Source organism: Sphingomonas zeicaulis (assembly GCF_050433225.1).
In the GTDB taxonomy this organism is placed as follows: Bacteria; Pseudomonadota; Alphaproteobacteria; order Sphingomonadales; family Sphingomonadaceae; genus Sphingomonas_D; species Sphingomonas_D zeicaulis.
Window position 1 is genome coordinate 1 of sequence record NZ_JBNPXQ010000008.1, and the last position, 55,338, is coordinate 55,338.

The 55,338-nt window shown below is 66.1% G+C and carries 56 protein-coding genes and 1 tRNA gene (1 of these 57 only partly in view); 32 read left to right on the top strand and 25 right to left on the bottom strand.

What is annotated here, in order from left to right; all coding sequences use genetic code 11:
- The first annotated feature begins 129 nt into the window (after window positions 1-129).
- The 3 genes from FHS96_RS21980 (at window position 130) to FHS96_RS21990 (ending at window position 1,090) form a co-directional block, all read left to right on the top strand.
- Window positions 130-206 (top strand) — tRNA-Met (locus FHS96_RS21980).
- Window positions 207-311: 105 nt separating this feature from the next.
- Complete coding sequence (locus FHS96_RS21985) at window positions 312-770, top strand: hypothetical protein (protein ID WP_429596917.1); 459 nt, start codon at window positions 312-314, stop codon at window positions 768-770.
- 41 nt (window positions 771-811) lie between these two features.
- On the top strand, window positions 812-1,090 hold the full coding sequence (locus FHS96_RS21990; protein ID WP_429596920.1) for a hypothetical protein: 279 nt from the start codon (window positions 812-814) through the stop codon (window positions 1,088-1,090).
- A 9-nt stretch (window positions 1,091-1,099) separates the two neighbouring features.
- Here FHS96_RS21990 and FHS96_RS21995 read toward each other — a convergent pair whose 3' ends face one another.
- Both FHS96_RS21995 and FHS96_RS22000 read right to left on the bottom strand, forming a co-directional pair.
- Complete coding sequence (locus tag FHS96_RS21995; protein ID WP_429596923.1) at window positions 1,100-2,317, bottom strand: sulfotransferase family protein; 1,218 nt, start codon at window positions 2,315-2,317, stop codon at window positions 1,100-1,102.
- Window positions 2,318-2,416: 99 nt separating this feature from the next.
- Window positions 2,417-2,638: a hypothetical protein gene (locus FHS96_RS22000; protein ID WP_429596926.1), complete on the bottom strand. Its 222-nt coding sequence runs from the start codon at window positions 2,636-2,638 to the stop codon at window positions 2,417-2,419.
- 239 nt (window positions 2,639-2,877) lie between these two features.
- On the opposite strand from FHS96_RS22000, the gene FHS96_RS22005 reads away from it, so the two are divergent.
- The 3 genes from FHS96_RS22005 to epsC all read left to right on the top strand — a co-directional run bounded on the left by FHS96_RS22005 (window position 2,878) and on the right by epsC (window position 6,751).
- On the top strand, window positions 2,878-4,275 hold the full coding sequence (locus FHS96_RS22005) for a patatin-like phospholipase family protein (protein ID WP_429596929.1): 1,398 nt from the start codon (window positions 2,878-2,880) through the stop codon (window positions 4,273-4,275).
- A gap of 165 nt (window positions 4,276-4,440) precedes the next feature.
- The gene (locus FHS96_RS22010; RefSeq protein ID WP_429596932.1) at window positions 4,441-5,748 is read left to right on the top strand and encodes a dicarboxylate/amino acid:cation symporter; all 1,308 of its coding nucleotides are present in this window, start codon (window positions 4,441-4,443) and stop codon (window positions 5,746-5,748) included.
- Between the two features lie 76 nt (window positions 5,749-5,824).
- Window positions 5,825-6,751 carry a serine O-acetyltransferase EpsC gene (epsC, locus tag FHS96_RS22015; RefSeq protein ID WP_429596935.1) on the top strand — a complete coding sequence of 309 codons (927 nt, stop codon included), beginning with the start codon at window positions 5,825-5,827 and terminating at the stop codon, window positions 6,749-6,751.
- 13 nt (window positions 6,752-6,764) lie between these two features.
- Here epsC and FHS96_RS22020 read toward each other — a convergent pair whose 3' ends face one another.
- The 3 genes from FHS96_RS22020 to FHS96_RS22030 form a co-directional block, all read right to left on the bottom strand.
- Window positions 6,765-7,826, bottom strand: coding sequence for a class I SAM-dependent methyltransferase (locus FHS96_RS22020; RefSeq protein ID WP_429596938.1), 1,062 nt, complete (start codon window positions 7,824-7,826; stop codon window positions 6,765-6,767).
- A gap of 142 nt (window positions 7,827-7,968) precedes the next feature.
- Window positions 7,969-8,874, bottom strand: coding sequence for an alpha/beta fold hydrolase (locus FHS96_RS22025; RefSeq protein WP_429596941.1), 906 nt, complete (start codon window positions 8,872-8,874; stop codon window positions 7,969-7,971).
- Between the two features lie 334 nt (window positions 8,875-9,208).
- Complete coding sequence (locus FHS96_RS22030; RefSeq protein WP_429596944.1) at window positions 9,209-9,835, bottom strand: TetR/AcrR family transcriptional regulator; 627 nt, start codon at window positions 9,833-9,835, stop codon at window positions 9,209-9,211.
- 197 nt (window positions 9,836-10,032) lie between these two features.
- Between FHS96_RS22030 and FHS96_RS22035 the strand changes: the two genes are divergently transcribed.
- Window positions 10,033-11,526 carry an MFS transporter gene (locus tag FHS96_RS22035; protein ID WP_429596947.1) on the top strand — a complete coding sequence of 498 codons (1,494 nt, stop codon included), beginning with the start codon at window positions 10,033-10,035 and terminating at the stop codon, window positions 11,524-11,526.
- Between the two features lie 762 nt (window positions 11,527-12,288).
- Here FHS96_RS22035 and FHS96_RS22040 read toward each other — a convergent pair.
- On the bottom strand, window positions 12,289-14,115 hold the full coding sequence (locus FHS96_RS22040; protein ID WP_429596950.1) for a DUF8034 domain-containing protein: 1,827 nt from the start codon (window positions 14,113-14,115) through the stop codon (window positions 12,289-12,291).
- Entirely contained in the window at window positions 14,115-15,449 is a 1,335-nt protein-coding gene (locus FHS96_RS22045; RefSeq protein WP_429596953.1) for an MFS transporter, read from the bottom strand. Before FHS96_RS22045 ends, FHS96_RS22040 begins: the two co-directional genes overlap by 1 nt.
- A 299-nt stretch (window positions 15,450-15,748) precedes the next feature.
- Here FHS96_RS22045 and FHS96_RS22050 point away from each other — a divergent pair, with 299 nt between their 5' ends.
- Window positions 15,749-18,559, top strand: coding sequence for a TonB-dependent receptor (locus tag FHS96_RS22050; RefSeq protein WP_429596956.1), 2,811 nt, complete (start codon window positions 15,749-15,751; stop codon window positions 18,557-18,559).
- Window positions 18,560-18,646: 87 nt separating this feature from the next.
- On the opposite strand, the gene FHS96_RS22055 is transcribed toward FHS96_RS22050, so the two are convergent.
- Entirely contained in the window at window positions 18,647-19,561 is a 915-nt protein-coding gene (locus FHS96_RS22055) for an alpha/beta hydrolase family protein (RefSeq protein WP_429596960.1), read from the bottom strand.
- Between the two features lie 63 nt (window positions 19,562-19,624).
- Here FHS96_RS22055 and FHS96_RS22060 point away from each other — a divergent pair, with 63 nt between their 5' ends.
- Window positions 19,625-20,560: a glutaminase gene (locus tag FHS96_RS22060; RefSeq protein ID WP_429596963.1), complete on the top strand. Its 936-nt coding sequence runs from the start codon at window positions 19,625-19,627 to the stop codon at window positions 20,558-20,560.
- A gap of 6 nt (window positions 20,561-20,566) precedes the next feature.
- Here the strand turns inward: FHS96_RS22060 and FHS96_RS22065 are convergent, their stop codons facing one another.
- Window positions 20,567-20,749: a hypothetical protein gene (locus FHS96_RS22065; protein WP_429596966.1), complete on the bottom strand. Its 183-nt coding sequence runs from the start codon at window positions 20,747-20,749 to the stop codon at window positions 20,567-20,569.
- Window positions 20,750-20,873: 124 nt separating this feature from the next.
- Here FHS96_RS22065 and FHS96_RS22070 point away from each other — a divergent pair, with 124 nt between their 5' ends.
- The 8 genes from FHS96_RS22070 (at window position 20,874) to FHS96_RS22105 (ending at window position 30,149) form a co-directional block, all read left to right on the top strand.
- Entirely contained in the window at window positions 20,874-21,800 is a 927-nt protein-coding gene (locus FHS96_RS22070; RefSeq protein WP_429596969.1) for a LysR substrate-binding domain-containing protein, read from the top strand.
- 74 nt (window positions 21,801-21,874) lie between these two features.
- Complete coding sequence (locus tag FHS96_RS22075; protein ID WP_429596972.1) at window positions 21,875-22,510, top strand: hypothetical protein; 636 nt, start codon at window positions 21,875-21,877, stop codon at window positions 22,508-22,510.
- 46 nt (window positions 22,511-22,556) lie between these two features.
- On the top strand, window positions 22,557-24,806 hold the full coding sequence (gene parC / locus FHS96_RS22080; RefSeq protein ID WP_429597840.1) for a DNA topoisomerase IV subunit A: 2,250 nt from the start codon (window positions 22,557-22,559) through the stop codon (window positions 24,804-24,806).
- Between the two features lie 104 nt (window positions 24,807-24,910).
- Window positions 24,911-26,590, top strand: a complete 1,680-nt coding sequence (locus FHS96_RS22085; protein ID WP_429596975.1) for a putative bifunctional diguanylate cyclase/phosphodiesterase — start codon at window positions 24,911-24,913, stop codon at window positions 26,588-26,590.
- Window positions 26,591-26,703: 113 nt separating this feature from the next.
- Window positions 26,704-27,483, top strand: a complete 780-nt coding sequence (lptB, locus tag FHS96_RS22090; protein ID WP_429596978.1) for an LPS export ABC transporter ATP-binding protein — start codon at window positions 26,704-26,706, stop codon at window positions 27,481-27,483.
- Between the two features lie 11 nt (window positions 27,484-27,494).
- Window positions 27,495-29,069: an RNA polymerase factor sigma-54 gene (rpoN, locus tag FHS96_RS22095; protein ID WP_429596981.1), complete on the top strand. Its 1,575-nt coding sequence runs from the start codon at window positions 27,495-27,497 to the stop codon at window positions 29,067-29,069.
- Between the two features lie 176 nt (window positions 29,070-29,245).
- Window positions 29,246-29,452 (top strand): 30S ribosomal protein S21, encoded by a 207-nt coding sequence (gene rpsU, locus FHS96_RS22100; protein ID WP_025295445.1) that lies wholly within the window; start codon window positions 29,246-29,248, stop codon window positions 29,450-29,452.
- A gap of 88 nt (window positions 29,453-29,540) precedes the next feature.
- The gene (locus tag FHS96_RS22105; RefSeq protein ID WP_429596985.1) at window positions 29,541-30,149 is read left to right on the top strand and encodes an FKBP-type peptidyl-prolyl cis-trans isomerase; all 609 of its coding nucleotides are present in this window, start codon (window positions 29,541-29,543) and stop codon (window positions 30,147-30,149) included.
- A 110-nt stretch (window positions 30,150-30,259) separates the two neighbouring features.
- On the opposite strand, the gene FHS96_RS22110 is transcribed toward FHS96_RS22105, so the two are convergent.
- Window positions 30,260-31,027: a TIGR02186 family protein gene (locus FHS96_RS22110; protein ID WP_429596988.1), complete on the bottom strand. Its 768-nt coding sequence runs from the start codon at window positions 31,025-31,027 to the stop codon at window positions 30,260-30,262.
- Complete coding sequence (locus FHS96_RS22115) at window positions 31,021-31,935, bottom strand: sulfite exporter TauE/SafE family protein (RefSeq protein WP_429596991.1); 915 nt, start codon at window positions 31,933-31,935, stop codon at window positions 31,021-31,023. Before FHS96_RS22115 ends, FHS96_RS22110 begins: the two co-directional genes overlap by 7 nt.
- A gap of 137 nt (window positions 31,936-32,072) precedes the next feature.
- On the opposite strand from FHS96_RS22115, the gene FHS96_RS22120 reads away from it, so the two are divergent.
- From FHS96_RS22120 to FHS96_RS22130, 3 genes are read left to right on the top strand one after another with little or no spacing between them, the layout of a single operon-like run.
- Window positions 32,073-32,975 carry an SPFH domain-containing protein gene (locus tag FHS96_RS22120; RefSeq protein WP_429596994.1) on the top strand — a complete coding sequence of 301 codons (903 nt, stop codon included), beginning with the start codon at window positions 32,073-32,075 and terminating at the stop codon, window positions 32,973-32,975.
- A 9-nt stretch (window positions 32,976-32,984) separates the two neighbouring features.
- A complete protein-coding gene (locus FHS96_RS22125; protein ID WP_429596997.1) occupies window positions 32,985-33,191 on the top strand; it encodes a type II toxin-antitoxin system antitoxin in 207 nt (68 codons plus the stop codon).
- Between the two features lie 13 nt (window positions 33,192-33,204).
- A complete protein-coding gene (locus FHS96_RS22130; RefSeq protein WP_429597000.1) occupies window positions 33,205-33,453 on the top strand; it encodes a hypothetical protein in 249 nt (82 codons plus the stop codon).
- A 51-nt stretch (window positions 33,454-33,504) separates the two neighbouring features.
- Here the strand turns inward: FHS96_RS22130 and FHS96_RS22135 are convergent, their stop codons facing one another.
- The gene (locus FHS96_RS22135; protein WP_429597003.1) at window positions 33,505-34,362 is read right to left on the bottom strand and encodes a S1/P1 nuclease; all 858 of its coding nucleotides are present in this window, start codon (window positions 34,360-34,362) and stop codon (window positions 33,505-33,507) included.
- A 114-nt stretch (window positions 34,363-34,476) separates the two neighbouring features.
- Here FHS96_RS22135 and ispG point away from each other — a divergent pair, with 114 nt between their 5' ends.
- From ispG to ruvB, 4 genes are all read left to right on the top strand, one after another.
- The gene (gene ispG, locus FHS96_RS22140; protein ID WP_429597006.1) at window positions 34,477-35,604 is read left to right on the top strand and encodes a flavodoxin-dependent (E)-4-hydroxy-3-methylbut-2-enyl-diphosphate synthase; all 1,128 of its coding nucleotides are present in this window, start codon (window positions 34,477-34,479) and stop codon (window positions 35,602-35,604) included.
- A complete protein-coding gene (locus FHS96_RS22145) occupies window positions 35,605-36,498 on the top strand; it encodes a DMT family transporter (protein WP_429597009.1) in 894 nt (297 codons plus the stop codon). It begins immediately after the preceding gene.
- Window positions 36,495-36,965 carry a GNAT family N-acetyltransferase gene (locus tag FHS96_RS22150; protein ID WP_429597012.1) on the top strand — a complete coding sequence of 157 codons (471 nt, stop codon included), beginning with the start codon at window positions 36,495-36,497 and terminating at the stop codon, window positions 36,963-36,965. The genes FHS96_RS22145 and FHS96_RS22150 overlap by 4 nt, the downstream gene beginning before the upstream one ends.
- A 64-nt stretch (window positions 36,966-37,029) precedes the next feature.
- Window positions 37,030-38,055 (top strand): Holliday junction branch migration DNA helicase RuvB, encoded by a 1,026-nt coding sequence (gene ruvB / locus FHS96_RS22155; protein ID WP_429597015.1) that lies wholly within the window; start codon window positions 37,030-37,032, stop codon window positions 38,053-38,055.
- A 152-nt stretch (window positions 38,056-38,207) separates the two neighbouring features.
- On the opposite strand, the gene FHS96_RS22160 is transcribed toward ruvB, so the two are convergent.
- From FHS96_RS22160 to hflK, 3 genes are all read right to left on the bottom strand, one after another.
- A complete protein-coding gene (locus FHS96_RS22160; RefSeq protein ID WP_429597018.1) occupies window positions 38,208-39,734 on the bottom strand; it encodes a Do family serine endopeptidase in 1,527 nt (508 codons plus the stop codon).
- Between the two features lie 112 nt (window positions 39,735-39,846).
- Window positions 39,847-40,704: a protease modulator HflC gene (hflC, locus tag FHS96_RS22165; RefSeq protein ID WP_429597021.1), complete on the bottom strand. Its 858-nt coding sequence runs from the start codon at window positions 40,702-40,704 to the stop codon at window positions 39,847-39,849.
- On the bottom strand, window positions 40,701-41,828 hold the full coding sequence (gene hflK, locus FHS96_RS22170; protein ID WP_429597024.1) for an FtsH protease activity modulator HflK: 1,128 nt from the start codon (window positions 41,826-41,828) through the stop codon (window positions 40,701-40,703). Before hflK ends, hflC begins: the two co-directional genes overlap by 4 nt.
- Window positions 41,829-41,965: 137 nt before the next feature.
- On the opposite strand from hflK, the gene FHS96_RS22175 reads away from it, so the two are divergent.
- Window positions 41,966-42,934 carry an Mrp/NBP35 family ATP-binding protein gene (locus FHS96_RS22175; protein ID WP_429597027.1) on the top strand — a complete coding sequence of 323 codons (969 nt, stop codon included), beginning with the start codon at window positions 41,966-41,968 and terminating at the stop codon, window positions 42,932-42,934.
- A 33-nt stretch (window positions 42,935-42,967) separates the two neighbouring features.
- On the top strand, window positions 42,968-43,384 hold the full coding sequence (locus tag FHS96_RS22180) for a CoA-binding protein (protein ID WP_429597029.1): 417 nt from the start codon (window positions 42,968-42,970) through the stop codon (window positions 43,382-43,384).
- 33 nt (window positions 43,385-43,417) lie between these two features.
- Here FHS96_RS22180 and FHS96_RS22185 read toward each other — a convergent pair whose 3' ends face one another.
- Complete coding sequence (locus tag FHS96_RS22185) at window positions 43,418-44,434, bottom strand: cation diffusion facilitator family transporter (protein WP_429597032.1); 1,017 nt, start codon at window positions 44,432-44,434, stop codon at window positions 43,418-43,420.
- An 87-nt stretch (window positions 44,435-44,521) separates the two neighbouring features.
- Between FHS96_RS22185 and FHS96_RS22190 the strand changes: the two genes are divergently transcribed.
- The gene (locus FHS96_RS22190; protein WP_429597034.1) at window positions 44,522-44,758 is read left to right on the top strand and encodes a hypothetical protein; all 237 of its coding nucleotides are present in this window, start codon (window positions 44,522-44,524) and stop codon (window positions 44,756-44,758) included.
- Between the two features lie 100 nt (window positions 44,759-44,858).
- Window positions 44,859-46,454, top strand: a complete 1,596-nt coding sequence (locus FHS96_RS22195) for an amino acid permease (RefSeq protein WP_429597037.1) — start codon at window positions 44,859-44,861, stop codon at window positions 46,452-46,454.
- Between the two features lie 79 nt (window positions 46,455-46,533).
- On the opposite strand, the gene FHS96_RS22200 is transcribed toward FHS96_RS22195, so the two are convergent.
- Complete coding sequence (locus FHS96_RS22200) at window positions 46,534-47,532, bottom strand: adenosine kinase (protein ID WP_429597040.1); 999 nt, start codon at window positions 47,530-47,532, stop codon at window positions 46,534-46,536.
- A gap of 134 nt (window positions 47,533-47,666) precedes the next feature.
- Between FHS96_RS22200 and FHS96_RS22205 the strand changes: the two genes are divergently transcribed.
- Together FHS96_RS22205 and ppa are read left to right on the top strand one after the other, a co-directional pair.
- Window positions 47,667-49,574 (top strand): M61 family metallopeptidase, encoded by a 1,908-nt coding sequence (locus tag FHS96_RS22205; RefSeq protein WP_429597043.1) that lies wholly within the window; start codon window positions 47,667-47,669, stop codon window positions 49,572-49,574.
- Between the two features lie 141 nt (window positions 49,575-49,715).
- Window positions 49,716-50,264: an inorganic diphosphatase gene (gene ppa, locus FHS96_RS22210; RefSeq protein WP_429597046.1), complete on the top strand. Its 549-nt coding sequence runs from the start codon at window positions 49,716-49,718 to the stop codon at window positions 50,262-50,264.
- A 10-nt stretch (window positions 50,265-50,274) separates the two neighbouring features.
- Here ppa and FHS96_RS22215 read toward each other — a convergent pair whose 3' ends face one another.
- Both FHS96_RS22215 and FHS96_RS22220 read right to left on the bottom strand, forming a co-directional pair.
- Complete coding sequence (locus FHS96_RS22215; RefSeq protein ID WP_429597051.1) at window positions 50,275-50,640, bottom strand: TfoX/Sxy family protein; 366 nt, start codon at window positions 50,638-50,640, stop codon at window positions 50,275-50,277.
- Window positions 50,640-50,954, bottom strand: coding sequence for a DMT family transporter (locus FHS96_RS22220; RefSeq protein ID WP_429597054.1), 315 nt, complete (start codon window positions 50,952-50,954; stop codon window positions 50,640-50,642). The genes FHS96_RS22215 and FHS96_RS22220 overlap by 1 nt, the downstream gene beginning before the upstream one ends.
- A gap of 65 nt (window positions 50,955-51,019) precedes the next feature.
- On the opposite strand from FHS96_RS22220, the gene FHS96_RS22225 reads away from it, so the two are divergent.
- Complete coding sequence (locus FHS96_RS22225; protein ID WP_429597057.1) at window positions 51,020-51,664, top strand: DUF1345 domain-containing protein; 645 nt, start codon at window positions 51,020-51,022, stop codon at window positions 51,662-51,664.
- Here the strand turns inward: FHS96_RS22225 and ruvA are convergent.
- The 6 genes from ruvA to FHS96_RS22255 are packed head-to-tail and all read right to left on the bottom strand — an operon-like array spanning window position 51,661 to window position 54,477.
- Window positions 51,661-52,266: a Holliday junction branch migration protein RuvA gene (gene ruvA, locus FHS96_RS22230; RefSeq protein WP_429597060.1), complete on the bottom strand. Its 606-nt coding sequence runs from the start codon at window positions 52,264-52,266 to the stop codon at window positions 51,661-51,663. The two genes, FHS96_RS22225 and ruvA, sit on opposite strands and share 4 nt — an antisense overlap.
- Window positions 52,266-52,754, bottom strand: a complete 489-nt coding sequence (ruvC, locus tag FHS96_RS22235; protein WP_429597842.1) for a crossover junction endodeoxyribonuclease RuvC — start codon at window positions 52,752-52,754, stop codon at window positions 52,266-52,268. Before ruvC ends, ruvA begins: the two co-directional genes overlap by 1 nt.
- Entirely contained in the window at window positions 52,751-53,494 is a 744-nt protein-coding gene (locus FHS96_RS22240; RefSeq protein WP_429597063.1) for a YebC/PmpR family DNA-binding transcriptional regulator, read from the bottom strand. Before FHS96_RS22240 ends, ruvC begins: the two co-directional genes overlap by 4 nt.
- 33 nt (window positions 53,495-53,527) lie before the next feature.
- Window positions 53,528-53,848 carry a heavy metal-binding domain-containing protein gene (locus tag FHS96_RS22245; RefSeq protein ID WP_039998172.1) on the bottom strand — a complete coding sequence of 107 codons (321 nt, stop codon included), beginning with the start codon at window positions 53,846-53,848 and terminating at the stop codon, window positions 53,528-53,530.
- A gap of 31 nt (window positions 53,849-53,879) precedes the next feature.
- A complete protein-coding gene (locus tag FHS96_RS22250) occupies window positions 53,880-54,119 on the bottom strand; it encodes a DUF2312 domain-containing protein (RefSeq protein ID WP_429597066.1) in 240 nt (79 codons plus the stop codon).
- Window positions 54,120-54,174: 55 nt separating this feature from the next.
- Window positions 54,175-54,477: a DUF1244 domain-containing protein gene (locus tag FHS96_RS22255; protein WP_429597069.1), complete on the bottom strand. Its 303-nt coding sequence runs from the start codon at window positions 54,475-54,477 to the stop codon at window positions 54,175-54,177.
- A gap of 93 nt (window positions 54,478-54,570) precedes the next feature.
- On the opposite strand from FHS96_RS22255, the gene pyk reads away from it, so the two are divergent.
- Window positions 54,571-55,338: the 5' portion of a pyruvate kinase gene (gene pyk / locus FHS96_RS22260; RefSeq protein ID WP_429597072.1), read on the top strand. The gene runs 690 nt beyond the window's last position; 768 of the gene's 1,458 nt are visible here — the first part of the coding sequence; it begins with the start codon at window positions 54,571-54,573; the stop codon falls past the right edge of the window.

Here is a 55,338-nt window from a genome sequence, read left to right on the forward strand (position 1 = left end):
GCGCCGATGGTACTATCGCTTAAGCGATGGAAGAGTAGGTCGTCGCCAGGCTTTGAAGCCAGCGCAATCACAACGGTGCACCAGAACCCATTCACTTCCTTATCCTCCTTTCAGGAGGTTCGACATTGGCGCGGGATGGAGCAGCCCGGTAGCTCGTCAGGCTCATAACCTGAAGGTCGTAGGTTCAAATCCTACTCCCGCAACCAATGTCTCGAAGCAATTAGCCGCCGGCCTCTCGCCGGCGGCTTTTTTGTGTCTGCTGCCGGGACTATCGTCGCATCGCTGCGATTCTCCGCGAAAGGCATGCGCCGATGAGCGACTTTCCCTCGACAGATCCCTGGGCCAACATGATGCGGCCGTGGGCCGAACTGGCGCTCGCGCCGCAGAAGCTCTGGCAGTCGATCAACCAGGGCTGGAGCTTCGGCAACATCATCGTCAACGAACAGAATTCGAGCGCGCCGCAGACCGAACAGGCAATCCTCGCCCGCGAAAGCTATGGGCGCCAGATCGGCAAGCTGCTCGACGCGGTGGATGCGCTGGTGGCGCTGCAGCCTGACTGCGGTGCCGGCACGAAGGCATTCACCGAGGTCAAGGATCTCAAGCAACGGATCGATCGCGTAAAGGCGGACCTCGCCGTCCAGCGCATTTCCCAATTACGCAGCGATCTCGATCGTCTGCGCCGTTCGGAAGACCCGGAGGATCAGGAAGCCTATGCGGCGGCCTTGAACGCGCTGCGCGCGATGCTCGCCGACCCGCACGCGGGCCGCTGATTGCATGACAGCCGGCCGCCAAGCCGCTAGGAGGCTGGCGCATGGATTTCGATCAGCTCCTCATCCGCTTCTTCGGAACCGCGGACATCACCGACCTCGAAGAGCCGGCGCTGCTCGCCGGCGTCGATCGTCTGAGGCTCCAGTTCGGGCTGGAGCGTGACCGCGGTCGACGCTTCGCGCTCTGGTCGCTGATGTACCTGCTGGGCGTCGCCCCCGATCTCGACGTTGCATTCGAAGAAGAGGAAGATCGCGAGGCCGCACGCGACTTCATGGACCAGGCCGAACGCGAGATGCGCGAGGAAGAAGGCGACGAGGACTGAACCCCGGCGTCATCCCGCGGTCGCCGCGGCCAGCGCCGCATTGCGCTGCCTCTCCAGCCGCCGGTGCGGCACGCTGCGAACGTAGCGCTTCATGCGCCCCCGCACCTCCGCGTCGAAGCCGAGGCCGAGCAGCGGATAGATCCGCGCCATCTGCGTTTCCCAGTCCGCCTCCATTGCCGTGAAGTCGACCATCACCTGCGGCAGCCTGCATGCGACGGTATCGGCTGCCATCCGCTCTTCGCGCAGCCGCACCTTGCGAGTCCATTCGGCGGTGATCCAGCCGCGATCGACGACCGACGACTGCAGCGCCACCTGGTTACCCACCAGCGACACCGCCGACGCGATCGTCGCCGACTCGTCACGCCGGAGCAGGATCAGCCGGGCATCGGGAAAGGCGGCGGCGACCGCGGCGAGATCCTGGCTGAACTGCGGCGTCTTGAGGATCCACGGGCGATCGTCGCGCCGCACCCCGCGGCGCAGCCAGCGGATCGTCTGCACCATCCGGCGGAAGCTGGCGTAGACCGGCTGGCGATCCGTCGTTTCGCAATGCCGTGCGAAGAAGGGCACGCGCCACTGCGCCTCGAACGCGGAGCCGAAGATCGAAGGACTGTAGAAGCCGATTTCCTCATCCGGCTGCGCAATCCCGGTCGGATGGATCGCCGCGAACCCCGGGTTGAGCAGCCGCGCGCAGCTCAGCCCCGCAAAGGTGCGCAGCCGGCGGTCGTCCGGGCGCCCGCCCGGCCGGCGCGGTACCGGGTTCCAGCTTTCATAGAAGCGGGTGAAGTCGAGCCGCGGATCGCAGGCGAGCAGCCGCTGCATCCGCGTGCTGCCCGATCGCATCTGGCCGACGATGATGATCGGTGCCGGCAAGGGTGCTTCCAAGATCTCAGGATGCCGCCGCCACAGCGCCTCGGCGCGCAGCCGCGTGGCGAGCGCGGCGACGATCTGGCCATGCGCGATCGTGCGGCCAAGCGCGGTCAGCCGTGCGGTGCCCACCAACTCTTCACTCAGCAGCGTCAGCCGCCGCCGCCAGCCATCATCGAACCGCGCTTCCCAGGGCTGATGGGCAAAGGCCGGCCCAGCCGCCTTGCGCGCGGCAGCCTCAAGCGCATCTGGATCGAGCGGCGGATCGGTTGCCAGCCCCTGTGCCCACAAGGTTTCGAGCAGCCGGTTGACCGCAGCGATGCGGCGTGAGGCGCGAACTGGTCCCGGTTGCGCTTCGGTCATTCAGCGGTGCCCCCTCGCTCGATCGTGGCCGCAGCGAATCCCGCGCGCCTGTATTTGTCAACTGCAGCCGGCCTGTGGGGTTGCGCCGCCTATCCTATGTTATTCTCGACGCCGGCGGCTTTCGCGCACCGCGGTCCCCACCAGCACGCTGGTCGACAGCAGGATGCAGGAGACCATCACGCCGATTGCGAGGATGCCGCCGCTCGTCACCCGCACGCTCGCCGCCATCCGCACATGATCGGTCGCGCGAGCCGCGAAGCGAGCATGCTGCCTTTCCTCAAGCAGCGCGCTGGTGGTGGCGGGCAGGGGCGTGGTCGGCATCGCAAAAGTCTAGGTGATGTCGGTACATGACACAATCCAGCCGAAGGCCGTGCGCAGATTCCCCCGAAGCAGATGCGACGACAAACATGGCGGACGCTGTCGCGCATCTCGCCTGTTCTTGACACTCATCCGCGTCAGGATCATCCTCACACACGAAAATCTACCGGCAACGGGCGGCCGGATTCGAACAGGATTGCGTAAGACAGAACCGTGAGGGTCGCTCCACCGGGGGATGGCTTATGCGCATTTGCTCGATCCTGCTGCTACTCGCCGTCACGCTTGGCGCGTGCGCGCATCCGCGGCCCAGATTGCAAAGCTCGGTCGCGGTGCCCGCCACCCAGATCCAGGCGAGCAGCTTCGGCCATATGCCGGGGGAGAGCAGCCCGCCGCCCTCCGCCTTCGTCAACCGCATGGCCGAATCCGCGACGGACATGCCGCCCAACTGCGCCCAGCCGCGTTTCGCGGCGGCGGCGGGCCAGCGCTCTCCCTCGGCCGACCATCTCGTTCTCTCCGGCGGCAGCCTCAACGGCGCGTTCGGCGCGGGCTTCTTCCTGGGGCTGGAGGAAGCGGGCGCGCTGCCTGCGGAACCCCGCGTCGTCACCGGCGTCAGCACCGGCGCGCTGCAGGCGACCTTCCTGTTCCTCGCGCGCCAGCCGGTGCCGCAGGATCGCGACTATGCATGGCAGGGCGGCATCGCCACCGAGGAAGGCGGCGGCCTGCCCGCGCTGAAACCCAACAGCAGCAATATCGGCGATCTCGCGCTCGCTTATTCGATCCGGCGTGAGGCGGACATCCTGCGTCCGGCCCCGGGCGGCGGCATCGGCATGCTGATCAATGGCGCCAAGGGCAGCCTCGCGCCGCTGCGACACCGACTGATGGCGCTGATCAGCCCCGGCACAATCGAGGCGGTCGCGTTTCAGGCATGCCGCGGCCGTAAATTGCTCGTCGGCGTCACCGATGTCGACGATGGCTATGGCTATGCGCTCGACCTCACCTTGCTCGCGCTGCGCGCCTATGACGGCAACGCCACCGACAATCTCATGACCCTGGTGCGCAAGGCCTATGTCGAATCGCTGATCGCCTCCTCCTCGGTGCCGGTCGGCGCCAAGCCGGTCACCTTGCGCATCCGCGATTTCGATCGGCCGTTGCTGGAGCAGCACCGCATCAACCTGTTCGTGGATGGCGGCGCGCGCTTCGGCGTGTTCCTGCAGGAATTGCAGGAGGCGCAGAGCGAGACGATGCGCCGCACCGCGCGGCCGGGCGCGGTGACAATGGTCGTCAACACCCGCCTCGCGATCCGCCCCTGGCACAGCGGCGATCTCACCGCGCCCAAGAAGGGCTGGCTGCTCACCACGCTGGGGCTGCGCACCGTCAGCATCCTCGAGAACCAGGTCTATCACCTGTCCGTCGCCACGATCGAGGGGCAGGCGCCCAATTTGCGCATGGCCTTCATCAGCAACCAGAACATCCCCGGCGGCGTCCAGCCCGACGACCATGTCTATCGCGGCACCAGTTGCACGGGCTGGCACGATCTGGACGAGGCGGAGCTCGATCCGGTCCAATTCTTCCCGCGCTACATGGCCTGCCTGATCGATTATGGCCGCCACCGCGGCCGCCGCCAGGAATGGAACCGCTGAGGCCTGGCCCTTCGCGTCGCCCAAGCAAAACTTCATTTCTCCTGTAACGCGGTCGACTATCTTGGGGCCATGGGAAAACCAGGGTCGCCGCCGCACCACGCCGCCACAACGGAACAGAGCCTCAACCCGTCGCGCCCCGCCGCACCTTTATGGAGCGGCTTCGGCATGCGCGTGCTGATCGGCATGGTGGTGGGGCTGCTGCTCGGCCTGCTGTGCACCCGGCTCGATCCGCAATCGGCCGCGGCTGAGGCGCTGGGCACCGCGCTGCAGCTCATCGGGCAGATCTTCGTCCAGCTTCTCAAGGCGCTGGTGCCGCCGCTGGTGTTCACCGCAATCGTCGCCTCGATCGCGTCGATCCGCGAACTCGGCAATGCCGGCCGGCTGGTCGCCAGCACCTTGCTGTGGTTCGCGCTGACCGCGCTGATCGCCGTCTCGATCGGCATCGCGCTCGGCCTCATCCTCCAGCCCGGCCTGCACACCGGCGTGGAGGCGAGCGCCGCGGTCGCCCCCGCCACGCGCGGTGGCTGGCTCGATTTCCTGAAGGGCGTGGTGCCCACCAACCTGCTCGGCATCGGCGCCAGCACCACCTTGGCGGATGGCAAGGCGGCGACGACGGTGTCGTTCAACGTGCTGCAGATCCTCGTCGCGGCGATCGCCGTGGGCGCGGCCGCGGTGAAGGTGGGGGAGAAGGGGGAGCCTTTCCTCGCCTTCAATGCCTCCGCCCTCGCCATCTTCCGCCGCCTGCTCAACTGGGTGATCGCGCTGACCCCGATCGGCACCGCCGCGCTGATCGGCAATGCCGTGGTGCGCTATGGCTGGTCGACGCTCGCCGCGCTCGGTACCTTTTCCGCCGCGATCTACATCGGCCTGCTGCTGGTGCTGCTGCTGGTCTATCCGCTGCTGCTGCTCGCCCACGGCCTCAGCCCGCGGCGCTTCTTCGCGGCGGCGTGGCCGGCGATCCAACTCGGTTTCGTCTCGCGCTCCTCGGTCGGCACCTTGCCGGTGACGGAGGCGGTCGTGGAAGAGCGGCTGGGCGTGCCGCGCGCCTATGCCGCCTTCGCGGTGCCGCTGGCGGCGACCACCAAGATGGATGGCTGCGCCGCGATCTATCCCGCGATTTCGGCGATCTTCGTCGCACAATTCTTCGGCCTGCCGCTGGGCATCACCGATTATGGCCTGATCGTGCTGGTGGCGGTGCTGGGATCGGCGGCGACCGCGGGGCTGACCGGCGCCACCGTGATGCTCACGCTGACATTGTCGACATTGGGCCTGCCGCTGGAAGGCGTCGGCCTGCTGCTGGCGATCGACCCGATCCTCGACATGGGGCGGACGGCGGTGAACGTCGCCGGCCAGGCGCTGGTCCCGGCGATCGTCGCGCGCCGTGCGGGCCTGCTCGATCCGGAGCGCTTCAACGCCGGAACCGGCGCCATCGACACGTTCGGGGCAGACAAGCCTGCATTGGCGGCGTCATGATTTTTCTAGTATCTCACTAGGGAAATATTCCGGGTAATCATCCTGCGACCCCAAAGTCGCGTACCGAGGATGCCCGATGACCGACCCGCTAGACGTGCCGCCGATCCAGTTTCCGCGAGATCTTTCGGTGGTTGTCGACGGCTTGAAAGCGGCGCGGATCGCCTGGCGGACGAGCCATGCCCGCCACGCCGAACGCGGCGTCGAATTCCCCTCGCGCCGGGTGCTCGCGCGGCTGCTGCGCGAACTGGGCGCGGCGTTGTTCCCGCTGCGGCTCGGCCCGCCGGAACTGACCGCGGGGAATGAGAATGCCTGGGTGGAAGCGACGCTCGAATCGACGCTGTCGCAGCTCGGCGCGCAGATCGCCATCGAACTCCGCCTCGAAAACCGCGCCCTCTCCGCCGAGGAAGAGGGGCTGGAAGTCGAGCGGATCATCGGCGCCTTCGCGGCCAGCCTGCCCGAGATCCGCCAGTTGCTCGATACCGACGTCCGCGCCGGATATGACAATGATCCCGCCGCGCAGAGCGTGGACGAGGTGCTGCTTTCCTACCCGTCGATCGCCGCGATCATCCATCACCGCCTCGCGCACCGGCTCTACACATTGGGCGCGCCGCTGACCGCGCGGGTGATCTCGGAGACCGCGCACGCCGAAACCGGCATAGACATCCACCCCGGCGCGCGCATCGGCCACAGCTTCTTCATCGATCACGGCACCGGCATCGTCATCGGCGAGACCGCGACCTTGGGCAACCGCGTGCGTGTCTACCAGGGCGTCACCTTGGGCGGCGAACCCCGCCGCCCCGGCGCCGCGCACGAGAAGGGCGAATTCCCCCGCCGCCACCCCGCGATCGGAGACGATGTCGCGATCTTCGCCGGCGCCGTGCTGCTGGGCCCGATCACGATCGGCGAACGCTCGCGCATCGGCGCCAATGTCTGGCTGAGCCGCGATGTACCGCCCGACAGCGCGGTGGAGGCGGGGGAGCCGTGGATCCGCCCGCTGCTGTAAGGCGCGCGCCACGCTACCGACGCGCGATGATCAACGCGCCCTTCTCCGCCGGCTGCAGCGTCTCCAGACGGCAATCGGCGAAGCCGGCCGCGCGCAGCATCGCGTGCAGTTCTGCGAAGGCATAGGTCCGGGTGCCGGTTTCGACCAGCAGGGTCAGCCGGAACGCCGCCTCGAACACATCCGGCGTCGTCTCGCGCGGATAGTCGTGGATGACCAGCACACCCCTCGGCCGCAGCACGCGCGCCAGATGCGCGAAGATCCGCTGGTTCTCGTCCGGCCGCATGTTGTGCGCGACGCCAAGGTAGAGCGCGACGTCATAGCCGCTGCCCCAGTCGAGCGCGCGGATGTCCCCGGGCCGCGTCCGCACGCGATCGGCCAGCCCCGCCTGCGCGATGCGTCCTTCGGTCTCGCCCAGCGCGCTCTCCAGATCGACGATCACCGCGCTCATCCCGGGATAGGCCTGGCAGAAGCCGGCGGCATGGCAGCCATGCGATCCGCCCAGATCGAGCAGCCGCGCCGCCTTGTCCGGCAGCTCGACGCGGTCGAGTAGGTCGGGCAGCAAATGGCTGGCGAAGGCCTGCATGTAGCGTGAAAAGCGCGTCCCCAGCGCGGGCTCCGCGTCCATCCTGTCCCACAACGGGCGATCGGGCCCGCCGCGCGCCACCGCATCGGGCAGATCCTGCATGATCCGCCATGCGTCCATCGTCCAGTCGAGCCCGGCCCGATAATCGACCGCGCCGTGGCTGCTGAACCACTGCGTCATATGCGGCGCGTTGGCGACCATCCGCTGGTCGCGGCGCAGGTGGCCGATCGCGACGAGAAAATCGGTTAGGCGGACGACGGCTTCGGGATCGAGCCGCAACCGCGCCGCGAGATCGGCCGGGGTGCTGGGCCCGCCCGCCAGCGCTTCGAACAGGCCGAGCCGCCCCGCACTGGCGATCGCGCTTGCCGCCATCATCGGAATATAGGCCGCCATCATCGGCAGGCTGAGCCCACCCGCAACACCTCCCGGCAGCGCCGGAACCTCTCCGGCCCGAACGAGGGGAGGATCTGACGGTAAAGCGTTGATGCTCATGGCTCTCTGCCGACGATGGATGGAGCCGGCAGAGAGAGGCCGGCGCGGCTACCGGGCCATGCCAGCGCGCGCGACAAGAATTGCACCCGCAACAGTAGGGCGGCGGGGAAGGGCAGGGCGATGCCGCGAAGCGGCCCGCGCCTCAGCGCCCGGGACGGTGACGGTTGGCCGGTGCCGGGGTTCTCATGAACGCCACAACGTCGCGGTTGAAGCGGTCCGCCGCCATCCACGGCGCGAAATGCCCGACCTGTGGGAAGACCGTCAGCGTGGCGCCGGGGATCGTCCGCGCGAGATAGGCCGGATGTTCGGATGTAATGAACTCGTCGCGCGCGCCCGCCGCGATCCGCACCCGCGGCCCCTCGATCGCGGAGAGCGCCGCGGCCGTATAGCGCGGCTCGTTCGCTTGCAGCCTGCGCACGGCGTCATGCAACGCCCCAAACCCGTCCGGCGTGGGAGACAAGGCGCGATAGTCCGCGATCAGGCGCGGCCCGATCTCCTTCAGGATTGGCGCCTGCTGGGCGTCCGCGCGCACCCCCTGCGGATCCATGTTGGCACCATAGGCATAGATGCGGTCGAACCGCTGCGGCGCACGCATCGCGAGGACGAGCGCGGTGATCCCACCATCGCTCCATCCCACCACATGGGCGCGCTCCACGCGCAGATGATCCATCACCGCCAGCACGTCCCGCGCGAACAGATCATAGCTCAGCGACTGCTGGCCGAGCGTGCTGCGCCCATGGCCGCGCGTATCGATCAGGATCACGCGAAAGCCCGCCGCGACCAGCGCAGGCACCTGCCGATCCCAGGCGCGGCTGCTCGAACGACCGCCGTGAAGAAGCAGGATCGGCGTGCCCTCGCCGACAGAGCCGTACCAGATGTCGGCGCCGCCGGTGCTGACCCGGCCCTCGACCAGAGGCGCGCCTGTTGGTGCGCGCGATGGGGTCTGATCGGCCGTCGCGGTGTCGGATGCGGCGGTGGCTGCATCCGGGTGCATGCCCCCATCGCCCACTGACAAGAGAAGCGCGATCGACGCGACCAAGATACTCATGAGAACGGGCTCCGACTAAAATCTGGGCGACGAGGATAGGATGGACGCTGCGCCGAAGCTGGCGGCCTATGCAGACCGCGGTAAGACTTCTGTTCTCGCAGTTTGCATCGCCGATCATCGCAAGGTCGCTCACGATCCTTGTTGCGGGATGTCTCACCGTCAACCTTCCAGCTTGGCGTTGTTACGCGAGTAGCGCGATCTGACCGGGGTGGGCGCTGCCGGAACGAAGCTGTGGAGGGAGTATCAGATCAATTGTGGTTGACCGTTCTGGCGCAGCGTTGACGACGGCTTCCGACCAGCTCAAGGCACGCGTCAACTTGGCAGAGATTTGGCTTCAAGTAGCAGCGCTTCCGACCGGCGCGCTGAGCTTCGTGCTCTCGGCCAGCACTCGAACCGAAAGAGCTGCATTTCTCGCGGCCATGACCAGACGGTCGGTTGCCCACCCCTGACGTGCGAGTGCCGACAGCCCGTGCATTATGGAGGCTACCAGATCGCTGATGGGCTCCGACAGATCCGGTCGCGACTTGGCTATGAGGTCGCGCATACGCAGACGGCCGTCCTCCGCAATCTGTTCGGCGGCGGACGATGCATTCGGGTCGCTGCAGTTGCGTGTGGCGTCCAACACCAGGCAGCCCTTTGCCAGAGCCTGCTCGCTGTAGGTGACGGCACGCGCGACCAAGAACTGCTCGATCGCAGCGGCGATAGGGCGCCCCTCGATCAAAAACTCATCGATCGGCAGCGCAGCGCTGGCGTGACGATCTAGAATCTTTTGGAAGAACGCCGCCTTACTCCCAAATGCGGCGTAAAAGCTCGGAGCAGCGATGCCCAGCGCGTGCGTCAGGTCCGCGAGGGATACGCCGTCATAGCCACGCTCATGAAAGAGCCGCTGTCCCACCTCAAGCGCTGCATTGACGTTAAATGACCGAGGTCGGCCCGATCGGCCAGATTTTTTATCGCGCACTAAAAAACTCCTTGCATAAGACGTGCGGCGAGATATTTAGCGCGCACTAAATAAATTGCAAAATCCAACCATCGCCGGGGTCTCGGCCTTTGGCCGAACCATAGGCGCTGGTGGCGTAGCCAGTTCAATTGACGATCGACGGCGGATCACACGTCTGCGCCGAACTCCGGTGCCCGACAGACATCCAGGGAACCATCATGACAAACGATTATTCAAGGCTGCGTTCGGTGGCTGTGCTTGTGGCTGTGTGCTTCGCTTCAGCGTCCATGCCACTGGCCTTTACGGGGCCAACTGTAGCCCTGCCGAGCATCGGCATGGCGCTTGGCGGCTCGCCGGTTTCGATCAGTTGGGCCACCAACGCCTATCTGCTGACCTTCGGAAGCCTGCTCCTCGCGGCCGGGTCGCTGGCTGACCGCTACGGTCGCAAACGGGTATTCTCGATCGGAACTGGCGGGTTCGCGATCCTGTCGGTTATGCTCGCCCTCGTGCCGGACATGACCAGCTTCAATCTGATCCGCGCAGCAGAAGGTGTCACCGCCGCTGCTGCGATGTCTGCCGGGATGGCGGTTCTCGCGCAGGAGTTTGATGGCCCTGGACGGCTGCGGGCGTTCAGCTTCGTGGGAGCGAGCTTTGGGATCGGCCTGTCAATCGCGCCGGTCGCCTCCGGCCATCTATTCGAGGCGTTCGGCTGGAGAAGCATCTTCGCGGTGGTCGTCGGCTTCGATTTACTTGCTTTCGTAATCGGCGTGTTCTCTATCTTGGAAACGCGGGACCCTGAAGCTAAAGCGGTCGACTGGTGGGGATGCTTCAGCTTTACGCTGGCGCTTGCGGCTTTGACGTCGGCAATACTTGACGGTCCCGACCGCGGCTGGTCCCACCCAATGGTGCTGATCTTGTTTGGATTAGCGATCGCGCTTCTGACCGTGTTCATTGTGATTGAACGACGCGTTGCTCGCCCCATGCTCGACCTGAGCTTGTTTCGCTATCGGAAATTTGTGGGCGTACAAGTTCTTGCCGCCGCGCCCGCCTATGGCTTCGTCGTGCTTCTTATACTGCTGCCAATCCGCCTCGTTGGTATCGATGGGATGACTGCCTCAGAAGCCGGCCGAACGATGCTCGCCATGTCAGCGCCCTTGCTGATCCTGCCGCTTCTTGCGGGCTCGCTGACCCGTTGGCTGTCACCTGCGACACTTTGCGGCCTTGGCCTCGTAGTCGCCAGCGCGGGAGTCTTCTGGCTAGGTCAGGTCCCGATCGGTGCAGGCATCGCCGCGATCGCGCCGGCTCTCCTTGCGATCGGCGTCGGCATCAGCTTCCCATGGGGACTGATGGACGGTCTTGCGGTCAGCGTTGTACCGAAGGAACGTGCCGGCATGGCTGCAGGCATCTTTGGGACCGTTCGCGTGGCCGGAGAGTGCATTGCTTTAGCGCTGGTCACGGCTCTGCTGAACGGCCTGGCGCAGTCGCAAGTGTCAGACCGCATTCCGCAGCCCGCAATCTCGTCGGCGGTCGCGCTGCGGCTTGCTACGGGCGACCTTCCTGGCGCATCGGCGCTCGCTCCTCAAGTTCCGCCGCCGATACTGCTCGCAGGCTATGGTCAAGCATTCAGCGTGCTGACCATTTGCCTCGCCGCTGTAACGCTCGTGACGGCGGTAGTCGTGTTCATTTCACTGCGACGATCAGCGGTCGACTGATCAGCATCGCAAGATTGATTGGCGGCTCTCATCAGGTGGTAAAGTCTTCACCGCGTCGGCAACCTCATTGCGTGTCGCGCGCTCGCGCATATCAAGCATAATGCCCACTACCATCGCTTCGAGCGCGGACTACCCTTGTCGGACACGGTGCAATTGTCATGGGCGGCATGGGCACTGCAAGCATGACTTCCAGTTAAGCGTTATGCAGAATCGAAAGTAACAAACTGCGGAGACCCGATTTGCCGACCCGCGATCTTATGGCTGGATACAAAAACGCGCGCCCCATATTAAAGACGATTAATAGCTTAACTTCGTCGTTACCTATAGATCATTGTCAGATTCGCCATCCTGTTCCGCTAAAATCTGCCTGTCGGTAGCCGGCCCAGCATAGGTCTTCCCGCGACGCCGCCTGGACAGCGCTGAACGTCAGTTTCTGACAGGAGCAGACGTGCAAGCTTTGGCCGAGAACGACCGGTTTGTCGCAATATTCGACGTTGCTCTGATCGCATTCGTCACGGACGAACGGCAATTTCAAGCAAAAGGCTAGGTTGCCAATCGCCTGACACACCCCCCGAAAAACGGGCCGCGTCCCTGGCCATTGGGACGCGACCCAGTCAGAGCGAAAAAGGAGAGGATCCTCTGCCCGGAGGCCCGGTGCGCAAGGGGGTGAGCGCCGGAACCACCACGGCTCATTCTCTATTGATTGAATCGAGAATAAAGCAACTTCCTGTTTGCGGGCGAAAAGCTGGGCTGGGGCGGGGATCAGCCCGCCCAGGGAAACGCCAATGTCGGGCGCAGCGCATAGCGCGCCATCTTCAGCGCCAGCCTTGCGCCGCTGCCCGGCGCCAGCGCCAGAGTCAGGTCACGCCCGCCGACCGGGGTGGTGCGGCCGTCGATCGTCACCATGTCGATGCGATGCTCGCCATAGGCGCCGCCGCGGATCACCACGCGGCGCTCGCTGCCGGCGCTGAGGTTGACGAGCGTCACCTCGGTCGTGTCCGTCGACAGGCTGTGGACCAGCGCGGCGACATCCTCGGGCACGCCGGCGCGGCGGGCGGTGGGGTCGAAATAGCGCAGCCGGCTGTGCAGCGGCACGCCGCCCTGCGGCGGTGACGTCTTCGACCAGGGCGGGCGGGCGATGTGGAGGCCGCCGGTCATCGTCTGGACCAGGCTGGCGACGCTCGCCGGGTTGATGCCGATCGGCCAGTCGGCGAGGCGCGTTTCGGGGGTGGTGTCATCCTCCTCGCGCAGCTTCACCCGCGCGGCGATCCGCGCGAGGTCGGCGGCCATCGCGGTCTCGGGATAGGCCGGGTTGCGGCCCTCGAGGAAATCCAGCCAGGGATGGTCGCCCGCCGCCGCGCGATCGTCGGCGCGCTGCGACATATACCAGATCTCGAACCCGCTCGCGCGATACGGGCCCGGCTTCCAGCCATACCAGCCCTCCGCGCCATACATGCTGGGGGCAGAGAGCGTGCCGTCGATGCTGCGCGAGGCGTCGTTGATCCGCGCGGTCTGGCGGCGCCACAGGTCGATGAATCCCATGTCGCCGCTCATCACCACCGCGCCCATGAAGGCGGTGATCGATCGCGGCACCCGGTTGCGATTCTCGCGCGCCCCGGTCTGCGGCACCACCGGTGAGAAGCCCCAGCCATAGACGCTCTTCCACCAGTCGGCGCCGACGCTGCCGTCGGGCCGCACATAGCTGGGCAATATGTCGTTGTTTTTCGCCGCCCGCTCGGCCCAGGCGCCGAGATAATCGAGCGCCCAGCGGCGATAGCGTTCGCCGCCGCCCAGCGCATAGGCGTTGAGGCCCAAGGTGGTCGATTGCAGGTTCAGCGGATTGTCGCCGATCACATCGCCATATTCGGCATAATGGTCCAGCGTCTGCTGATAGCTGGTCTCGCCATGCTCCATGTGGAAAGGCGTGGGATCGAACGGATCGCCCGCCCAGTCGAGCGGCGTCGCCGCGCGCAGCATCGGGCCGCGGCTGCCGTTGAGCAGGCTGCGCATCATCCGCCGCGCGGGATCATAGTTGCGCACGGCGGGATCGCGGCCGGTGTAGAAATCGGCGAAGCGGCGCGTGCGCTGGCGCAACCGCGCGTCGCCGGGCATCGAGAGGCCCATCAGGTTGAAGCTGGTCAACCCTTCCGCATTGTGCTGCCAATCCATCTGCACGGGGAATTCGCGATGATACATGCCGGCGCGCGCGATCGGCACATCCACCGTCTTCGCCGCGGTGAACTGGCGGATATGGCCTTCCCAGAACCGGCTGGCGAGGTCGCGGATGCGGTCGCTGCCGCCCAGCGCGTGCAGCAGGAACCAGTCGTTGGTCGCCTCCGCCGCATCGTCCGGCCCGTCATTGGCGCCCCAGCGCTCGAACACCTTCAGATGATCGCGGGCGTCGACATATTTTGCGTAGAAGGCGGCGCACGCCTCGGCATTGGCGGCGAGCAGCCGGCGCTGCATCACCGCCCAGCGCGGCGCCGCCATCGGCGTGGAGACGGTCAGCAGGGGCGCCGCCGCGCGCGCCTGCGCGGGCAAGGCGAGCGCCGCCGCGCCGGCAAGGAAACCGCGCCTGTCGATCCGCATTATTTCAGCTCCAGCCGGCGGATCGGACCGACGATGACCATGAAGGCGAAGATGGTCAGCAGGCAATGCGCGCCGACGAAGACGAGCGCGAGGTCGAAGGATCCGGTCACGCCGACGATATAGCCGACCACGATCGGGGTGACGATGCCGGCGATGTTGCCGAACATGTTGAACACGCCGCCGGAAAGCCCCGCGAGCTGCTTGGGCGCGACGTCCGCCATCACCGCCCAGCCGAGCGAGGCGACGCCCTTGCCGAAGAAGGCGATGGCCATCAACGTCACCACCAGCCACTCCTGCTCCACCCACACGCAGGCGATGATCAAGGTGGCAAGCAGCATGCCGAACACCAGCGGGCCCTTGCGCGCGACGTTGAGCGAGCCGGTGCGCCTGAGCAGATAGTCGGAGGCGAAGCCGCCGACGAGGCCGCCGGCAAAGCCGCACAGCGCCGGCGCCGCCGCGGCGAAACCCGCCTCCAAGATGTTGAGGCCGCGTTCCTTGACCAGGTAGATCGGGAACCAGGTGACGAAGAAATAGGTCAGCACATTGATGCAATATTGGCCGAGATAGATGCCCAGCATCATCCGGTTGGCGAGCAGCTGGCGGATATTGGCCCAGGTGAAGGTGGGGGCCTTGTCGGGGCCGGCGCCCTGATCCTCCATGTGGATCAGCCCGCCGCCCGCCTCGATATGCGCAAGCTCGGCGGCGTTGATCGAGGGGTGCCTCGCCGGGCTGTGGATATAGCGCAGGAACGCCGCGGTCGCGACGAGGCCGAGCCCGCCCATCACCCAGAACACCGCGCGCCAGCCGAAGCTGTGCACCAGCCATCCCATCAGCGGCGCGAAGGCGACCAGCGCGAAATATTGCGAGGAATTGAAGATGGCGGAGGCGGTGCCGCGCTCCGGCCCCGGAAACCAGGCCGCGACCAGCCGCGCGTTGCCGGGGAAGGAGGGCGCCTCGGCGAGCCCGACGAGGAAGCGCAGCGCGAACAAGGTGGCGACGATCGGCAGGCCGAACAGGAAGCCCACCGTGCCCTGCAGCGCGGTGAAGACGGACCAGAGCGCGATCGCGCCGGCATAGATGCGTTTGGTGCCGAACCGGTCGAGCAGCGCGCCGCCGGGAATCTGCGCCAGCACATAGGCCCAGGCGAAGGCGGAAAGGATGAAGCCGATCTGGACGGGGCTCAGCCCCAGCTCGCCCGCGGCGGCGTTGCCGGCGATCGAGAAGGTTGCGCGATCGGCATAGTTGATCGTGGTGATGATGAAGATCAGCGCAATGATCCGGTGGCGGACGTGGCTCGGTTTGTCGGCGACGTCTGCGGCGGCGGCTCGGTTCAAGATCGGGCTCTCCTCATCATGCCGCCCATCTGTCGGGGCGGTCGGACCAACTCGGGTCTGACGCTAGACCCCGCCTTGTGCCGGGTCCAAGTCCAAATCGGGCATGATCAATCCATATCTTGGCTTGATCCGAGGGTGCGGATCAAAGCCTTCCGGGGATCAGTGCAACTCGTGCATCGATCCATGCCGCATTGAGGTTGGCCTCCGGCGGCGAAGCGGCGCTATCGATTCATGGTCCGATCCGGCTCCAAGGCCGGGCAGCATAAGCGCAACGCGCACAGAAATAGGGGAGTGAGGCCATGAATGGCACGCGTCGACTGAAGAGGATCCTTGGCCTTTCGGGTGCGCTGGCGGCGATCGCCGCGGCGGCGCCGGCCTGGGCGCAGGACGATGCGGCAGCCGCATCGCCGGATGCCGCGGCCGACGCATCCTTGCCGCAGGAAGCCGCGCAGGACATCGTCGTCACCGGCTTCCGCGCCAGCCTCAACAGCGCGCTCAACCTCAAGCGCAACGAGACCGCGACGATCGACGCGATCAAGGCGGAGGACATCGCCGAATTCCCCGATCTCAACCTTGCGGAATCGCTGCAGCGCATCCCGGGCGTCGCGATCAGCCGCGTCAATGGCGAGGGCCGCAACATCTCCGTCCGCGGCCTCGGGCCCGAATATACGCGCGTCCGCATCAACGGCATGGAAGCGATCGGCACCACTGGCGGCACTGACAATTCGGGTGGCGTCAACCGCGGCCGCGGCTTCGATTTCAACATCTTCTCGTCGGATCTGTTCAACAACCTCTCGGTTCGCAAGACGGCAACGGCCGACGTGGAGGAAGGATCGCTGGGCGGCACGGTCGACCTCCAGACGTCGCGGCCGCTCGACTATCGCAAGCCCACCGCGGTGCTCTCCGCCGCGGCCAGCTACAATGATCTCAAGCAGAAGGTGACGCCGCGGCTGTCAGGCCTCGTCACCACCCAGACCGAGGATGGCACCTTCGGCGTGCTGCTGTCGGTCGCCTATGAGGAACGCCGGCTGATCGAGGAAGGTGCGAACATCACGCGCTGGACCTATGGCGGCTTCAACGGCGGCTTCAACCCGGCCTCGACATTGCCCGGCTATACGATCGGCCAGATCAACAACAACAATCCCGAAACCGCGCTCTTCCACCCGCGCATCCCCGGCCTCGTCAGCTACGATATCTCGCAGAAGCGCCTCGGCGGCGCCGGCTCGATCCAGTTCAAGCCCACCGACCGCACATTGGTGTCGATCGACGGCCTCTATTCACGGCTCGACGGCACCCGCAAGGAAGCGCAGCTCCAGGCGATCAGCTTCAGCCGCTCGGGCAGCGGCAAGCCGCAGACGATCATCCGCGACGGCGTGGTCGACGGGAACAACAACATCATCTCGGGCACCTTCGACCGCGTCGACCTGCGCTCGCAGGCCCGCTACGATATCCTCAAGACCGAATTCTACCAGCTCACCGGCTCGGTCGATCACGAGTTCAGCGATCGCTTCAAGATCGGCCTGATGGGCGGCTATGCCAAGTCGGACTTCACCAACCCGATCCAGACGACGGTGACGATCGACGCGATCAACACCCCCGGCTTCCAATATGATTTCTCGACACGCTTCCCGACGATCGCGCCGGGCGTGGACGTCACCAACCCCGCGACCTTCGCCTTCACCAGCGGCACATCCGAAGTGCGCATCCGTCCGCAGACGGTGACCAACGCCTTCACCACCGCCAAGGGCTTCGTCGAGTGGAAGGCTGCCGACGTGGTGACGCTCAAGGCCGGCGTCGACTGGCGCAAGTTCGAATATGACTCGACCGAGCGGCGCCGCCTGTCGGGCGAGACCGTGGTCTCCCCGCTCACCGGCGCGCAGCTTGCGAACATGACCACCTTGTTCGACGGCTTCGGCAAGGGGCTGAACGTGCCAGGCGGCACCCCGACCGCGTGGATCATCCCGGATCTCAACGCCTTCATCAACCAGGGCGGCATCTACACCGATCCGCTCTACGCGACCGGCGGCATCGAGAACGCCACCGCGCGCGGCTCCTACATCACGGTGACGGAGGAAGACACCGGCGCCTGGGGCATGGCGCAGTTCAACCTCGACAGCGTCGGCGTGCCGATCCGCGGCGACATCGGCCTGCGCTACGTCAATACCGATCAGGTCTCGACCGGCTATGCCAGCCAGGGCACGTCGATCAACCTCGTCCAGGCCGATCGCAGCTATGATCGCTGGCTGCCCTCGCTGAACCTCGTCGGCAACATCACCGAAGATCTGCAGGTGCGCTTCGCCGCCGCCAAGACCTTGGCCCGTGCCGGCATCTCCTCGCTCAGTCCTGGCGGCAACCTCAACGTCTCGGGCGGCAATCGCAGCTTCAGCACCGGCAATCCGGATCTGCAGCCGATCTCGTCCAAGAATCTCGACGTCTCGATCGAATGGTATCCCACGCCCGGCGCGATCTATGCGGTGTCCGGCTTCCGCAAGGATATCGGCACCTTCGTCCAGTCGCTCAGCGTGGGCGTGCCCTATGCCAGCCTCGGCCTGCCGGATTCGCTGCTCAACGGCACCACCGCTTCGCCCAGCGACATCTTCATCGTCAACCAGCCGGTCAATTCGTCGGGCGGCATCCTCAAGGGGTTCGAGGTCAACATCCAGCAGCCCTTCAGCTTCCTGCCGGGCTTCCTCGCCAATTTCGGCGTGCTGGCGAACTATACCTATGTCACCTCGAACATCGAATATCTCACCGCGGCGGACGGCAGCTCATCGGTCACCGCGCCGCTGGTCGGCCTCTCCAGGCACGCCGCCAACGGCACGCTCTATTATGAGACCAAGCGCTTCGCGATCCGCGGCTCGGTCGCCTACCGCTCCAAATATCTGACCGCAGTGCCGGGCACCGAGGGCAACGCCTATAACGGCACCAACCGCACCATCAATGTCGACGCGCAGATCAGCTACAACCTCACCGAGAAGCTCAAGCTCAGCATCGAGGGCATCAACCTGACCGATGAGGAGAACGACCAGTTCGTCGACGAGACCAACCGCCTGAGCGTGCTGACGCACAGCGGTCGACAGTTCAATTTCGGGGTCCGCTACGCCTTCTGATCTTCCCTGCTCCGGGCGTAGCACTCTGGCCAGCCGCTCTCCTCCCCGAGCGGCTGGCCATTTTCTCGTCCCAGAGGGGCGGGCGGATCAACGCCCCAGCGCGCCCTCGATGACCTTCACCTGCTCGGCCCATGCCTTCGTATCCGGCGCGATCAGTTCGACATGGCCGCTGCCCGCCACCGTGACCGACCGCACAGCCTGACCCTTCGCCTTGCGCTTTGCCGCATAGTCCGCCGCAAACGCCGGCGGCGCGATCGTGTCGCGCTCGCCATTGACCTGCACCTCGTCGACGCCGGAGGCCGGCATCGCGGGCGGCGAGGTATCGGCATAAACGTCTGTTCGCGCCGCCGACGCAGTCCCCGCCATCGCCACCGCGCCCTCGGTGCCGCAGCCATGATCGGGCAGGCCGGCGATCATCTTGAGGTCGGGAATGCCGCCTTGGCTGATCACGGTGCGCGCGCGGAAGGGCGCTGTTGCGTGGAACGGGCTGGTCGCAGGCAGCGCCGGCCGTGCCGCCAGCCATAGCGCCAGATGTCCGCCCGCCGAATGGCCGATGACGACCGCCTGATCGGTGGCGAGCCCGAGCTTCGGCCCATCGCGCACCAGCAGGTCCGCCGCCGCCGCGACATCCTCGAATGTCCCCGGATAGCCGCCGCCCGGCCGGTCCACCCCACGATATTCGACATTCCACACCGCGATCCCACGCTTGGCGAGGTCGTCGGCGATCCAGTTCATGATGCTGCGGTCGGCGACGTCGGTCAGCCAGCAGCCGCCATGAATCATCAGCACCACCGGGTGCGGCGCCTTGCCGGCAGGCAGCCACAGGTCGACGACCTGCAGTGCATCCGTGCCATAGGCGATCGTTCGACTCGGCTTCGGCTGCGGCCGGTCGAGCAGGTCTGGCCACGCCATCAACGCGGCGCGTTCGGCAGGCGCGGAACAGGCGGTGGAAAGCGGAGCGGTCATGGCGGCGATCATCATCAGCAGGCGGGCGGTGCGCATCGGCGGATGCTAGGCGATGGCGCGGATGCTGGCGAGCGGCTATGCGCGGGGCGGGAGGGGCCAATGGCAGACATCGCGAAAATCGTCGCCGACATTGCGGCGGAAATGGCGGCAGCGCCGGATCGCGGCAAGGTGGCCGACTATATCCCTGCCCTCGCGCGCGTCGATATTGGCCATTTCGGCATCGCGGTGATCCTGGCGGACGGCACTGTGCATATGGGCGGCGATGCCGAGACCGCCTTCTCGATCCAGTCGGTCTCCAAGGTGTTCATGCTGACGATGGCGCTCGGCCGCGTCGGCGATGCGCTGTGGCGGCGGGTGGGGCGCGAACCCTCCGGCTCGGCGTTCAACTCGATCGTCCAGCTTGAAAGCGAACAGGGCATTCCGCGCAACCCGTTCATCAACGCGGGCGCGATCGTGGTATCGGACATCGTCCTCCAGGGCAGCGACGTGCGCTCGGCAGCGGGTGACCTGCTGCGCTTCATGCGCTTCCTTTCGGATGACGACAGCATCGTGATCGACAAGGAGGTCGCCGAATCCGAAGCGCAGACCGGCTTTCGCAACTATGCGCTCGGCAATTACATCAAGGCGTTCGGCAATCTCCGCAACCCGGTCGAACAGACGCTCCAGCTCTATTTCAACCAGTGCGGCATCGCGATGAGCTGCCGCCAGCTCGCCGCCGCCGGCCGCTACCTGATGCTCGACGGTCGCCACCCCGCGACCGGCCAGCAGGTGGTGACGGCCAGGCGCGCGCGGCGGATCAACGCGGTGATGCTGACCTGCGGCCACTATGATGGCTCGGGCGAGTTCGCCTATCGCGTCGGCATTCCGGGCAAGTCCGGGGTCGGCGGCGGAATTCTGGCGGTCGTGCCGGGGGAGGCCTCGATCGCGGTCTGGTCCCCCGGCCTCAACGAGCGCGGCAATTCGCAACTCGGCAGCCTCGCGCTCGAACGGCTGTCGGAAGCGACCGGCTGGTCGATCTTCAATCCACGGCTCTAGGCGGGGTCAGCACCGCCCCTTCCGCCGCCGCGCCGCGTCCACCCGCCATGGCGCCGCATATTCGATCTCGGTCAGCTTACACATCGCCTGCACATAAAGGCGTCCGAAGGCACGCAATCCATCAGTGACGCTGTTGGTGAAGCTTTCATGGTGATCGGCCCAGAGCCGGCCGTCCAATTCGTCGCGCATGCCCATGTTCCTTGATTGATTGGGGTTGAAATCATCGTCCCGTGGGCATCGGAATACAGGCTGCTTGGATCATCCGCCAACAAAAGGCCTGGCGTGATCAAAAAGCGTGACTTATGATTAGGCCATGCGCCAGATCCCGCCGCTCGCTGCCGTCCGCGTGTTCGAGGCTGCCGCCCGCCTCGGCAACTTCACCCGCGCCGCCGAGGAACTCGGGATGACGCAGGCGGCAGTCAGCTATCAGGTGAAGCTGCTCGAGGAACGGCTGGGGCTCGGCCTGTTCCACCGCGTCCGCCGGCAGGTGGTGCTGACCGAGGCGGGCCAGCGCATCGCGCCGCTGGTATCGACTGCGTTCGATACGCTGGACGATGCCTTCGCCCGCGCCCGCACCGAGAATGAGGCGGTGCTGACGATCAGTTGCTCCAACACCTTCGCCTCCAACTGGCTGGCGGTGCGGCTCGGCGGCTTCCAGGTCGCGCGACCGGGGCTCGCGGTCAGGCTGCACACCGATGACAATGTCGTCGATTTCACGTCGTCCGACGTCGACGTCGCGATCCGCAACAGCCCCGCGCCCTGGCCGGGGCTGGTCAGTCATTTCCTGATGCGCGTGCCGATCGTGCCGCTCGCCAGTCCATCCTTCCTCGCCCGGCATCCGCCGATCGGCGAGCCGGCGGATGTGTTCCGCGTGCCGCGTCTCTCGCCCGACGATGTCTGGTGGACCGCCTGGGCGGAAGCGGTGGGCGTGTCGCCGGCGGCGGAGCGCAGCAGCGGGCTCCGGCTCGATTCGCAGATGATGGAAGGGCGCGCGGCCATCGCCGGGCAGGGCATCGCCATCCTCAACCCGGCACTGTGGCGCGCCGAACTGCGCGACGGGCTGCTGGTGCGTCCGCTGCCGGGCCTCGCCTATGGCCGGCGACATTATTGGCTCGTCTACCCCGAGGCCCTTCGCCACACGGCGAAGGTCCGCGCCTTTCGCGACTGGTTGATCGCCGAGGTCCGCGCCGAATTCGCCGACGATCCGGACCATGTGCTGGTGGAGCCGGACGGCACCTAGCGCATAACATCGGGGCTTGGCCCGGCATCGAACTCGGCTAGAACCCCGCTGAACGAGACGAGGGTGAGACGGGCATGGCGTCCAACCGGGGATCGATGCTGATCGGCGCGGCGATCGCGACCGGCGTATTGCTGCTGCTGGCAGGCGCAGCCATCGTCTGGCTGCTGCTCGCGCGGGATAAGGAGGGCCATGGCGTCGCAAGCACGGAGGTCGCCGCGACGCAGCCCGGGCCCGCCCCGGCAACGACGCCCGCCGGGAATGCGGTGAACATCGTCGAAACGCCGGAGGCGACGCCGACCATCGCCCCCACCTCGATACCGATCCCCAAGCCCACGCTCGCGCCGCCGCCAACGCCCACGTCGAGCCCTTCATCCAGCCTCTCCGCCAGCACCATTCCCGCCGGATCCTATGCCGGCACCTATTTGTGCGCGCAGGGCTGGACCAATGTAACGTTGGACTTCAACCCGCCTTCGGGCGGCAGCCAGCGTGCGCGGACACGCTTCGGCGGCAATGACGGGGTGCCGCGCGGATCCTATACGCTGACGGTCGAGCCGCAGGGGAATGGCCGCTTCTATCTGCGTCCGCTGCGTTGGGAACAGCGCCCGCCCGGCTTCGTCATGGTCGGGCTGACCGTGTCGGTCGATGGCCGGCGCATCACCGGCAAGGTCGATCCGCCCTGCGGCGCCGTTCGCGTCGAACGGGTGGGGTGAGCCTGCCCCTCGCCAGCGTGCCGCGGCGCTGCTATTCGCCGAAGCGATGACTGCCGATCCCAACGACCCCTTCGACGCCATCGTCGATGCGCCGTTCGATTCCGCCCTGTCCGAGCGCTACCTCGTCTACGCGATGTCGACGATCACCGCGCGGTCGCTGCCGGACGTGCGCGACGGGCTGAAACCGGTGCATCGCCGGCTGTTGTGGGCGATGCGGCTGCTGCGGCTCGATCCGGCGAGCGGCTACAAGAAATGTGCGCGCGTCGTCGGTGACGTGATCGGCAAATATCATCCGCATGGCGACCAGTCCGTCTACGACGCGATGGTCCGCCTCGCGCAGACCTTCTCGCTCCGCTACCCGCTGGTCGATGGCCAGGGCAATTTCGGCAATGTCGATGGCGATAATGCCGCGGCGATGCGCTACACCGAGGCGCGGCTGACCGCGGCGGCGACCGAGCTGATGGCAGGGCTCGACGAGGGCACGGTCGATTTCCGCCCGACCTACAATGGCGAGGAGGAAGAGCCGGAAATCTTCCCAGGCATCTTCCCCAACCTGCTCGCCAACGGCGCCAGCGGCATCGCGGTGGGCATGGCGACGAGCATTCCCCCGCACAATGTCGCCGAGATCGTCGGCGCTGCGACATTGCTGATCGATCAGCCCGAGGCGAGCGACGCGCAACTGCTGGACCATGTCACTGGGCCCGACTTCCCGACCGGCGGTGTCGTCGCCGACAGCAAGGCGGCGATTGCTGAGGCCTATGCCACCGGCCGCGGCGGTTTCCGCGTCCGCTCACGTTGGGAAAAGCAGGAGGAAGGGCGCGGCACCTGGACGATCGTCGTCTCCGAAATCCCCTACGGCGTTCAGAAGTCCAAACTGATCGAGCAGATCGCGGCGCTGGTGAACGAGAAGAAGCTGCCGATCCTCGCGGATGTGCGCGACGAATCGGACGAGCAGATCCGGCTGGTACTCGAACCGCGCAGCCGCACCGTCGATCCGGACGTGCTGATGGACAGCCTGTTCCGACTGACCGAGCTCGAAACGCGCGTGTCGCTGAACCTCAACGTGCTCGATGCCACGCGCACGCCACGGGTGATGAGCCTGCGCCAGGTGCTGCTCGCCTGGAATGCGCACCAGATCGAGGTGCTCGTCCGCCGCTCGCAGCACCGGCTCGCCAGGATCGACGACCGCATCGAACTGCTCGATGGCTATATCATCGCCTATCTCAACCTCGACCGGGTGATCGAGATCATCCGCACCGAGGATGAGCCCAAGCCGGTGATGATGGAGGAATTCCAGCTCAGCGACCGGCAGGCCGAGGCGATCCTCAACATGCGGCTGCGCTCGCTGCGCCGGCTGGAGGAAATGGAGCTCAAGCGCGAGCGCGACCAGCTTGCCGACGAGCGCAAGTCGCTGATCGCGCTGATCGACAGCCCCGCGCGCCAGCGTACGCGGCTGAAGCGCGATCTTGCCGGGTTGCTGGTGAAATATGGGCCGGAGACCGCGCTCGGCCGCCGCCGCACCTTGATCGAGGAAGCTGGCCCGGCGCGCGAAATCCCGCTGGAAGCGATGATCGAGCGCGAGCCGATCACTGTGATTCTTTCGCAGCGTGGCTGGATCCGCGCTATGAGCGGCCATCGCGATCTCGCCGCCGCGGATACGCTGAAGTTCAAGGAAGGCGACGGCCCGGCCTTCGCTTTCCATTCCTATACCACGGATAAATTGCTGCTCGCGCTCGACAACGGTCGCTTCTTCACCTTGGGAGGAGACAAGCTGCCCGGCGGCCGCGGCTTCGGCGAACCGGTCGGGCTGATGGTCGATCTCGATCAGGGGGCCGAGATCCTCAGTCTGCTGCCCGCCCGTCCGGACACGAAGCTGCTGCTCGCCGCATCGGATGGGCGTGGCTTCATTGCGCAGACCGGGGAAGTCATCGCCGAGACGCGCAAGGGCCGCCAGGTCGTCAATCTGAAGGACAAGGCGAAGCTCAAGATCGTGCGCTTCGTCCCCGCCGAGGCCGATTATGTCGCGGCGATCGGTGATAATCGTAAACTGGTCGTCTTCCCGCTTGATGAACTGCCCGAAATGACGCGCGGGCAGGGCGTCGCGCTGCAGCGGTATCGCGACGGCGGCCTCAGCGACGCCATCGCTTTCCGTTTTGCGGATGGGCTGAGCTGGACGATGGGGGGCGAGACCGGCCGGACGCGCACGGAAAGCGATCTCACCGCATGGCGGGTCGCGCGGGGTGCGGCAGGGCGGATGCCGCCCACCGGTTTCCCCCGATCGAACCGTTTTGACTGATATTTCCGTAACTAAGAAACGAAGAATTTACATTTTTCGGAGCAAGCTGGGCCCTGATGCGTGCTCCCAGCCCGAATGCGCCTTTGCCGGCGAAGGATGTTATTGTGCCCGCCGTTTCGGAGGCTGGCGTGGTCATGCTGTTGGGGCCGGATAGGATCGAGGCTTGGCTTGAAGCGCTGCCAATCCCGGCTGCGGTGGTCGAACTCGCCGAGGGGCGCCTCTCCGAGGCGGCGTCCAACGCGCTGTTTCGGGGTGTCAGCGAGGGCGGGCGCGGATCGCTTTTCGATCCGGCGCGGCTCGGCGATCGCGTGCGCGCCTTCCTGGACTCGTCCGATCCGATCAGCCAGTTCGGCTGGCTCGACGATCGCGGTACCGATCGCCGCCATTATCGCGTGCGGTTCGCGCGGCTGGTCGATGGCGGCAGGGCCGATGTCCCGCCCGCATTGGTTTCGCTGGTCGATCGCACCATCGAGGCGGAAACCGCGGTCCATCGACGCGGCGACATGATGCGCGATAAGCTGACCGGACTGCTCAACCGCGCCGGTTTCGCCGAAGCCGTGTCGCTGCTCCAGCGTGAGGACCGCGCCGGCGACCTTGCGGTGCTGGTGGTTGATCTCAGCCGGTTCAGTCGCATCAATGTCTGCATGGGCGCCGATATCGGCGACGCGCTGATCGTCATGGTCGGCAAGCGACTGCGCGGCGCATTGCGCGCCTATGATCAACTCGCGCGGATCGGCGGCGACGAGTTCGCGATCCTGCTCCACCTCATCGACGGCCCGGGCGACGCCTTGCACGTCGCCCGACGCATCGAGGAGATCCTCGCCGAGCCGTTCAGCCTCTCCGACTTCGAGATTCGCGTCGATTGCGCCATCGGCGTCGCGATCTCGACCGAATCTAATGAGGAGGATGAGGATATCGTCCGCCATGCGCAATTCGCCCTGCGCCGGGCCAAGGAAACGGGGCGCGTCGAGGTCTACCTGAACCGCGCCTTCACCGAAGCGCGGCGGCGCTTCAGCATCGAGACCGAACTGCGCCGCGCGATCGAGAATGACAAACTGCACCTCGCCTTCCAGCCGATCGTCGGCCTGAACGAGGATCGGCTGGTCGGTTTCGAGGCACTCGCGCGTTGGCGCACCGAGGCGGGGGAGGACATCCCGCCGAGCGATTTCATTCCAGTGGCCGAGGAATCAGGGCTTATCATTCCGCTTGGGCGCTGGGCGCTCGAGGCGGCCGGCCGCACGCTCGCCCGGTGGGAGGCGGAAGCCGGGCGGGTGTTGCCGCTGTCACTCAGCGTCAATCTCTCCGCGATCCAACTCATCCGTGACGATGTGCCACGCCAGCTTGACGAGGTGTTGCGTCGGCACGGGTTGAGCGGTCACCGCTTCACGCTGGAACTGACCGAAAGCGCGGTCGTCGACGATCCCGATCGGGCTGCACGCGTAATGGGCGCGCTGAAGGATCTCGATGCACGGCTGGCGATGGACGATTTCGGCACGGGCTATTCCAACCTCGCCCTGCTGCAGAGCCTGCCCGTCGACGTCCTCAAGATCGATCGCAGCTTCGTGACGACGATGCTGGCCGATCGCGACAAGGTGGCGATCGTGCGCGCGGTGCTCAGCCTTGCGCATGCGCTGGGGATGGAAACGACCGCGGAAGGCATCGAGACGGTCGAACTGTCGCAGACGCTGGCCGCGCTCGGCTGCACCTATGGCCAAGGCTTCCTGTACGCACCGCCGCTGGATTCGGCCGCGGCCCTGGACTTCTGGCGCCGCCGCCGGCGCTGATTCGCATCCGCGCATGTGCGGCGTACCGGCGTTGCATGCATAAATCCTGCCAAACCCGGTTTGCTTGATCGCCGCGTCGCGATACATGGCGGCAGAGCGTGGAAAGGACTGCCATGAACGATGTCGTCACGATGGAGCCGCCGATCGCGCCGCCGGTGCCCGACATGGTTGCGCGCGGACTTTCGGTCGTCTCGATCGCCAAATCCTATGAAAAGCGCACGGTGCTGGCCGATGTGTCGCTGTCGGTCGCGCGCGGCGAGGTGGTCGGTCTGCTCGGCCCTAACGGCGCGGGCAAGACGACCTGCTTCTATTCGATCATGGGCCTGGTGCGCCCCGATGCCGGCCGCATCATGCTGGATGGGGACGATATCACCGGCCTGCCGATGTATCGTCGCGCGATTCTGGGCCTGGGCTATCTGCCGCAGGAAACCTCGATCTTCCGCGGCATGAGCGTCGCGCAGAACATCTCGGCGGTGCTCGAACTGGCCGAGCCCGACAGGACGGCGCGCGCCGCGCGGCTGGAAACCTTGCTCGAGGAGTTCGGCCTCACCCGCCTGCGCGACTCGCCGGCGATGGCGCTGTCGGGGGGGGAGCGGCGGCGTTGCGAAATTGCGCGCGCGCTGGCGGCCGACCCATCCATCATGCTGCTCGACGAGCCGTTCGCCGGCATCGATCCGCTGTCGATCGCCGACATTCGCGATCTCATCAAGGAATTGAAGAAGCGCGACATCGGCGTGCTGATCACCGATCACAACGTCCGCGAAACGCTGGATATCGTCGATCGCGCCTGCATCATCTATGATGGCCGGGTGCTGTTCGCCGGCAGCCCGCGCGATCTCGTTGCCGATCCGAACGTGCGCCGGCTTTATCTCGGCGAGGGCTTCGAACTCTAGGAACCACTCCGATGGCGCTCGGACCTCGCCTCGATCTCAGGCAGAGCCAGTCGCTGGTGATGACGCCGCAGTTGCAGCAGGCGATTCGCCTGCTGACGCTGTCCAACCTCGAGATCGAAAGCTTCATCGCCGAGGAAATCGAAAAGAACCCGCTGCTGGAGTCCGGCGGCGGGGGCGATGACGAGCGCGGGGCCGACCGTGGCGGCGGCGATAATGGTGATGGCGATTTTGGCGATTCGGGCGAGTCCGACGGGTTCGACGCGCCCGATCCCGTCACGGCCGATCGGCTGATCGCCGGCGGCGATGCCGGCAATGATAATCCGCTCGACGTGGACTATGCCGTCGAGACCTTCCACCATGACAGCGCGATCGACAGCATGGTTGACCGCCCGATGGCCGATGGCCCGGGCATGGATGGCGGGCTCGGTCTCGATGGCGTCGGCGGCGGTGCTGCCATGCCGGAGGATGGGCCGGACTTCGATGCCATGGCGGCGGATGCGCCGTCGCTCCACGATCACCTGCTGGCGCAGGCGGGCGCGGAGCTTTCGGGGCTCGGCCTGCTGATCGGCGAACAGATCATCGATCAGATCGACGAGGCCGGCTATCTTGCCGCGCCGCTCGCTGAGATCGCCGACCGACTGGGCGTGTCGATGGCGGAGGCCGAAGCTGTGCTGGCGGTCATCCAGGGTTTCGATCCCACCGGCGTCGGCGCGCGCTCGCTCGCCGAATGCATCGCGCTGCAGGCGCGCGAGGCCGATCGCTATGATCCGGCGATGGCGCGGCTGATCGACAATCTCGACATGCTTGCGCAGGGCAAGATCGCCCAGCTGCGCCGGATGACCGGCGTCGACGAGGAAGACATGGCGGACATGATCCGCGAATTGCGTGGCTATGATCCCAAGCCTGGGCTGCGCTTCGGCGGCGAACGCGCGCAGGTGGTCGTGCCGGATCTGTTCGTCGCGCGCCGCCCCGGCGGCTGGGCGGTGGAGATCAATGCGGCGACTCTGCCGCGGCTGCTCGTCAACCGCAGCTATTATGTCGAGCTTTCGTCGGGCAAGCAGGATCGCGACTCGCGCGCGTGGCTGGCGGACAAGCTGGCGAGCGCGAACTGGCTGGTGAAGGCGCTCGATCAGCGCCAGCGCACGATCATCAAGGTGGCGACCGAACTGGTCACCCATCAGGAGGCCTTTTTCCTGAGGGGCGTCGCGCATCTGAAGCCGCTGACCCTGAAGACGATCGCCGATGCCATCGGCATGCACGAATCGACCGTCAGCCGCGTCACCAGCAACAAATATCTGAGCTGCGCGCGCGGGCTGTTCGAGCTGAAATATTTCTTCACCAGCGCGATCCAGGCGGCCGATGGCGGCGATGCGGTGTCGGCGGAGGCGGTGAAGAGCCAGATCAAGGCGCTGATCACCGCGGAGGATCCAGCCAAGATCCTGTCGGACGATACGCTGGTCGATCTGCTGCGCGCCAAGGGCTTCGACATCGCGCGGCGCACCGTCGCCAAGTATCGCGAGGCGATGGGCATCGGTTCTTCGGTGCAGCGCCGGCGCCAGAAGGCGCTGGGTTCGCGGGCCGCCTGAGGGGTGTGCAGATTCAGCGCCTTCGGCCTTGAAGAATCGCTGATCCGCTGCTAGGTGCGCCGCTTCCGCCGCGGATGCCCTGCTTCGCGGCACCAAATTTGCACGCATAGCGATCGTGTCGTCCGGCCCTTCGGGTGGATGTTGCGGCGCCACGAGAGACTGGAGACTGACGGTTTATGCAAATCATCGTTCGCGACAATAACGTCGACCAGGCGCTGCGCGCCCTGAAGAAGAAGCTGCAGCGTGAGGGCGTCTATCGCGAGATGAAGCTCCGTCGCCACTACGAGAAGCCCTCGGAAAAGCGCGCCCGTGAGCGTGCGGCGGCGATCCGCCGCGCGCGCAAGCTGGAGCGCAAGCGCGCCGAGCGCGACGGCGTCAAGTAAGATGCCCATCGGGCCGCTTCGGCGGCCCGATTGCTTTTCGCCGGTGATTCTCTAGACCGGCGCGGTCCACTGCCCGCGAGGTTGCTTCATGTCGTCCGTCACCGCCGTTCCGCTCCGTCCGATCACCAAGGGTTCGCTGACGAAGCTGTGGGTCGGTGTGGCGGCGCTGGTGCTGGCCGCGGGTGGCCTCGCCTATGTGGGCACGACCGCCTACGCGCCGAGCGAAACCGGCACGCCGGAGCAGTTCCTCGCGTGGAACGCCGGTCAGGACGGCGTGGTGACCACCGCCTCGGGCCTGCAGTACAAGATCCTCAAGCCCGGCAGTGGCCCGACGCCGACCGACGAGGATGTCGTCACCATCGCCTATAAAGGCTCGCTGCGTGACGGCACCGTCTTCGATCAGGCGCCGAGCATCCAGCTTCCCGTCGCGCAGATGGTACCGGGCTTCTCCGAAGCGCTGAAGCTGATGCCGCGCGGTTCGAAATTCCAGCTCTGGCTGCCGCCGAAGCTCGGCTATGGCGAACAGTCGCCGTCGCCGCAGATCCCGGCCAACTCGGTCCTCGTCTTCGAGGTCGACATGCTCCAGTTCGCCAGCATCGCCGAACTGCGCCAGCAGATGATGATGGGCGGCGCCGGTGGCGCCGGCGGCGCGCCCGACATGGGCGGCGCCGGCATGGATCCGCACGCGGGGCAGTAAGCCCCGCGGCATCCGCCACACTCCCCCTCCGTTCGCCCCCAGCGAAGTCGAGGGGTGGTTCGAGCGCAGCCGAGAATCGAGACCCCCCCCGGGTTTTTGGAAGTGGGGCCTCAAACCCGCCGGAACAGCGCTCCCGCCGCCCAGCCCAGCGCCAGCGACAGCGCCACCGCAACCAGTCCATAGACGAACGACCACCGGTCCGCCGCCTCGGCGACGAAGCGTTCGAACCCCGATTTCCGGATCTCGATCGGCCGCACCGCGGCGGCCAGCACCTTGCCGTCCTGGATCAGGAAGGTCTCGGCGGTGAAGGTTCCCACCGGCACCCGCGCGGGGATGCGCAGCCGGGCGCGATAGAGCACGTCGTCGGTAATCTCGACCTCGCCCACCACCTCGCCGTAAAGGCCCACGCGCTTGTTGAGGTCGACCAGCCCGGCGGCGAAGCGGCGCTGCTCGTCGGTAGGCCGCGCGCTGGCGGGGGAGAGCTGGAGATTGTCCAGCCCCAGCTCGTAGATCGCGGCGGTGCGCTCATCGACGAGCGCCTTGATCGGGCGGGATGCGGCGACCGCATAGAAACTGGGGGCGGATCGGAAGCGGGCGCTGTCCGCGTTCATCCAGATGCCGGCGATCTTTTGCTTCTCGCGCACGATTACGGATTCGGTTGGGCCCTTGAGCACCACAACGATGTCCGCGCGCTTTTCCGGCGCGCGCCCGCCAGGATAGATGATCGCGCCGAACAGCAGCAGTTCGGCGCCGGTGAAGCTGTAGCGGATCTCCACGTCCCGCTGCGACACGTCCGGCACCAGCCGCGGCTTTTCCTGCGCCATCAGCAGCGGTGCTGCGAGCGCGATCAGCCCCAGGCCGTGCAGCCGGCTCACCATGGTTGGACCGTGTAGATCTCGTCGGGGCGCCAGCCGAGCCCCAGCGCCATGCGCAGCGCAACCGCAAGGACGATGAAGGCGAGCAGGAAGCGCAGATATTCGGGCTTCAGCTTCTGCGCGAGCCGCGCGCCGAGCTGCGCGCCTGTGACGCTGCCGATCAGCAGCAGCGCGGCGAGCACGATATCGACCGATTTGGTGGTAGAGGCGTGGACCATCGTGGCCGCCGCGGTCACGAACAGGATCTGGAACAGCGATGTGCCGACCACCACCTGCGTCGCCATGCCAAGCAGGTAGATCATTGCCGGCACCATCACGAAGCCGCCGCCGACGCCCAGCAGGATCGTCAGCACGCCGGTGGCGAAGCCCAGCAACAGCGGCGCGAGCGGCGAGATGTAGAGGCCGGAGCGGTAGAAGCGCCAGCGCAGCGGCAGTGCGGCGACCAGCGGGTGGTGGCGCCGTGTGCGCGCCGGCAGCGCTTCGCCGCGGCGGGCGGCGCGGATGCTCACCCAGCTTTCCTTGGCCATCAGCCAGCCGACGCTGCCCAGCAGCAGCACATAAAGGATGCCGATCACCGTATCGATCTGGCCGGTCGTCTGCAGCTCGCGGAAGATGAAGGCGCCCGCAAGCGATCCGACGATACCGCCGGCGACCAGCACCAGCCCCATATGCACGTCGACGCCGCCACGGCGGTAATGCGCGAGCGCGCCGGAGACGCTGGCGCCGGTCACCTGCGTCGCGGCTGAGGCCGCAGCGACCGTGGGCGGGATGCCGTAGAAGATCAGCAGCGGCGTCGTCAGGAATCCGCCGCCGACCCCGAACATGCCGGACAACAGCCCGACCAGCCCGCCCAACGAGATGATGACGAGCGCATTTACCGACAGATTGGCGATCGGAAGATACAGATCCATGGCCAGGGTCACGCCTAAACCCAAATGGATGCGGGCGAAAGGCTGCGCGGGCACGCCGTGCTTCCCATCAATGGGATCGTCGCTTGCCTTCGCCTCAAAACAATATAATGATGATATCATAATTATGGAGGATGGTGATGACGATCGAATCGCCCCACGGCCCCGGCTTCAACATCAGTCGAGAACGGCCTGCGCAGACCCGCAATGGCTATCTGATGCTGCTGCTCCTGCTCGTCCTGCTGGTGGCGGTGTTGTTCGGCTTCGTCGCTGCGGCGCTGAACGCGCTCCTCGGGGTGGTGGTAATGGTGGTCGCGGTGCTGCTGCTCGCGCTCATCGCACCGGGTTTCTTCATGCTGCAGCCCAACCAGGCGGTGGCGATCACCCTGTTCGGCGACTATCGCGGCACCGACCGTGCCACCGGGCTGCGCTGGACTTGGCCGTGGATGGGCAAGCGCAAGATCTCTGCGCGCGCCAACAACCTCGTGTCGGACAAGCTCAAGGTCAACGACCTGCGCGGCAACCCCATAGAGATCGCCGCGCAAGTGGTGTGGCGCGTGACCGACAGCGCGCAGGCGCTGTTCGACGTCGATGATTATCGTGAGTTCGTCGAGGTGCAGATCGAGGCCGCGGTGCGCACGATCGGCTCGCGCTACGCCTATGACGATATCGCCCAGGCCGAGGTCACCTTGCGCGGCAATCATGAGGTGGTGAACAGCGAGTTGCGCGTCGAGCTGATCGACCGGCTGAAGGTGGCGGGCATCACCATCGACGAATGCGGGCTGACTCACCTCGCTTACGCGCAGGAGATTGCGGGCGCGATGCTGCGGCGCCAGCAGGCGGATGCGGTGATCGCGGCGCGGCAGAAGCTGGTCGAAGGCGCTGTCGGCATGGTCGAACTTGCGCTGGAGCAGCTCTCGGCGAAGAATGTCGTCGAACTGGACGACGAGCGGCGCGCGGCGATGGTCTCCAACCTGATGGTTGTGCTGTGCTCGGAGCGCGACACCCAGCCGGTGGTCAACGCCGGGTCGCTCTATCAGTAAGGCGCCGGCGTGACGGTGCCCCCCAAGAAAGCGTTCGCGCTGCGGCTCGATCCGGCGCTCCACGCCGCGATCGAGCGCGCGGCGGCGACCGACCTGCGCAGCGTCAATGCCGAGGTGGAGATCCTGCTGCGCGAGGCGCTGGCGCGCCGCGGCGTGAAGGTCGCCCCACCCGAGCATCGCCCGCGCGGGCGGCCGCCGGCTTCGCGCGATGACTGAACGGAGGTTCGAGATGGACGAATTCGGCAAACCCTGGTTCGCGCCCAAGCGCTTCGGTTACGGCGCCGGCCTGCCGATCGCGACCGCGGGCTGGGTCTTCATCGCGGCGCATCTGCTGCTCATCGGCCTCGGCATTTTCTTCCTGGTCGGCGTCACGCGCGCGGCGTGGCTGGCGACGATCATCGTCGTTGCGCTGCCGATCTACGCGGCGAAGACGCGCGGCGGGTGGCGATGGCGTTGGGGTGGGGAAGATCGGGGGTAAACAGGGGAGAATGAGGGGCGAGAAGGGGGTGGTTTTTCGCCCCTTTTCGCCTCACCCCAGCGCCTCGTCCAGCAGCCGCGCCAGCCGCAGCCCGCCACGCTCCACCTGTTTGCGGACCACCGGAATCGCCGCCTCGATCGCTGCGTTGCTCAGCACCGGCTTGGCATCCGGGGCGGGCAGGCAGGGATCGCCGCCGTAGAGCCCGCCATAGGCGACATCATGCGCGATCTGCCAATTTTCGCGGGACCAGTCCTCGGTGCTGCCCGCCGCCACAGCGGCGCGGTCGGCCGGTGCGATGTCCGATATCAACCCGGCTACGCCCGCGGGCGGCGTGGTGATCGCGCGCTCGGCAAGATAGCCGTCCCAGATGCTGTGCAGGTTGATGCGGCCCTGGGCGATGCCATAATCGGCCTTCACGCGATTGCCCCCGAGATCGCCATGATCGCCCGCATGCATCGGCTGGTGCAGATCGCCGACGAAATGAACGAGAAAGGCCAGCGCCATCAGCCGCTCGCGCGCCGGCAGGCTCTTGTCGGCCAGCAGCTTGCGGTTGCGGTCGATCTGGGCCGAGACGCAATTGCCGTCGCGGCAGGGCGCCTTGAGGTCGAACGGCTTGCAGATGTCGATGTTCTGATAGTGCCAGGAATAGGCATAGCTGAACCGCTCGCCAAGCATCTTGATGCAGTCCGGCCAGACGCTGGCATCCTCGATCGTGCGCAGCTTGCAGGTGGGCGTCGCGAGATCGGGCGCGTGGCGCAGCAACTGCCGGATGGCCGCCCGCGTTTCGGGCCGCACCTCGTGCATGGCGATGCCGGCGACCGCCTCATGGCCAAAATCCCACCAGGCCGATGCCGGCGCTGCGACCAACGCGGACGTCAGCAGCGCGAGGGCGATGCGCAATGCCTTCATGCCTTGTCTCCATTCAAAGGCGGCAACGACCCGCTCGCCCATTCAGCGCCGCCCTATCGGCTGCGGCGGAAGCGCGCTATAGGCGCGGGCATCGCTTAGCCCGAGAGTAAGTTCATGTCCTCGATCCGTCCGTGGCGCGACATCGCCCGCCGCAAGTCCCGCCAGATCATGGTCGGCAACGTGCCCGTCGGCGGCGACGCGCCCGTCACCGTGCAGACGATGACCAACACGCCGACCACGGACGCAAAGGCGACGATCAACCAGATCCGGCGCTGTGAAGAGGTAGGCGCGGACATCATCCGCGTTTCGTGCCCGGACGTCGAATCGACCGCGGCTTTTCGCCAGATTACCCGCGCCGCGCGCGTGCCGATCGTTGCCGACATCCACTTCCACTACAAGCGCGCGCTGGAAGCCGCCGATGCCGGCGCCGCCTGCCTGCGCATCAACCCCGGCAACATCGGCTCGGCCGATCGCGTGGCGGAAGTGGTGCGTGCGGCCAAGGCCAATGGCTGCTCGATCCGCATCGGCGTCAACGGCGGCAGCCTTGAGCGCGACCTGCTCGAAAAATATGGCGAGCCCTGCCCGGAAGCGCTGGTCGAAAGCGCGCTCGACCATATCAAGCTGCTGCAGGACCATGATTTCCACGAGTTCAAGGTGGCGGTGAAGGCCAGCGACCATTTCCTCGCGGTCGCTGCCTATCAGCAGCTCGCCGAGGCGGTCGATTGCCCGCTGCACCTGGGCATCACCGAGGCGGGCGGCTTCGTCGGCGGCACCGTGAAGTCGGCGATCGGCATCGGTTCGCTGCTGTGGTTCGGCATCGGCGACACGATCCGCGTCTCGCTCTCCGCCGAGCCCGAGGATGAGATCCGCGTCGGCTATGAGATCCTCAAGACCCTGGGCATCCGCACCCGCGGCGTCCGCGTCGTTTCCTGCCCGAGCTGCGCGCGGCAGGGCTTTGACGTGATCCGCACCGTCCAGACATTGGAAGACCGGCTGAAGCACATCGCGACGCCGATCTCGCTTTCGGTGCTGGGCTGCGTCGTCAACGGCCCCGGCGAGGCGCGCGAAACCGACATCGGCATCACCGGCGGCGGCAACGGCAAGCACATGGTCTATCTGTCGGGCGTCACCGACCATCATATCCAGGACGACGACATGGTCGAGCATATCGTCAAGCTGGTCGAGGCGAAGGCCGCCGAGATCGCGGCTGCCAACAGCCGGGCGCCGATCGCCGCCGAGTAAGTGACCAGGGCCAATCCAGCGATCGCCTTCGCGGTCGCCGTCCTCGGCATCGCCATCTTTTCGGCGATGGACGCGATGATGAAGCAATTGTCGATCGAGATCGGCGCCTACAACGCGATGTTGTGGCGCACGATAATCGCGTTCGGCATCAGCGGTACGCTATTCCTCGGTTCGGGCGGGCGCTGGCCGAGCCGGTCGGTGTTCCGGCTACATCTGTGGCGCGGGATCGCCGCGGCGGCGTCCGTGCTGATGTTCTTCTGGGGCATCGCGCGGATGCCGATCGCGCAGGGCGTCGCATTGTCGTTCATCGCTCCGCTGATCGCGCTCTATCTCGCCGCAGTGGTGCTCAAGGAGACGGTGGGGAAGGGGGCCATCGCCGCGTCACTGCTCGCCTTCGCCGGCGTCATCGTCATCCTGATCGGCCAATCGCGTGAAGAAATGGGCCCCGAAGCTTTTCGCGGCGCAGTCGCGATTCTCGTTGCGGCGGTGCTTTATGCAGGCAGCCTGATCCTCGGCCGCAAGCAGAGTCAGGTTGCGAGCCCGATCGAGGTCGGCTTCTTTTTCAACGTCATTGCGATCGGCATGTACGGCATGGCGTCGCCCTGGCTGGCGGTGCTGCCGAGCATGGGCCAACTGCCGCGGCTGCTGCTGTGCGCGATCTTTTCGCTGGTCTCGATCATGCTGCTCGCCTGGGCCTATGCCCGCGCCGAGGCCAATTACCTGCTGCCGGTGGAGTATACGGCGTTCATCTGGGCGGCATTGCTCGGCTGGTGGGCGTTCGGCGAGGCGGTCTCACCCTTGACCTTAGTCGGCGCGGCGATGATCGTCGCCGGCTGCCTTTGGGCGGCACGCCGCCGCCCGCCCCCAATGCCGACCACGGAAGCCGCCCTATGACATTGACGATCCGCCCCGCCGTTCCAGGCGACGAAGCCGAGATCCTCCGCCTGGTGAAGGCGCTGGCCGATTATGAGCGCGAACCGGATGCGGTGAAGGCGACTGAGGCATCGCTACGCGCGACCCTGTTCGACGAACCCGCCCGTGTGTGGGCGCACTTGGCGGAGTTGGACGGCAAGCCGGTCGGGCTGGCGCTATGGTTCCTCACCTACTCGACTTGGACGGGCAAGCCGACGCTCTATCTCGAGGATCTGTTCGTCGAGGAAAGCGCACGTGGCTCGGGCGCCGGATTGGCGCTGTTCCGCGCGCTGGCGGAAGCGGCGCGGGGCCTTGGCTGCGGCCGGATCGACTGGTCGGTGCTCGACTGGAATGAGAAAGCCAAGGGCTTCTACAGCCATATCGGCGCCAAGCCGACGACCGGCTGGGAGGTCTGGCGCCTGGAGGGCGAGGCGCTGGACGCGCTGTGATCGGCGCGCGGCAACCGCGCGTCGCGCTCGACATCCGGCGGGTGGCGGCGCTACGGAACATAGTGTGACCGACGCCGAACGCCTCATCACCCCCGCCCGCCGGCCCGAGGACGTGGACGCCGCGTTGCGCCCGCGCTCGCTCGACGAGTTTGTCGGCCAGCAGGCGGCGCGCGAGAATCTGCGCGTGTTCATCGATGCCGCGAAGTCGCGCGGCGATGCACTGGATCATGTGCTCTTCTTCGGCCCGCCCGGTCTCGGCAAGACCACGCTCGCGCAGATCATCGCGCGCGAGATGGGGGTGGGGTTCCGCTCCACGTCGGGCCCGGTGATCGTCAAGTCGGGCGATCTCGCGGCGCTGCTGACCAATCTCGAAGACGGTGACGTCCTCTTCATCGACGAAATCCACCGCCTCAATCCGGCGGTCGAGGAAGTGCTTTATCCGGCGATGGAGGATCGCGCGCTCGACCTCATGATCGGGGAGGGGCCTTCGGCGCGCTCGGTGCGCATCGATCTGCCGCGCTTCACATTGGTCGGTGCCACCACCCGCCAGGGCCTGCTGACGACGCCGCTCCGCGACCGCTTCGGCATCCCGGTAAGGCTCAATTTCTACACGGTCGATGAACTGGAAAAGGTGGTGAGCCGCGCAGCCCGCCTGCTCGATCTGCACATTGCCCCCGATGGCGCCGCCGAGATCGCGCGCCGCGCACGGGGGACTCCGCGTATCGCTGGCCGCCTGCTGCGGCGCGTGCGCGATTTCGCCAATGTCGCGGGCGTGATCACGGTGGACCGCAAGGCCGCCGATCTCGCACTCACCCGGCTGGAGGTCGACGCGCTCGGACTCGACGCGATGGACCGGCGCTACCTTCACATGATCGCTGACATTTATCGCGGCGGCCCGGTGGGCGTCGAAACGCTGGCTGCCGGCCTCAGCGAGCCGCGCGACACGATCGAGGAAGTGATCGAGCCCTATCTGATCCAGCTGGGCCTGGTCGCCCGTACCGCGCGCGGCCGGTGCCTCAACGCGCGGGGCTGGAAACATCTCGGGCTCAATCCGCCCGCAGGGTCACAGGACGGTCTGTTCGACGTTTGATTCCGTCGAGCATACACCCTGATCCGCGGCGCACTGCCGCCGACAGCACACGCGAAGTAGAACGTAAACGGGCCACGAACCTTTGAGGTTCGTGGCCCGCATTCCTGCTATAAAATCCAGGCCGGGTGATCCGGCCGGATCCCAAGGCTTTCTTACGGCTTGATCGGCACGCCAACATAGGTTGACTGATTGCCGCGCGTGACAAGCAGCAGCACGCTGTTGCGGCCGGCGCGCCGCGCCGCGGCGATGGCGTTGTCGAGGTCGGCCGGGGTGCGCACGGCGACGCGGGTCACCGAATTTACCGCGCTGATGATGTCGCCGCGACGCAGGCCCTTGCCTGCCGCTTCGCTCGATGGATCGACCGAACTGACGACCACGCCCTGCATCGCGGGATCGACACCCAGTTGCCGCGCGATCACCGGCGTCATCGGCACTACCGCGATGCCGAGCGCACCGCGCGTTGCCTGCTCGCTGTCGCCCGGGCTCGAATCCTCACCGAAGCCTTCGTCATCCTCGCCGCGCGCGAAGCCTGCGAGCTGATCGTCCGGCGGGCGCTTGCCGACGGTGGCGGTCAAGGTCATGCGCTTGCCGTCACGGATCAGTTCGATCGGCACACGCGTGCCCACCGGCAGATTGGCGACGATGAACGACAGCGTCTGGTCCGGATTGACGGTGCGACCGTTGACCTTGACGATCACGTCACCCTGACGGATGCCCGCCTTGTCGGCGGCTTCGCCCGGCACGGTGCGCGCGATCAATTCGCCCTCATTCTTGCTGAGGCCGAGCGCGCCGGCGCTGTCATCGTCGAGCTGCTGGATCTCGACGCCGAGATAGCCGCGCTCCACCGAGCCGCCCTTCATCAGCGTATCGACGATCGGCTTGGCCTGTTCGGCCGGGATCGCGAAGCCGATGCCGACATTGCCGCCGGTCGGAGAGAAGATTGCGGTATTGATGCCGATGACATTGCCGGCCAGGTCGAACATCGGCCCGCCCGAATTGCCCTGGTTGATCGACGCGTCGGTCTGGATGTAGCGGTCATAGGCGCCGCCCGAACCAGTGTTGCGGTGGAGCGCCGAGACGATGCCGGCGGTCACGGTGCCGCCCAGGCCGAACGGATTGCCGATCGCCATCACCCAGTCACCCACGCGCGTCCGCGTCGAATCGCCGAAACGCACGAAGGGCAGGTTGGCGGCCTCGATCTTGAGCACCGCCAGATCCGACTGCGGATCGCGGCCGATCAGCTTGGCCTTGTACTCCTTGCGATCGGGCATGATCACGGTGATTGATTCGACCGTGCCGTTGCCACGGCGATCGGGCGAGATCACGTGGTTGTTGGTGACGATATAGCCGTCGGGCGAGATGATGAAGCCCGAGCCGAGCGAGGTCGCCTGGCGGGTGACCGGACGGCCGCCCTGAAGACCACCGAACAGTCCGCCGAACGGCGTGCCCTCGAACGGGTTGTTGCTGACCTGCACGCGCTGGGTAGTCGAGATGTTGACGACGGCGGGCTGCAGCTTGGCGGCAAGATCGGCGAAGCTCATCGGCGCGCCAGCGCGCGGCGCAGACGCCAGCGCCTGGGGATCATTCTGTGCAACCTGCGCCCCGAGCGGGTTGGTTACGAGGGTCGCGGCCGTTCCCCCGAGCAGCAAGGCGGTGGTCAAGGCATAGGCGTAACGCACTGAGATCTTCCTCCATTGGGCGCGCCGAAAGGCGCTTGCGACGCTGTGAGCCTGCGCCTGAACGCAGCTTTAATGGTCCTTCGCAGCCGATCCGCGGCGGCCACCCAGTCTGTCAGGGCTTGCCGCGGAACTCGCGCAGATAATCGTTTTGGGGCGACAAGATGATCGACGCACGGCCCTCCGGCTGGGTTCCATCCGTGCCGAACGTATGTTCGTAGGATTTCATCGCCCGGTAGAAATCGTAGAAGCCCGGATCCTTGCCGAAGCTGGCGGCATAGGTGCGCGCCGCGGCGGCATCAGCCTCCGCGCGGATGATCTGTGCATCGCGCGCGCCGTTGGCGCGGATCGTCAGTGCCTCCTGGCGGCGAGCGGTGCGCATCCGTTCATAGGCCGATTCCAGTGGCGTGCCGTCCGGCAGGTCGGCCCGCTTGATCCGTACGTCCACGATCTCCGCGCCATATTGGCGGGCGACACGGTTGAGGCCGGTCTGGATGTTGTCCATCACTTGGCTGCGTTCCGGGCTGAGCAGCGCCGAGAACTGCACCTTGCCCAGCTCGTTGCGGAGCTGCGAGCCGAGGATCGGGCGAAGCTGGTCGGACACGCGCTCCTCGGTCCCCGCCGAGATGTACATCTGCAGCGGATTGACGATGCGGTAGCGCGCATAGGCATCGACGTTTAGGCGGAGCTGGTCGGTCGAGAGCACCTGCTGGCGGTCCATCTCGATGTCGAGCACGCGCTTGTCGATCCACACGACCTGATCGATGAACGGCACCTTGGCGATCAGCCCGGCGCCCGAGCGACCGAAGTCCTGGTCGGCGCGATAGGGGTTGATCAGCTTCTGGGGCTCACCGAAGCGAACGATGACGCCCTGCCGGTCCTCCGGCACCACGACCAGCGAGCTCAGCAGGATGATGAGCAGCAGAAGCGATCCTATCGTGATCGCGATAAGCTGACGGGGAACGCCGGTCATCGTTGCGCCTCCGCGGCCGGAGCCGGTCGCTTGGCGACCTCGGGCAGCGGCAGATAGGGCGTCACGCCCGGGGCCTCGACGATCGTCTTGTCAACCTTCGACAGAACACGCTCCATCGTCTCGTAATACATGCGCCGGCGGGTCACTTCGGGCGCCAGCTTATACTCGCCATAAACCTGGTCGAACGCGGCCGCCTCGCCCTGCGCCTTGGCGTTGAGCTGCTGCGCGTAGGCACGCGCTTCGTTGAGATAGGTTTGCGCGGTCTGCTGCGCGGCCGACACTTCCTTGAACGCGTCGTTGACGGCGGCGGGCGGATCCGCCTGCTTGACCGCCACACCCTGGATCCGGACGCCGGCGCGATAGTCGTTGAGCAGTTCCTGCGTACGCTGCTGGACGCGCGCTTCGATGGCGTTACGGCCGGAGCCGATCGCATCGTTGAGCGACACCTCGGCGATCACCTCGCGCATCGCGCTTTCCGCGGCTTCGCTGATCGTCTCGTCGGGATCCTCGAGCTGGAACATGTAGCGGACGGGATCGCTGATGTTCCAGCGCACCGAATAGGCAAGATCGATCACGTTCTGGTCACCCGTGAGCATCAGGTTTTCCTGCTGCGCGGCGGTGGTGCCGATATCGACCGTACGGATTTCCGCGACATCGATCTTGCGCACAGTGACGATCGGCGCCGGCGGCGTGAAGCTCACGCCCGGGCGCAACGTGTACCAATAGCGACCGAACAGCGAAACGACGCCCTGTTCCTGCGGTCCGATGCGGTGGATGCTGGTGAACAGCAGCCAGATCACGACGAACAGCGCGAGCACATAACGCCAGACCCGGGCGGGATTGAACGCCGGCGGCAAGCCGCCGCGACCACCGCCGCCACCGCCGGCGCGCATGCGCCGGATCAGTTCGTCGAGCTGGGTCGGCCCGCGTCGACCATTGCCACCACCACGCGGGCGGCCACCTTCGGGGGGCTGATTCCACGGATTGCGAGGACCACCGCCGCCGCCGCTTCCGCCGCCGCTGCCGCCCTCTCCGCCATCACCACCACCGCGGCCGCCCCAAGGGCCGCCAGCGTCGGCCTTGAGGATTCCGATCGACGCTATCCACTCCGGAAATCTGCTCATTCAACCTTTATAGGTGGACGAACGGGGAAAAACAGTGCCGGCAGTCGAATTGGCGTTTCGTTAGGCAAGACAGGACTTGTCGGCAATAAATCGAAACTGTTTCCCAGCCTTGGCCGCTTTGCTCTATGGCCGCGGCGATGACCGATATCGATGCGATCCGCCAGGCGCTGGAGCCGATTGCCGGCAAGCGCGCCGCCGCCCCCCGCTTTACTGACGGCCGGGTCAGCCTGATTCTTGACGTGACCGGGCTCGACACCGATCGCCGTGCCTTGCTGGAGGCGGATATCCGCCGCGTGCTCAAGGTGCTGCCGGGCGTGGACGAGGTGCGCATCGCCCAGACCAGTGAGAAACAGGGCCGCCGGCTCATCGCGGTGGGCAGCGGCAAGGGCGGCGTCGGCAAATCGACGCTTGCGGCCAATCTCGCGGTGGCGCTGCGCCGTGCCGGTCGCAATGTCGGGCTGATCGATGCCGACATCTACGGCCCCTCCCAGCCGCGACTGATGGCGGCCGAGGGACGGCGCCCGACCGCAGAGGGGCAGAAGCTGATTCCGGTGCAGACCGATTTCGGCGTGCCGATGCTGTCGATGGGCCAATTGCTCAAGCCGGGCCAGGCGGTGGCGTGGCGTGGGCCGATGGCGGGCAATGCGCTCGGCCAACTCATCGATGCCGATTGGGGCATGACCGACGTGATCATCGTCGATCTGCCGCCGGGCACCGGCGACGTCCAGCTTTCGATGATCCAGAAGCAGAAGCCGGCGGGTGCGGTGATCGTCTCCACGCCGCAGGACCTGGCGCTGATCGACGCCACCCGCGCAATCGACCTTTTCAACCAGTCGGGCGTGCCGATCATCGGCCTCGTCGAGAATATGGCGGGCTATGTCTGCCCGCATTGCGGCGAGGTCTCCGACCCGTTCGGGAATGGCGGCGCCGAGGCGGCGGCGGGGGCAATGGACCATCCCTTCCTCGGCCGCGTGCCGCTCGACATCGCGATCCGCCGCGCTTCCGACGCGGGCCACCCGCCGGCCGCGATGGACGTGGCGGAGGGGGATGCCTTCCGCGCGATCGCGGCAAAACTGGGCGACTGGCTGGATCAACCCGCCGACTGACGGGTTGAAGCGGATTCAACAAGGAGCCCCGCGATGCCGCTGACCTCTGACGACGATATCCGCAATCTGCTGCAGGAAACCCGCACGATCGCGATGGTCGGCGCCTCCGATCGGCCTGACCGGCCAAGCTATGGCGTGATGAAGGTGCTGCAGAACCATGGCTATCGCGTGATTCCGGTCAATCCGCAGATCACCGGCGAGCATGTCCATGGCGAGTTCGTCTGGCGCGACCTGTCGCAGCTGGGCGATCCGATCGACCTCGTGGACATCTTCCGCAATTCCGCTGCGGCGGGTGAGGCGGTCGATCAGGCGATCGCGGCGGGCGCGAAGGCGGTATGGATGCAACTGGGCGTTGTTAACGAGGACGCTGCGGCGCGCGCCGAGGCCGCGGGGCTCAAGGTGGTGATGGATCGCTGCCCGGCGATCGAGTTGCGACGGCTGGGCCTCTGACGTCCAAGCCCCCTTCCGCAAACGGGAGGTGAACTAGCCGCAGTGGACATGCCCGCGTGGCGCGATTTCCACCTGGATCGTGACGTGATCGATCCCGAAGCGCCGCTTGAGCCGTACCCGGATATCCTCCAGAAACACGTCGCCGGGGTGGCCTGACGGCACCAGCAGATGCGCCGTCAGCGCGGTTTCGGTGGTGCTCATCGGCCAGATGTGAAGATCGTGGACGCGGGTGACACCCGGTGAGCAAAGCAACTCCGCCTCGACATTGTCGCGGTCGAGATCGCTCGGCACCGCAGCGAGTAGCATGTTGACCGCCTCGCGTAGCAGTGCCCAGGTGCTCCAAAAGATCAATGTCACGATCGTCAGGCTGACGAACGGATCGATCCAGACCGCCCCCGTCGTCATGATCGCGACGCCCGCGATGACGACGCCTGCGGAAACCGCGGCGTCGGCGATCATGTGCAGCCAGGCGCCGCGGATGTTGATGTCATGGTCGCGGCCGGACATGAACAGTAAGGCGGTGGCGCCGTTCACGAGGATGCCGATGGCGGCGACGATGATCACCGGCACGCCGTCCACTGGCCGCGGATGGCCGATCCGATCGATCGCGCCCAGGGTGATCGCGCCCAGCGCGAACATCAGGAACAGGCCATTGAACATCGCGGCCAGGATCGTCGATCCCTTGTAGCCATAGGTGAAGCGCTTGTTCGGCGGCCGCCGTGCCAGCGCCGCACCACCCCAGGCGATGAGCAGACCCAGTACATCCGACATGTTGTGGCCGGCGTCGGCGAGCAGCGAGAGGGAACCGGTTATCAATCCTGCCGCCGCCTCGGCGACGACGAAGGCCAGGTTCAAACCGACGCCGATCGCGAAGGCGCGGCCGAAATCGGCGGGCGCGTGGCTGTGGCCGTGATGGCTGTGCGAATGGCTGTGGCCGAAGGACTGGCGGCCATCTGCCTCATGCGCCTCATGCCTACGATCGTCATGTACATGATCGTGCCGATGGTCTTCGACATGGTCGTGTTCGTGATGCGCATGATCATGAGCCATGTCGGGAACTTAGGCCAAGCATGGCGCGATATGCTAGGACATCGATGCGGTTCGATGCCGATGGGGATTTGGAGAAGGAACAGGGATATGCTGCGACGGATTATGGGCGCGATGGTGGGTGGCGCGATCGACCGGAGCGACGGCAAGGGCGGCCTGAAGGGCGCTGTGATCGGCGCGGTCGCCGCACGCGCGGTCAGCCGCGCGGGTCCGGCGGGGCTCGCCGCGGTCGGCGCCGCTGTGGCAGGCAAGATGCTGTGGGACCGGCGCAAGAAGCGCAAGGCGGCGGAGAAGGTCGTTTCGGATCGGCTCAACCCGTCAGGTTGAAACGCGATTGGGCATTGCGCACCGGAGATTAGCGTATAGGCTCGCCTCCCAGATTTGAACTCGGCGGCCAGGAAGCCGCCGCACCCTGGGGGCCACCTTCATGATTTTTGGTCGCGTCAAGCCTCTCGACGCAATACTGGCGACAGCCGAAAAGAAATCGCTCGTCCGAACGCTGGGGCCGGTGCAGCTCACGCTGCTCGGCGTCGGCGCGATCATCGGCACCGGCATCTTCGTGCTCACCGCCGCCGCCGCGCAGAAGGCGGGGCCGGGCATGATGTGGAGCTTCATCATCGCCGGCGCGGTCTGCGCCGTCGCCGCGCTCTGCTATTCCGAACTCGCCTCGATGGTGCCGGTTTCCGGCTCCGCCTATACCTATACCTACGCCGTGGTCGGCGAATTGCTGGCGTGGATGGTCGGCTGGGCGCTGATCCTGGAATATGCGGTGGCGGCAAGCGCGGTCTCGGCCGGCTGGTCCGGCTATTTCATGGGATTGCTCAAGAACGCGACAGGGCTTGAGTTACCAGCAGCATTATCCGCCGGGCCGGTCTGGACGATGAACGGCTGGATGCCGCATGCCGATATCAGCCATGGCGTGATCAATGTGCCGGCGATCTTCGTCGCGCTGGCGGTAACCGCGCTGCTGGTCATCGGCACCACCGAAAGCGCGCGCGTCAATGCGGTGCTGGTCGCAGTCAAGGTCACCGCGCTCACCATCTTCATCGCACTGACCCTGCCGGTGATGGACGGTGGCAATTTCTCGCCCTTCGCGCCCAATGGCTGGTTCGGCCCGGATGGCACCAGCGGCATGGGCATCGTCGGCGCCGCTGCCTCGATCTTCTTCGCCTATGTCGGTTTCGATGCGGTCTCCACCGCCGCCGAGGAAACCAAGAACCCGCAGCGCAACGTCCCGATCGGCCTGATCGGCAGCCTGGCGCTGTGCACCATATTCTACATTCTCGTCGCCGCCGGCGCGATCGGTGCGATGGGCGCGCAGCCGGTGCTGGGCCTCGACGGTTCGGCGGTGCAGCCGGGCTCGGCGGGCTTCGTCGCCGCCTGCGGTCTTGCCGAGAATGCCGGGAAGCTGGTCTGCTCGAACGAAGCGCTGGCGCATGTGCTGCGTGCGATCGACTGGAACCAGATGGGCAATTGGCTGGGCTTCGCCGCCAATATCGCGCTGCCTTCCGTCATCCTGATGATGATGTTCGGCCAGACCCGCATCTTCTTCGTGATGGCGCGTGACGGCCTGCTGCCAGAGAAACTGGCGACCATCCACCCGAAGTGGAAGACGCCGCACATCGTGACGATGGTGACCGGCCTGTTCGTGGCGATCGCCGCGGCGCTGCTGCCGGTCGGCCAGCTTGCCGACATCTCCAATTCCGGCACGCTTTTCGCCTTCTTCATGGTGGCGATCGCGGTGATGGTGCTGCGCGTGAAGGATCCCAGCCGCCACCGGCCGTTCCGCACGCCGCTGGTGTGGGTGGTCGGGCCGCTCTCCGTGGTCGGCTGCGTCGCCCTGTTCTTCAACCTGCCGGTCGATGCGATGCTCGTGCTGCCGATCTGGGGCGGCATCGGCCTCGTGATCTATTTCCTCTACGGCTATCGCAAGAGCCATGTCGGCCGCGGGCTGATCGAGGTTCATGAGAGCGACAGCGACCTGCCGCCGAAACCGGTCCCGCCGGTGCCCGGCAGTCACTGATCGGCGCTGACGGATAAGAAAAGGGCGGCGCGACCGATGGTCGCGCCGCCCTTCTTCTTTCGGGGCGGGTCGATCGCGATCAGAGCGCCTTGGCGACGAGTTCCTTGAGATCGACCTGGGGGCGCGCACCGACGTGCGAGATGATCTCGGCGGCGCACACCGCGCCCATCGTCAGGCTCGCCTCCACCGAACGGCCCTGCGCCTGGCCAGCCAGAAAGCCGGCAGCGAACAGGTCACCCGCGCCGGTGGTGTCAACCACCGCGTCCACCGGCTGCGCCGGCACGGTGAAACGCTCGCCATCCTTCACCGCGATGGCGCCATGCTCGCTGCGCGTGCAGACCAGCACCGGCAGCTTCTCCGCCACCTTCGCCACCGCCTTGTCGAAATCGTCGAGCAGGGTCAGCGACAGGATCTCCGCCTCGTTGGCGAACAGGATGTCGATGTCGCCATCGTCGATCAGCTTCAGGAAGTCGTCGCGGTGGCGCGAGATGCAGAAGGTGTCCGAAAGGGTGAAGGCGACCTTGCGGCCGGCGTCGCGCGCGATGCGGATCGCCTCGCGCATCGCCGCGCGGGGCTCGGCCGGATCCCACAGATAGCCTTCGAGATAGAGGATCGCACCGGCGGCGATCATGTCGCGATCGAGCGCAGCCGCCGGCAGGAATTGGGAGGCGCCGAGATAGGTGTTCATCGTGCGATGGCCATCGGGCGTGATCAGGATCAGGCAGCGCGCGGTGGTGGGATCCGCCTCGGTGCGTGCGGTGGTGGTGAAGGTTACCCCCTGCGCACGGATGTCATGGCTGAACACCTTGCCGAGCTGGTCGTCCGCTACCTGGCCGATGAAGCCGCATTTGCCGCCGAGCGCGGCGATGCCGGCGACGGTGTTGGCGGCCGACCCCCCGCTCACCTCGATGCCGGGTGCCATCTTGGCATAGAGCGCCTCGGCCGCTTCCGTGGAGAACAGCAGCTGCATCGTATTCTTGACCAGCCCTTCCTGGGCGATGAAGGCATCATCGGCCTTCGACAGGACGTCGACGATGGCGTTGCCGATTGCGACAACGTCATAGGTGGCTGCGGACAAGACGGATTCTCCCGAGGATGAGCAAAAGCGCCGCATAACGGCGATTCGCCGAAGCGCCAAGCGGGGTGGACGCGGGCTACCGCGCCCGCCTATCCAGCCATCCATCCGATTTTTCGTGAAAGGGTTCGCGTTCGATGAAATCCGCGTTGCTGCCGATCGGGCTGCTGCTTGCTTCCGTTTCCCCCGCCATCGCCCAGAACAGCGCGCCGCAGCCATTGCCGATCGTCGACACGATCCCGGCCGCGCGTGACGTGGACTATCCCGGCACGATGCTGCTCGATATCGACGCGACCGACACCCAGCGCGGCATTTTCGAGGTGAAGCAGACCATCCCCGTCGCCGCCGCGGGGCCGATGGCGCTGCTGTTCCCCAAATGGCTGCCGGGCAACCACGCGCCCCGTGGCGAGATCGAGAAGCTGGCCGGGCTTGAGATCCATGCCAACGGCAAGAAGCTCAACTGGGAACGCGACGATGTCGACGTCTATGCCTTTCATATCGATGTGCCGGAGGGGGCCCGCAGCCTCGACGTTCGCTTCCGCTTCATCTCCGCCACCAATTCCGATCAGGGCCGCGTGGTGATGACGCCCGCGATCATCAACCTGCAGTGGGAAAAGGTCTCGCTCTATCCCGCCGGCTGGTACACGCGCCGCATCCCGGTGAAGGCGAATGTGCGCTATCCGAGCGGCTGGAAGGCCGCTTCGGGGCTGCCGTCGCGCTTCGTCGGCGGCGTCTACCAATATGAAACGACCAGCTATGAGACGTTGATCGACTCGCCGGTGTTCGCCGGCCGCTACATGCGCCAGGAGCAGCTTTCGCCCAAGGTGCGACTCAACATCGTCGCGGACGAGGCGCGCTATCTCGCCGCCAAGCCCGAGCAGATCGAGGCGCACAGGAAGCTGGTCGACCAGGCGGTGAAGCTGTTTGGCGCGCAGCATTACGACAATTATGAATTCCTGCTGTCACTCAGCGACGAGCTTGGCGGCATCGGCCTCGAGCATCACCGCAGTTCCGAAAATGGCGTGAAGCCCGGCTATTTCCTCGATTGGGATGCCGGCCCCGGCAGCCGCAACCTGCTGCCGCACGAATTTACCCACAGCTGGAACGGCAAGTATCGCCGCGGCGCCGACCTGTTCACGCCGGACTTCCGCACGCCGATGCGCAACAGCCTGCTGTGGGTCTATGAAGGCCAGACGCAGTTCTGGGGCTATGTGCTGCAGGCGCGCTCCGGCCTTGTCAGCAAGCAGGACACGCTTGATGCCTATGCGGTGATCGCGGCCCAGCTCGACAATCGCCCGGCGCGGGGCTGGCGGGATCTGGAGGATACCACCAACGACCCGGTGATCAGCGCGCGCCGGCCGAAGGGCTGGCTGAGCTACCAGCGCTCCGAGGATTACTACAATGAAGGGCTGCTGGTGTGGATGGAGGTCGATTCCATGCTGCGCGCGCAGACCAGGGGCGCGCGCGGGCTCGACGATTTCGCCAAGGCTTTCTTCGGCCAGAAGGATGGCGACTGGGGCGTGTCACCCTATACGATCGAGGATGTCGCGGCGACGCTCAATGGCATCGCGCCCTATGACTGGCTGGCCTTCCTCCAGCAGCGACTGAACGAGAACGCCGCCGGCGCGCCGCTCAAGGGCTTCACCAACAGCGGCTACAGCCTCGTCTATACCGAGGAGCCGACACCCGTGATCAACAACCAGCAGAAGACCGGTGACTATACCGACTTCTTCTATTCGCTGGGGCTGAACGTGGCGAAGGGCAACAAGGTCAACGCGGTGCTGTGGGATGGTCCGGCGTTCAAGCAGGGCGTGACGGTCAGCGATGAGCTGATCGCGGTCAACGGCCATGCCTATTCGGCGGAAGAGCTGAAGGCGGCGATCACCGCGGCGAAGACCGGGAAAGATCCGATCCGGCTGCTGGTGCGCTCCGGCGATCGCTTCCGCGAGGTCGCGATCGACTATCATGACGGCCTGCGCTACCCGCGTTTCCGCAAGACCGGCACGCAGTCGACAGCGCTCGACAAGCTGCTGGAAGCGCGGTGATAAAGGGCTGATCGCATGCGCTGCTGCGATGGCCTTCGGCCATGATGAAGGTCATCGACGCGGCGCGCGCGTTCCGCTATCGCGGCGCAGCAAACCACAACCTCAGGGAGAGGCCGAGACTTCGTCGGAGCCGAATTCAATATGAACATCGATCTGATTCCCGTTGGTGATGATCCCCCCCACAGCCTCAACGTCATCATCGAGGTGCCGGTGGGCGGTGAGCCGGTGAAGTATGAGTTCGACAAGAAGTCGGGCGCGTTGTTCGTCGATCGCATCCTGCACACGCCGATGCGCTATCCGGCGAATTATGGCTTCGTGCCGCACACGCTGTCGCCCGACGGCGACCCGCTCGACGCGCTCGTCGTCGCCCGCTCGCCCTTCGTTCCGGGCTGCGTCGTCCGCGCGCGTCCGATCGCGGTGCTGAAGCTGGAAGACGAGGCCGGCGGCGATGAGAAGCTGCTGACGGTGCCGGTGGATTCGACCTTCCCTTATTATTCGAAGGTCGACGAGAAGGACCATCTGCCCGAGATCGTGATGCAGCAGATCGAGCACTTCTTCACCCACTACAAGGATCTGGAAGCCAAGAAGTGGGTGCGGATCGGCAACTGGGGCGATGCCTCGGAAGCCCGCCAGATCCTGCTTGAGGCGATCGATCGCTATCAGGCGGACAAGGCAGCCAAGGGCGCCTGACCGTTACGGCTCAGCCCTTCGGGGCTGGGCTTTTCCTGCGGCGGGGCGGGGGCGCGCGGTGCCCCGCCTCGACCGCCAGAGACGCCCATTCGCGCATCGTATCGGCATCGTCATGCACCCCATCGGGCGCGGCCCGATAGTTGAACGTGTTGACCTTGCCTTTCGCCTCATAGGTGAAGCGCGCGCAGCCGGCCTCGTCCCATTGTGCATCGCTCTGAGCATCCGCCTTGAAATAGAGCCCGTCGCCGACAACGAGCGCGAAGATCGTGCCATCCAGATAAAGCGTAGCGCCGCCCATCATCCGCCGCTGCGACACCGTGCCGAGTGGCTCCAGCGCCTCGACCACCCACTCCACCAGCCCGCGGTCAAACGCCATCAGTGCACAAGCTTCAGGCCGGCGATGCAGCCGACCAGCCCGCCGATGAGCGCCAGCCGCGCGAGGTTCACCGGCTCGCCGAACCAGATCATGCCGACGATCACCGTGCCGAGCGCACCGATGCCGCCCCACACCGCATAGGCCGTGCCCATCGGGATCGAGCGCGACGCGATTTCGAGCAGCCCCATCGACAGGATCACTGAAACGAGGAAGCCCAAGGTCCAGGGCAGGTTGCGGAAGCCGTCGACATAGCGAAGGCAGGTGGTGAACCCCACCTCGAAACAACCGCCCAATATCAGCAACAGCCACGCCATTGGCGAACCCCTTTTTCGTGCAGAGGGTCCATAGCCGAGGCTGCGCGCCTGCTCTAGCATGCGTCATGCGCTTCATGCCTGGCATCGGCAATCGCGTGGCGCCGCCACGTTTCCTGGCATTCCTGTTGCTGTTCACGCTCGGGGCGCTGGGCTTGCGCGCCTGGGCCGATTGGCGCGAGAGCGTGATGATCGGCTTCGACATCGCCGCCGCCGTCTTCCTGCTGTCGTGCATCCCGCTGATGGACCGGGAGGCGGAGGCCATGCGCGAATCGGCGCGGCGCAACGACGCCAACCGCACGATGATGCTGGTGGTGACCGGCGCGGTCTCGATCGCGATCCTGACCGCGGTCGCGAGCGAACTGATGCAGCGCGGCAGCACCACGCCGCTGACCGCCGCGATCATCGTCGCGACCTTGGCGCTGAGCTGGCTGTTCAGCAACCTCGTCTATGCGCTGCATTATGCGCATCTCTTCTACTTGCCCCGCGGCGGGGCGAGCGACAGCGGGGGGCTGAGCTTCCCGGGCACGCAAGAGCCCGATTATTGGGACTTCGTCTATTTCGCCTACTGCCTCGGCATGACCTTCCAGACCTCGGACGTCACGATCGGCAACGGTTTGATGCGCCGCGTGGTGACGCTGCATTGTCTGGCGGCGTTCGTGTTCAACCTGGGCGTGATCGCGTTTACGATCAACGTGCTGGGCGGCGGCTAGGCCTTGGATGCCTTTCGCAATGCCAGCCGCACCAGGGCATCCAGCGTTGCGCCGGGGCCAAGTTCCTCGTCCGCTGCGGCGACCGCGCTGCTCGCCTCGCCCGGCCGAAAGCCGAGGTTGATGAGCGCGGAGACGGCGTCCGCCCCCGCGCCGCCGGCCTTCGCCGCCGGTGCGGATGCGCCGCCGGGGCCGAGCGCGATGCCGCCAGCCTTGTCCTTCAATTCGTTGACGATGCGCATCGCCAGCTTGGGGCCGACGCCGTTGGCGCGTGCGATCATCGCCTTGTCGGCATTGGCGACGGCGCGTAGCAGTTCGGCGGGGTCGAGCACCGAGAGAATGGCGAGCGCGACGCGGCCACCGACGCCCTGAACGCTGGTCAGCAGCCGGAACCAGTCGCGCTCGTCGGCCGATCCGAAGCCGAACAATGTGATCGCATCCTCGCGCACCTGCATTTCGGTGAACAGCATCACATGACCCCCGATTGCGCCGATCGCGGTCAAGGTGCGCGACGAGGCCTGGACGAGATAGCCGACGCCGCCGACGTCGATCACCGCATGGTCGGCGGTGGTCTCGGCAAGCGTTCCGGTCAGTCTTGCGATCATCAGCCCCCCAATATCCGGTTCGATGCGAGATGATGGGCGTGGGTGATCGCCACGGCAAGCGCGTCCGCGGCGTCGGCGCCGGTGATCGAGGCACCCGGCAGCAGCCGCTTCACCATGGCGTGCACCTGCGCCTTGTCCGCACCGCCGACGCCCACCGTCGCCTTCTTGACCACGCTCGCGGCATATTCACCGACGGCGATCCCGGTCCGCGCCGCCGCCAGCAGCACCACGCCGCGCGCCTGGCCCAGCTTGAGCGTGGAGCGCGGGTTGGCGTTGACGAACACCTCCTCGACCGCCGCGGCGTCCGGGCGGTGGAGAAGGAGAAGGTCGGTGAGCGCCGCATCGAGCACCACCAGCCGCTCCGGCAGAGCGGCCTTGGTGTCGGTGGAAATCTGGCCGTTGCCGATATGGCTCAGCCGGTTGCCGACCGCGGCGATGATCCCCCAGCCGGTGGTGCCGAGGCCGGGGTCCAGGCCGAGGATGATCAGCCCAATTTCTCCATCACCTCGTCGGAGATTTCGTAATTGCCCCAAACGGTCTGCACGTCGTCATCGTCGTCGAGCGCGTCGAGCAGCTTGAAGAGCTGTTCGGCATCGCCTTCCTCGACCGCGACCATCGTCTGCGGGCGCCAAGCGAGCTTGGTGCCCTCGGCCTCGCCCAATACCGGCTCCAGCGTCTTGGCGACTTCGTGGAGCGCATCCTGCGCGGTCCAGATCTCATGGCCTTCCTCGGACGACTGCACGTCTTCCGCACCGGCTTCCAGCGCCGCTTCGAACACCTTGTCGGCATCGCCCGCGCTGGCCGGATAGTTGATCAGCCCCAGCCGATCGAAGCCGTGGCTGACCGCGCCGGGTGCGCCCAGATTGCCGCCATTCTTCGACATGGCGAGGCGCACATTGGTGGCGGTGCGGTTGCGGTTGTCGGTCAGCGTCTCGATGATCAGCGCGACGCCGCCGGGGCCGAAGCCCTCATAGCGGATCTCTTCGAAGATCGCGCCATCGCTGCCCTCGGCCTTCTTGATCGAACGCTCGATATTGTCCTTGGGCATGCCGCCGGCACGCGCGGCGAGCACCGCGGCGCGCAGGCGCGCGTTCATCGCCGGATCGGGCATGCCCATCTTCGCGGCGACGGTGATTTCGCGGCTGAGCTTGGAGAACAAGGAAGCGCGCTTCTTGTCCTGCGCGCCCTTGCGCCGCATGATGTTCTTGAATTTGCTATGGCCGGCCATGGCCGCTCCTCCAAAATCGCTGGCGGGATCCGCTCAGGCGAGCTTCACCGCGGTGCCGGAGGCGGTGACCATCAGCATCGACCCGTCCTTGCCCAGCACTTCATAATCGATGTCGATGCCGACCACGGCATCCGCACCCTTGTCATGCGCCTCGCCCTCGAGTTCGCGGAACGCCTGCTCGCGCGCCTGGCGCAGCTTGCTTTCATAGGCGCCCGAGCGGCCACCGACGATATCGGTGATTGACGCGAACAGATCGCGGAAGATGTTCGCGCCGACGATGACCTCACCGGTGACGATGCCGCGATATTCGGCGATCACCCGTCCCGAGATGGTCGGCGTGGTGGTGAGGATCATCGGCATTCCCTTCCGGATCGGGCGAAACGGCTCAGTCGAGGCCGAGCGCCGCCTTGTAGGTTTCGAGCAGCGCTTCGGCTTCGTCGCGGGCGTTCTTTTCCATGCGGCGCAGGCGGACGATCGACCGCATCGTCTTCACGTCGAAGCCGTTCGACTTGGATTCGGCATAGACGTCGCGGATATCGTCGGCGATGCCCTTTTTTTCTTCCTCCAGCCGCTCGATGCGCTCGATGAAAAGACGTAGCTGTTCTGCGGCGACGACGTCGCTCATTCTGGTACTCCCGGATGAATCAAGGGGAGGCGTCTAGGGCAGCCGGCGCCGCGGCTCAAGGCTGCCGGGCGTTCCGAGCGACGCTTTCGTCCATCCGGCGGAGCTGTTCGGCGGTTGCGGGCTGCTGGTGCGCGGCTTTCCAATCGGCATAGGGCATGCCGTAAACCGCCTCGCGGCCCTCGTCGCGAGTCAGCTTTCCGTCCGATGCCTCGGCCAGCCAGTCACCCAGGCAGTTGCGGCAGAAGCCGGCCAGCCCCATAAGATCGACGTTCTGTGCATCGGTACGGTGCTGCAGGTGGGCGACAAGGCGGCGTAATACCTTTGCCGCGGTTGCGTCATCGATCGCTTCTATGGCCATAGTTCGTCATCCTTCCACGGTTGATCTCGACGGATTAGCCGCTATCCAGCCGAGGCCCAAAGCATGAGTGAAAACGGGCAGAGGAGCTCCGTGATGTCGCGTTATCTGGCCCCGCGTTCGCGCAAGGTTCGCGTTCTTGCAACGCTTGGTCCCGCCAGCCGCTCGCCGGACATGATCAAGACATTGTTCCGCGCCGGCGCCGACGCCTTCCGTGTCAATATGAGCCACGGCTCGCATGAGGATCATGCCAAGGTCATCGCCGCGATCCGCGAGATGGAGACCGAGTTCAACCGCCCGACGACGATCCTCGTCGACCTGCAGGGCCCCAAGCTTCGTGTTGGCCGGTTCGCCGAAAGCATGGTGACGCTGAAGCCGGGTGCCACCTTCGTGCTCGATCGTGATACCGCTCCCGGTGATGCGACCCGCGTCAATCTGCCGCACCGCGAACTGTTTATGGCGATGGAGGAAGGCGCCCGCCTGCTGCTGGATGACGGCAAGCTGGTGCTGCGCGTGACCTCCGCCGAGCCGGACCGGATCGTCACCACGGTCGAGGTCGGCGGCGCGCTCAGCAACAACAAGGGGCTGAACGTGCCGGACGTCGTGGTGCCGATGGCCGCGTTGACCGACAAGGACCGCAAGGATCTCGATTTCGCGCTTGAACAGGATGTCGACTGGATCGCGCTGAGCTTCGTGCAGCGCGCCGAGGATGTCGCCGAGGCGCGCCGGCTGATCGCTGGCCGTGCGGCGCTGCTTGCCAAGATCGAAAAGCCGGCCGCGGTCGAGCGGCTCGAGGACATTCTCGGCATCGCCGATGCGGTGATGGTGGCGCGTGGCGATCTCGGCGTTGAACTGCCGCCGCAG

Bases quoted from the DNA above. Each gene is read 5' to 3' on its own strand.
- FHS96_RS21985 (WP_429596917.1), top strand. From the start codon at position 312: ATGAGCGACTTTCCCTCGACAGATCCCTGGGCCAACATGATGCGGCCG.
- FHS96_RS21990 (WP_429596920.1), top strand. From the start codon at position 812: ATGGATTTCGATCAGCTCCTCATCCGCTTCTTCGGAACCGCGGACATC.
- FHS96_RS21995 (WP_429596923.1), bottom strand. From the start codon at position 2,317: ATGACCGAAGCGCAACCGGGACCAGTTCGCGCCTCACGCCGCATCGCT.
- FHS96_RS22000 (WP_429596926.1), bottom strand. From the start codon at position 2,638: ATGCCGACCACGCCCCTGCCCGCCACCACCAGCGCGCTGCTTGAGGAA.
- FHS96_RS22005 (WP_429596929.1), top strand. From the start codon at position 2,878: ATGCGCATTTGCTCGATCCTGCTGCTACTCGCCGTCACGCTTGGCGCG.
- FHS96_RS22010 (WP_429596932.1), top strand. From the start codon at position 4,441: ATGCGCGTGCTGATCGGCATGGTGGTGGGGCTGCTGCTCGGCCTGCTG.
- epsC (WP_429596935.1), top strand. From the start codon at position 5,825: ATGACCGACCCGCTAGACGTGCCGCCGATCCAGTTTCCGCGAGATCTT.
- FHS96_RS22020 (WP_429596938.1), bottom strand. From the start codon at position 7,826: ATGAGCATCAACGCTTTACCGTCAGATCCTCCCCTCGTTCGGGCCGGA.
- FHS96_RS22025 (WP_429596941.1), bottom strand. From the start codon at position 8,874: ATGAGTATCTTGGTCGCGTCGATCGCGCTTCTCTTGTCAGTGGGCGAT.
- FHS96_RS22035 (WP_429596947.1), top strand. From the start codon at position 10,033: ATGACAAACGATTATTCAAGGCTGCGTTCGGTGGCTGTGCTTGTGGCT.
- FHS96_RS22040 (WP_429596950.1), bottom strand. From the start codon at position 14,115: ATGCGGATCGACAGGCGCGGTTTCCTTGCCGGCGCGGCGGCGCTCGCC.
- FHS96_RS22050 (WP_429596956.1), top strand. From the start codon at position 15,749: ATGAATGGCACGCGTCGACTGAAGAGGATCCTTGGCCTTTCGGGTGCG.
- FHS96_RS22055 (WP_429596960.1), bottom strand. From the start codon at position 19,561: ATGCGCACCGCCCGCCTGCTGATGATGATCGCCGCCATGACCGCTCCG.
- FHS96_RS22060 (WP_429596963.1), top strand. From the start codon at position 19,625: ATGGCAGACATCGCGAAAATCGTCGCCGACATTGCGGCGGAAATGGCG.
- FHS96_RS22065 (WP_429596966.1), bottom strand. From the start codon at position 20,749: ATGCGCGACGAATTGGACGGCCGGCTCTGGGCCGATCACCATGAAAGC.
- FHS96_RS22070 (WP_429596969.1), top strand. From the start codon at position 20,874: ATGCGCCAGATCCCGCCGCTCGCTGCCGTCCGCGTGTTCGAGGCTGCC.
- FHS96_RS22075 (WP_429596972.1), top strand. From the start codon at position 21,875: ATGGCGTCCAACCGGGGATCGATGCTGATCGGCGCGGCGATCGCGACC.
- parC (WP_429597840.1), top strand. From the start codon at position 22,557: ATGACTGCCGATCCCAACGACCCCTTCGACGCCATCGTCGATGCGCCG.
- lptB (WP_429596978.1), top strand. From the start codon at position 26,704: ATGAACGATGTCGTCACGATGGAGCCGCCGATCGCGCCGCCGGTGCCC.
- rpoN (WP_429596981.1), top strand. From the start codon at position 27,495: ATGGCGCTCGGACCTCGCCTCGATCTCAGGCAGAGCCAGTCGCTGGTG.
- rpsU (WP_025295445.1), top strand. From the start codon at position 29,246: ATGCAAATCATCGTTCGCGACAATAACGTCGACCAGGCGCTGCGCGCC.
- FHS96_RS22105 (WP_429596985.1), top strand. From the start codon at position 29,541: ATGTCGTCCGTCACCGCCGTTCCGCTCCGTCCGATCACCAAGGGTTCG.
- FHS96_RS22110 (WP_429596988.1), bottom strand. From the start codon at position 31,027: ATGGTGAGCCGGCTGCACGGCCTGGGGCTGATCGCGCTCGCAGCACCG.
- FHS96_RS22115 (WP_429596991.1), bottom strand. From the start codon at position 31,935: ATGGATCTGTATCTTCCGATCGCCAATCTGTCGGTAAATGCGCTCGTC.
- FHS96_RS22120 (WP_429596994.1), top strand. From the start codon at position 32,073: ATGACGATCGAATCGCCCCACGGCCCCGGCTTCAACATCAGTCGAGAA.
- FHS96_RS22130 (WP_429597000.1), top strand. From the start codon at position 33,205: ATGGACGAATTCGGCAAACCCTGGTTCGCGCCCAAGCGCTTCGGTTAC.
- FHS96_RS22135 (WP_429597003.1), bottom strand. From the start codon at position 34,362: ATGAAGGCATTGCGCATCGCCCTCGCGCTGCTGACGTCCGCGTTGGTC.
- ispG (WP_429597006.1), top strand. From the start codon at position 34,477: ATGTCCTCGATCCGTCCGTGGCGCGACATCGCCCGCCGCAAGTCCCGC.
- FHS96_RS22150 (WP_429597012.1), top strand. From the start codon at position 36,495: ATGACATTGACGATCCGCCCCGCCGTTCCAGGCGACGAAGCCGAGATC.
- hflC (WP_429597021.1), bottom strand. From the start codon at position 40,704: ATGACCGGCGTTCCCCGTCAGCTTATCGCGATCACGATAGGATCGCTT.
- hflK (WP_429597024.1), bottom strand. From the start codon at position 41,828: ATGAGCAGATTTCCGGAGTGGATAGCGTCGATCGGAATCCTCAAGGCC.
- FHS96_RS22175 (WP_429597027.1), top strand. From the start codon at position 41,966: ATGACCGATATCGATGCGATCCGCCAGGCGCTGGAGCCGATTGCCGGC.
- FHS96_RS22180 (WP_429597029.1), top strand. From the start codon at position 42,968: ATGCCGCTGACCTCTGACGACGATATCCGCAATCTGCTGCAGGAAACC.
- FHS96_RS22185 (WP_429597032.1), bottom strand. From the start codon at position 44,434: ATGGCTCATGATCATGCGCATCACGAACACGACCATGTCGAAGACCAT.
- FHS96_RS22190 (WP_429597034.1), top strand. From the start codon at position 44,522: ATGCTGCGACGGATTATGGGCGCGATGGTGGGTGGCGCGATCGACCGG.
- FHS96_RS22195 (WP_429597037.1), top strand. From the start codon at position 44,859: ATGATTTTTGGTCGCGTCAAGCCTCTCGACGCAATACTGGCGACAGCC.
- FHS96_RS22205 (WP_429597043.1), top strand. From the start codon at position 47,667: ATGAAATCCGCGTTGCTGCCGATCGGGCTGCTGCTTGCTTCCGTTTCC.
- ppa (WP_429597046.1), top strand. From the start codon at position 49,716: ATGAACATCGATCTGATTCCCGTTGGTGATGATCCCCCCCACAGCCTC.
- FHS96_RS22215 (WP_429597051.1), bottom strand. From the start codon at position 50,640: ATGGCGTTTGACCGCGGGCTGGTGGAGTGGGTGGTCGAGGCGCTGGAG.
- FHS96_RS22220 (WP_429597054.1), bottom strand. From the start codon at position 50,954: ATGGCGTGGCTGTTGCTGATATTGGGCGGTTGTTTCGAGGTGGGGTTC.
- FHS96_RS22225 (WP_429597057.1), top strand. From the start codon at position 51,020: ATGCGCTTCATGCCTGGCATCGGCAATCGCGTGGCGCCGCCACGTTTC.
- ruvA (WP_429597060.1), bottom strand. From the start codon at position 52,266: ATGATCGCAAGACTGACCGGAACGCTTGCCGAGACCACCGCCGACCAT.
- FHS96_RS22240 (WP_429597063.1), bottom strand. From the start codon at position 53,494: ATGGCCGGCCATAGCAAATTCAAGAACATCATGCGGCGCAAGGGCGCG.
- FHS96_RS22245 (WP_039998172.1), bottom strand. From the start codon at position 53,848: ATGATCCTCACCACCACGCCGACCATCTCGGGACGGGTGATCGCCGAA.
- FHS96_RS22250 (WP_429597066.1), bottom strand. From the start codon at position 54,119: ATGAGCGACGTCGTCGCCGCAGAACAGCTACGTCTTTTCATCGAGCGC.
- FHS96_RS22255 (WP_429597069.1), bottom strand. From the start codon at position 54,477: ATGGCCATAGAAGCGATCGATGACGCAACCGCGGCAAAGGTATTACGC.